This is a genomic window from Microvirga brassicacearum, from assembly GCF_008757455.1.
In the GTDB taxonomy this organism is placed as follows: domain Bacteria; phylum Pseudomonadota; class Alphaproteobacteria; order Rhizobiales; family Beijerinckiaceae; genus Microvirga; species Microvirga brassicacearum.
The window spans coordinates 1-56,246 of the sequence record NZ_VCMV01000003.1; the positions used below are offsets into that span (position 1 = coordinate 1).

Sequence of the window (56,246 nt, forward strand, 5' to 3'; positions counted from 1 at the left end):
GGCGGTCGCGACTACATGGCGACCTTCGCTTCGCTTGCCGGCGTAAAGCTGCCCGAGAACGATCGTGAGGGCCAACCCATCATCTTCGATAGCTACGACAGGTCGCCGATCCTGTTCGGGAAGGGTCAGTCTGAACGCAAAAGCTGGTTCTACTTCACCGAGAACGAACTGACGCCCGGGTCGGACACTACAAGGCGGTCTTCAATCTGCGTGGCGACGATGGCGCGAGCACGGGCGGCCTGGCTGTCGACTCGAACCTCGGTTGGAAAGGGGCGCAGTCTTACGTCGCGACCGTTCCCCAGGTGTTCGATCTCTGGCAGGACCCGCAGGAACGCTATGACGTCTTCATGAACAACTACACGGAGCACACCTGGACGTTGGTCACGATCAACGCGGCAATCAAGGAGTTGATGCAGACCTATCTCAAGTACCCGCCGCGCAAGCTCCAAAGCGAGGGCTATTCGGGTCCGGTCACCATCACGCAATATCAGAGATTCCAGTACCTGCGAGAGCAGCTTGCAAAGGATGGTTTCAACATCGGGCTGCCGACGGGCAACTAGCGGCAAGAAAGCACCCGGAAGCGCGGTGGCCGAGGAGGCCACCGCGTCCAAGGACTGGCCAGTTCCCATACCGGCTTGGGATAGCATGATGCCCGTTCTCCTGAACTGGGATGACCCACAATGGTTGAGAATATCACCAGACAATCCGGTTCGGATCAGGTTTCCGTCGAGCTGTCGTCGCGGCGGACCGGCATGTCGTTCCAGCGTACCCGCATGAGCGCCGACCGCACGCTGATGTCGGTGATCCGCACGTCGTTGTCGCTGATCGGCTTTGGATTCACGATCTTCCAGTTCTTCCAGAAGCTGCGCGATGCGGGAACGCTCGCAAGTGCGGCCGCGCCGCGCAATTTCGGCATCTCCCTCGTGGCACTCGGCATCGCCATGCTGACGATCGGCATCGTTTATCACGTGCAGTTCATGATCGGCTTGCGCACGGAGCGCCGGAGCATGACTGAGGCTGGGCTCATCCACGGTCAAAGCCATTTCCCCGTCTCACTTACGCTGATTACCGCGGTGATCCTGCTGTTGATCGGCATCATGGCCATCGTCAGCATGGTCTTCGAGGTTGGCCCGTTCGATTGAGGACAACGGCATGAGACCGAGACGTCACCCCTTGGCAAGTGTGAGGGAACCGAGCGGAGATGGTCGAAATCAAGCAATGGCTGATCGCAGTTACCGAGCCGACCATCGTGATCATCGATGCGCTGGCGTTGATCCTGATCATCGTCGGCACGGCCGAGGCGTTCGTCAAAGGCCTGCGCGCGATGCTCTCCTCGCCGTCGGGCCATGAAACGCGGGAGATCTGCCTTCGATACGGGCGCTGGCTGGTGGCGGCCCTGACCTTTCAGCTCGCCGCCGACATCGTTGAGACCTCGATCACCGATAGCTGGGTGGCGATCGGACGTATCGCGGCGGCTTCGCCATCGGGCAATTGCGGGCGCGAAGCGGCAGCATCCCGCTCGACAGTTCGAGGCAACTTCGTTTGAGATCGGCGGCGGCGTCGCGGCCGCGGTCAACGAACAGATCAGCCTCTATGCGACGGCTTCCTACGAGACCAACCTTGGCGGATCCCATCGGGAGACCATCAAGGGTAACCTCGGCTTGCAGGTGACGTGGTAGGTTAAGGCTGATGCCGGTCCACGGATTGTCCATTTACCAACGCATGGGAGGTTGTCATGCACGCGTGCAGATTCATCCAGAGCCGGCTCGGAGTCATTGGATTTCGCTGGCTGTGCTGACAGCGCTAGCTATACCGGATACCGCAATGGCTAGTCCCTTGATGTCCACTCGGTCGCTTGTGGATGCCGCGCCAGGGCTCATCGAAACGGTGCAGGCGCGTGGCGGGCACGTCCGCGGGGGAGCGGTTGCGCGCGGTCCCCGTGGTGGGGTTGCGGTTCGCGGACGATCCGGTGCGGCGGTCAGTGGCCCCCGCGGGAACGTCGCGGCGGCGCCTCGGGGTGTCGTCCGCCGTCCGGTTGTGGTAGCGCCCGGGTGGCGGAGGCCGGCAGCCTATTGGTGGCGCCCCGGCGGAGCCATTGCCGCCGGCGCCGCGGTCGGGTTCGTCACCGCGGCAGCCGCCGCCTCGTATGCCGGTTCGCCACCGGCCGCAGGCTACTGCTGGTACTACACCAATCCCCAGCGAACCCAGGGCTTTTGGGACATCTGCCCGCGGTGACGAAGACGAGTCGCCTTTTGGCGCAAGCGAATCCCCCGTCCGTATGGTAGAGTTGCGCGCGTGCTCAGGCTCGACCACCCAGGAGGTGTCAATGCCAATGCATCATACCAAGATCGCGTGCAGACACCGCCAACGAAGCCGCTCAATGCATCGTGTCAACTGCCGTCGCGGGCGACAAGGCGGTCGGCCCTCCATACCCGATTGCCGCTGACTAGTGGAAACGTCCGGTGACCGGCACTCGCACGGCACCCTATTCCCAAGGAGCTGGATATGAGCAGTACTCAGGCGCGCAGCGAAACTGCGATCGATGCCCCGAGAGCGCCGGCGGTTGATATGAAGCTCGAGGTTGTCGCCATCCCGGTCGCGGATGTCGATCGCGCCAAGCGCTTCTACGACGATCTGGGTTGGAGGCTCGACGCTGACTTCGTCAAGGGCGATGCGTTTCGGGTCGTGCAGGTCACGCCTCCCGGCTCGTCGTGCTCGATCCACTTCGGTACGGGGGTCACGTCGGCTGCGCCGGGCTCGGCATCCGGACTTTTCCTCGTCGTGTCCGACATCGAGGCAGCGCGCGCCGAGCTCGTCGGTCGCGGTGTCGACGTGAGCGAAGTGTTCCACCGTGCGGTCGGGGAGGACCCCTTGCGCGGTCCGGATCCGGCGCGGCGCAGTTACGGCTCATACGCCACGTTCAACGATCCGGATGGTAACGGCTGGCTCGTGCAGGAGGTCACCGCGCGCTTGCCCGGACGGGTGGACACGGACGACACGACCTTCACCTCTTCGACTGACCTCGCAACCGCGCTCCGACGTGCGGCGGCGGCACACGGCGAGCACGAGAAGCTGATCGGCCACCACGATGAGGGCTGGCCGGACTGGTACGCCGAGTACATCGTCCGGGAGCAGACCGGTAAGCCGCTGCCGTCATGAGCGGTGGGCTTAGCTTTGGCTTTCGGAAGGATCGACTTTCCGCCATCTCGGCGCAGAACTCATCGTGAGCCGTATCATGAACCAATTCTTTGACGCCATCGTCATCGGCGCTGGACAGGCGGGACCATCCCTGGCCGGGCGTCTCACCGCCGCTGGAATGCAGGTCGCGCTCGTCGAACGCAAATTGGTCGGCGGAACCTGCGTCAACACCGGCTGCATACCGACCAAGACGCTGGTCGCCAGCGCCTACGCGGCCCATCTCGCGCGGCGAAGCAGCGAATATGGGATCACGATCGAGAGTCCAATCAAGATCGACATGAAACGAGTCAAGGCTCGGGCCGAAACCGTCTCAATGAATGCCCGCCAGAACGTCGAAACATGGCTGCGCGGCATGGACGGCCTGACGGTCATCGAAGGGCATGCCCGGTTCGAGGGCCCCGACGTCGTCCGGGTAGGCGAGAGCCTGCTGAAGGCGCCCCGCATTTTCATCAATGTCGGCGGCCGCGCGAGCGTGCCTGACATGCCGGGCATCGGCACGGTCGACTATCTCACCAACACGTCGATCCTCAAGCTCGAGAAGGTCCCGCGACACCTCGTCGTCGTCGGCGGAAGCTACATCGGGCTTGAGTTCGCTCAGATGTATCGACGCTTCGGCGCGCAGGTCACGGTCGTCGAGATGTCACCGCGGCTGATCGCCCGCGAGGACGAGGACGTATCGGAGACGGTTCGGGAGATCCTCATCGACGAGGGGATAACGGTGCGCACCAGCGCCACCTGCATTGGCTTCAAGCCGCATGCGGACGGCGTGGTGGTCGACGTCGATTGCACCTCCGGAGAGCCGTCCACGGTGGGTTCGCATGTGCTGCTTGCGGTGGGACGTCGGCCCAACACGGACGACCTCGGCCTCGAGAAGGCCGGAGTCGCGCTCGATGCCCGGGGCTACATCGGGGTGGATGACAGTCTGGCCACCAATGTGTCGGGCATCTGGGCCATGGGCGACTGCAACGGCCGCGGAGCCTTCACCCACACGTCCTATAACGATTACGAGATTGTCGCCGCCAACCTTCTCGACGGCGAGAAGCGCCGGGTGAGCGACCGGATTTCCGCCTACGCGCTCTACGTCGACCCGCCGCTCGGGCGTGTCGGCATGTCGGAGACGGAAGCGAGGCGCATGGGCCGGAAGCTGCTGGTATCCAAACGCCCGATGACCCGGGTCGGGCGCGCGATCGAGAAGGGTGAGACCAAGGGCTTCATGAAGGTGGTCGCCGACGCCGAGACGAAGCAAATCCTGGGGGCCGCTATCTTGGGAGTGGGTGGCGACGAGGCAATCCACGGCATCCTGGACATGATGAATGCCGGAGCGACCTATCCGGTCCTGAAATGGGCGGTGCCCATTCACCCGACCGTCTCGGAACTGATCCCCACCGTTCTGGCAGACCTGAAGCCTCTGAATTGATGCTGCGGCTTTGCAGGACTTTGGCTGGGGAGCGGCTCGCGATGGCTAGCTAAGGAGCTTGATCAGTTCCTGAGCGGCTGCCGTCGACGAGGCGGGGTTCTGGCCGGTGACCAAGCGGCCATCGACGATAGCGAAGCTCTCCCAGTCAGCAGCCTTCTCATAGCGTCCTCCGAGCCGCTTCAGTTCGTCCTCGACGAGAAACGGCACGACGTCGGTGAGCTGGACGGCTTCCTCCTCGGAATTGGTGAAGCCCGTGACGCGCTTGCCCTTGACGATCGGCTGACCTTGATACTTGACGCGCTGCAGTACGGCTGGCGCATGACACACGGCGGCAACAGGCTTGCCGGCGTTGTAGACGGCCTCGATCAGGGCGATCGAAATTGGATTGTCGACCAGATCCCACATCGGGCCGTGACCGCCCGGATAGAAGACGGTGTCGTAATCGTCGGCCTTGATGTCACTGAGCTTGACGGTGTTCGCCAGAACCTTTTGCGCGGCCGGATCGTTCTTGAACCGCGCCATCGCGTCAGTCTGGTTGCCGGGTTCATCGCTCTTGGGATCGATTGGTGGCTGGCCGCCCTTCGGCGAGGCGACGGTGATGTCGGCGCCGGCGTCCTTGAAGACATAATAGGGTGCGGCGAATTCCTCGAGCCAGAAGCCGGTCGGCCGGCCCGTATTGCCGAGTTGGTCATGCGAGGTAAGCACCATCAGGATTTTCATGTGTGGACTCCTTAGCGCAGCGGATTAGCCGAACGTGAACGAAAAAACCTCCAACTCGATCTCGAACTGGCGAGCGCTGACGAGTTCCGGTTGTCGGATCAACTGGTACAACCGCTGTTCGGTCACCGTGCCGTCGCGAATTCCGGCGCATCGCGCCCGAAGTTTCAGATCGATTTGCGCAGGGGGCTGAACGCCTCCCGGAGCTCGGCACTGAAAAGCGCAGGCTGTTCCCACGCAGCGAAGTGTCCGCCCCTGTCGACCTCGTGGAAATAGATCAGGTTGCGATAGGCGCGCCGGGCCCATGTCTCCGGGGCTCGATAGCTCTCCCCCGGAAAGACCGTGATGGCCACCGGGAGCGCGATCTCGGCGGTCCTCTCCGGGGCCGCAAAAGCGGGACTGCGTCCGCCGTATTCCCAGTACAGCCGCCCCGAGGAGGTCGGGGTGTTCGTCAGCCAATACAGCGAGATGTCGTCCAATATCTCATCGGGCGACTTTTCCGGATCACTGCTGCTGTAGGTCCACGTCGCAAAGCCTGGATGCCCGAGCATCCACGCCGCAAGGCCGGCAGGGGAGTCCGTTATGGCGTAGCCGATCGTCTGCGGCCGCGTGCCCATCATTACAGCATACGACCGGTTCCCCATTTTGCCGGCGGCGCTGAGCTCGTCGAACGTTGCGCGTTCCTTCTCGGACAGTCCCGCCGGCGCCGGCCCACCGGTGGCGAGCACTGCCGCGATCTCGGGCGGTATGATCGCCGGCAGGTTGATATGGATGCCCACCAAGCCGGCCGGCGCCTGACGCGCCATCGCGCCGGAGACGGGAGAGCCCCAGTCACCGCCCTGGGCGACATAGCGGGTGTAGCCGAGGCGCTTCATCAGCTCCGCCCAGGATCGCGCGATGCGGTCGGGCCCCCAACCGGTATCCGTCGGCTTGTCAGAGAAGCCGTAGCCAGGCATCGAAGGGAGAACGAGGTCGAAAGCGTCCTCCGCGCGCCCTCCATGAGCTGGCGGATCGCTCAGCGGGCCGACTGTCTTGAGCAGTTCAAACACGGAGCCGGGCCAGCCATGGGTCATGATCAGCGGCAGCGCATTGGGATGCTTCGAGCGAACGTGAACGAAGTGAATGTCGACGCCGTCGATCTTGGTGACGAACTGCGGTAGGTTATTCAGCTTCGCTTCCGCCTTCCGCCAGTCGTAGCCGGTGCCCCAATACGCGACGAGCGGCTTGATCTTCGCGAGCTGTATGCCTTGCGACTGGTCATCGACCGTCTCTCGGTCGGGCCACCGTGTCGCCGCGATCCGGCGTCGGAGGTCGACGAGTTGCTCTTCGGGAATATTGACGCGGAAGGGACGGATCGCATCGCCTTCTGCTGCTTTGGTCACGCCTACGGGAAGCACATTCAAAGCACCTGCCGCGGCCGACACAACCAGGAAGTCGCGTCGGTTCGGGAGTGATAATGGCTCCGACATCGACCTTCTCCATACGTTGAGGTCGCCGCAAGTGGCGAGCGTCGAGGGGAGCGGGCAACGCCCGATTCCCAGCTTTGTGCAAAGCCCCCGCAGCGCTAGACCCGCCTCTCATTACGTCGATGGAGGCTGCGGCTCTTGCGAGCAGGTCCTCCTCCGTCGGGTTACGCAACCACTCGGTTCAGGAACGAGATCGGCCAAAGCTGCCGATCAAAAGCGCAGGATGAAGAGAGTAGGCCTCGGCCGCCGGCCTAGCAAGCGGCGCCGTTGATGATCATCATGAGTGTGTTCAACTTGCCGTCGATGACCGCGCGTTGCGCGCGGGATTGCCGATCACCGTTGCGCCCTCGGAGACATCTCGCGTCACCACGCTTCCGGCACCCACGACGGCATAGTCGCCAATCGTGATGCCGGGGAGGATGATCGCTCCGCCTCCGATCCAGACATGACGGCCAATGTGGACAGGACGTCCGAACTCAAGACCAGCCCGACGCTGTTCAGGATCTCGCGGGTGATCGGCGGTGTAGATTTGGACTGCTGGTCCGATTTGCGCTCCGTCGCCAATCGTTACCTCCACCACGTCGAGGATGACGCAGTTGAAGTTGAGGAAGGCGTGAGCTCCAATCCGGATGTTGAAGCCATAGTCGCAAAAGAAGGGAGGTCGGATGACCGCTCCTTGGCCGACCTCGGCGAACCGCTCCGAGAGAAGAGCATGCCAATGATCCGGCGACTGGCCGAGCGCCTCATTGTATCGCTTCAGCCAAGCGCCTGTGGCGAGCAGGTCGGCTTGGATCTCCGGGGATCCCGCATTGTAGAGCTCGCCTGCCAGCATCTTGTCTTTTTCGCTACGGCTCATCATCGCTTCCCACGTTCCAGCTTGACTCACATATATCTCAGTGGTTATGCGTCAATCAATAACCAATAGGTTATCGAACCCAGATGACGCACGCTCCCGATATGCTCTTCAGAACGTTAGCCGACCCAACTCGGCGGGCTCTCTTCGAACGGCTGTGCCGCGAAGGAGAGCAGACGGTGGGCGCCCTGACGGCGCGGGCCGGCGTCTCGCAACCGGCTGTCTCAAAGCATCTCGGCATTTTGAGGCAGGCCGGGCTGGTACGCGACCGTCATGAAGGACGACAGACCCATTATAGCGCGCAACTCGGCGCGCTGGCTCCGCTGATTGACTGGACCAGCCAGATGGCCGGGTTCTGGCAGAGTCGGTTCGACGACCTCGAAGATTTGCTGAAAAGGATGGACCAATGACCAATACTGCGACCGAAGCGCTCTCCGTCGTTGTCGAGCGCCAGATATCTTTTCCGCCGGAAAAGATCTGGCGCGCGCTCACGCAACCACACCTGATCGAGGAGTGGCTCATGAAGAACGATTTCATGCCCGTCGTTGACCACCGTTTCAATCTTCGCGCAGATTGGGGCGCCGTCGATTGTCAGGTCCTCGCAATCGAGCCGAACAAAACGCTGTCTTACACGTGGGCGGCCTATGGTCTCGAGAGTGTCGTCACCTGGACTCTCACCGCGACGAGCACCGGGACCCATCTGCGCATGGAGCAGTCGGGCTTCCGGCCGGATCAGCAGCAGGCCTACAATGGCGCCAAGGGCGGATGGCAGCAGTTCTTTGCAAACCTGGAGCAGGTCCTGGCGCGGATAGATTGAGCTCCGCCGGTCCAACAAAGCAACACGCTGTCTACGACGTTGCATGGTGTGGGTATCTGCGGATCGCCGCAACATGAAGCGTGCCGAGGAAGGAGCGGAGAAGCATGCCGGTTCAAAAGCCAACCACCAACAGCAAGGCATCCGCGAAGGGCAAGCCAGGCGCGTGTGAGGCCAAGCCGATCAAAATGCGAAAAGACCAGAAGGTTCCCGTCCTCCTTTCGGGCGGCAACCCGCAAATCGCGAAGGCGGACGGCGACGTGCCGGTGCAGGCGTACATCGCCGCGATGCCAGGCTGGAAGCGCGATCTCGGGAAGCGTCTCGACGCGCTCATCGTGCGGACCGTGCCCAACGTGCGCAAGGCCGTGAAATGGAACTCGCCATTTTACGGCATCGAGGGCCAAGGTTGGTTCCTGTCGTTCCATGTCTTCACCCACTACGTCAAAGTGACCTTCTTCCGCGGCACGTCGCTGCGGCCGGTCCCGCCCGGTGGCACGGCGCGCAGCAAGGACGTGCGTTGGATCGACATCCGCGAAGGTGACGCGCTCGACGAGGCGCAAATGGCGGACTGGATGAGACAGGCGGCTGCGTTGCCCGGCTGGATTCCGTAGCAAGGCAACAAATGGCCGGCTTCTGGCAAAGCCGGTTCGAGGACTTGAAGATCTTCAAAAGGACGGAACAATGAGCAAACCCGCGACCGGAGCGGCCCCATCGGAACGGATCGACCAACTGATCGCAGGACTCACGGACTGGCGTCGCGAAACGTTCGCCAGCCTCCGCAAGAGCATCCTTGAGGCCGACCGGGGGATCATCGAGGAGTGGAAGTGGATGGGAAGCCCGGTGTGGTCTCACAACGGAATAATCGCGGTCGCCAACGCTCACAAAGGGAAGGTGAAGCTTACCTTTATGCACGGGGCGAGCCTCCCGGACCCCGACAAGCTCTTCAACGCGGGCCTCGAAGGCAACGCGAGGCGAGCGATCGATTTTTTCGAGGACGATACGATCAACGAGGGTGCTCTAAAAAACCTTATCCGCGCTGCTGTTGATTACAATCGGGCCAAATTGAAGAAGAAGGCGGCTGGGGGGACGCGAGCAAAAGTCCGCAATGGTGAAAAGACATGAAGCTATGGCTTTCTCTCGCTAAGTTGCCCTCATTGACGATTGCCGCCGCGCGCCGAGGGGCACGCACGTCGAGATGTCGAACCTGATCGGGCGTTGCCGGCGCTTCTTGATGCGAATGCGCGGCTCTCGTCTGGCGGGAGCGCCTGTGCTATTTTGCAGCTGGTGCACAGCTCGGGCGTGGCCTCCCAACCGTGCCGTGAACTGAACCGACCAACGCTGACGCAACGGCGTTGGACCTGCGTTTGAGCCATGGCGCCGCGGGGAAGGATGAGCCACAATGTGGGCTCTGCGTCCATCTGAGGTCGGCCCAGCCAGGAACTGGCGCGCTGCCTTTCGAGAATCTTTCCGGTAAGAGGGCCTGCATGACCGTGTCGCTTCACCCCGCTGCGCCCCATCACCTGCCGGCGTTCATTACCGCTCCCGGCGAAACCGACGTCCTCATGGCCGTGATGGCCGTGCTTCTGGTGGTTGCCGTGCTGGCGATTGGCAACCTGTTCCTGACGGTGCACACCCTGCCGGAGCGCATTGCGCACAAATCCCAGAAACTTCAGTTCGAGATCGTGGCCGTGCTAGGCCTGTTGGCACTGTTCACTCATGTTCATCTCTTCTGGGTCATCGGCCTGTTGCTCGCCTTGATCGACATCCCGGATTTTGGCGGCACGTTGGGGCGAATGGCGGGATCGCTCGAGAAACTCGCGGGCATCCAGCCGGGCAAGGGTGCTGACGACGTGCCGGACGAGAACGGCCTCGATCGGCTGCACGAAGACGCGCACCCGGAAGGGCCGGACGATCCCGGCGCTCGCACCAGCGAGCGCAGGGAGCTGATCGATGCTTGAGCTTCTTCTCTGCTCCCTGCTCACGATCATCCCGGATTATCTTTATCGCCGCTATGCGCAGGGCAAGCGGTTGGGCCGGGAAATCACATTCTACTCGGTCTGGTACGAGCTGCGGTGGGGCATCACGGCCTGCCTGATGCTGACCGTCGGGCTGATCACGGTGATCTTCTACAATCACCCCTCCACGACAAGCGCGACGCTGTTCTACCGGACCGTCCCGATTCTGCCTGAAACCAACGGGCGTGTTGCGGAGGTCTATGTGGGCTTCACCGGAGACGTCAAACAAGGAGCGCCGATCTTCCGGCTGGACAGCGCGACGCAAGCGGCGGCGGCGGAAGCCGCCCGTCGGAAGATCGCCGAGGTCGAGGCCGCGATGGTGGCGGCGCGGACCGATATCGTGGCGGCCGAAGGAAGGATCCAGGAGGCCCGGAGTGCCTATCAGCAGGCCCTGGACGAATTGCAGACGAAACAGGAGCTGAACCAGCGCAACGCCGCCATTGTGGCGGCCCGCGAGATCGAGCGACTCCAGAATGTTGTCGACGGGCGCCGGGGGGCCGTTGCGGCGGCGACCGCCGCCAAGGATTCCGCCGAGGTGCAGATCTCCACGCTCCTGCCGGCCCAAAAGGCGAGCGCCGAAGCAGCCCTCGCTCAGGCCGATGTCGAACTGGCGAAGACCGTCGTTCGCGCTGGCGTGAGCGGGCGCGTGGAGCAGTTCGCATTGCGCGTCGGGGACATCGTCAACCCGTTCATGCGCCCAGCCGGGATCCTGATTCCAGAGGGCGCCGGCCGAGGACGCCTCCAAGCCGGCTTCGGGCAGATCGAGGCGCAGGTCATGAAAGTCGGAATGTTGGCGGAGGTCACGTGCATTTCGAAGCCCTGGACCGTGATCCCCATGGTGGTGACGGGGGTGCAGGATTTCATCGCCGCTGGCCAGTTCCGCAGCGGCGAGCAACTGATCGACGCGCAGCAGGTGATGCGGCCGGGAACCATCCTGGTGTTTCTGGAACCTCTCTATCAAGGCGGGCTCAAGGGCGTGACGCCCGGCAGTTCCTGCATTGCCAATGCCTATTCGAGTAACCACGACCTCATCGCCTCGGGCGAGATCGGCAATGTCCGTTCTCTGGCGCTGCACGGCGTGGATGCGGTCGGGATTGTGCATGCGATGATCCTTCGGATGCAGGCGATGGTGCTGCCGATCCAGGCCCTCGTGTTCGGCGGCCACTGATGTGGATCCCGGTGGCTCGCCTCTCTGGGAGAGAATTCAAAACCGCCAGGTGAGATCACCCTTGAGCGCGTGCTCCTGCGCATGGCTGCCGATCTGTCCCTGATAAGACGCACCGACGGTTATCGCCTTGCTGGCCTGCCACTCGAGGCCGGCTTCGGCAATGAGGGCGTCCTGGTCGATGGGTGCACCAGAGACCAGGAAAGCGGACGCGCTCCCGGCGAAGGCGGCGCGGGAGATCGGATCGATGTCGCCGAAGGCATGGCGCCAGCCGACGAGGCCCCGCAGGCGAAGCGCGTCGCCGACCTCAACCTGCGCCCGCATGCCGAGGGTGGCCGTCGTGAGGTTCTGGGCCTGGGCGAAGCCGGTCAAAGCCGCGGCGCCGCCATTCTCGGCAAAACCGCCGCGGTGGACGCGCAGAACCGCCCCGCCGAGGAAGGGCTCGATCTCGATCCCGCCCCAATCGATCCGGTAGCCGAGTTCGCCGAAGGCCTGCAAGGTCGAGCCATCGTAATCTGCCGTGAGCCGGTCGGCGAAGCCGGGGAGGGCCACGCTGCGGGTGGTGTCGAGATCGTTGAACGCATAGGCGCCGCCGAGGCGCAGGCGGATGTTGCCCCATGTGGTCGAACCGTAGACTGCACCGAACGTGGATTCGACTGCGCTCGAGGAAAGTCGTGCATCAACGTCGAAAGTGGTGCGGCTGAAGCCGCCGGCGATGCCCAACATGGTGCCGGGTGCAAGGTGGGTTTCCGCACCGATGACGAAGCCGCCGGTGGAGGTGTCGAGGGCGGCGGCGTTGCCGTTGGAGCGGGTCCGGCCGAAGGAACCGAAGCCCTCGCCCCACAGGGCGAAGCGCTCGGACGACGGGAGCATGATCGCGACCGGCAGCGTAGTCTCGGGACGATCCGCCGCATAGGCGGCGTGGATTGTTTGGCCGGTCAGCTCCTTGCGCATCCGGCCGAGCAGGGTGCTCTGCACCAGGGCCGCATCACCATACGACGTGGCGATAACGGAGGCGTGCGCCTCGCCGGAGAGAGCGTCGAAGGCTTGGCGGGCGCCGCCCGTGCTGGCGCCGATCAGGGTGTCGAACAGGCGGTTGCCCTCCCCCAAAGCCTCGAGCGCGTCGGCGGTGGCGTATTGGTTGGCGGTTGTCGCCGCCGTGTGGAAGGCGAGCGGTGCGGGCGGCGTGGGCGGCTCAGGCGGCCCGCTCTTTCGCACAAGGGTCAGGGTGACCACGTCCTTGGTGTAGCCGAGGGTCGGAATGACGAAGGCGAAATCGCCGCCGGTGCCGGAAAACGTGCCGGTGACGCTCTGCGCCGTGAGAATGGTGTAGGGGTTGAGGGAATAGGCGCCCCGGTCGGGCAGGATAGCAACGGTGCTGCCCGACAAGGTCGCGTTGCCGACGGCGGCGATGCGGTCGGAATTCCCGGCCCCGTCGATCTCGAGCTTGTAGGTGGCGTTCGCGCCGAAGGCGACATTGCCGGCGACATTGAGGGTGCCGATGGAATTGCCCGGCGCAACGATGGCGCCCGCCGCGGCGTCGATTCCGCCGACGGTGCCGGTGCCGGACAAGGTCGCGCCGTTGTGGATCGTCACCGCCGATCGGGCCAGAGAGCCGTTCACCGCAAGCTCGCCTGCCTTCACATGCGTCGCCCCGGACATCGCGCTCGCGCCGGTGAGCTCGGCGCGCCCGCCTCCCTTTTTGGTGAGCGTGCCGGTGCCGGAGATCGCGTTGGCGAAAACCACGTCATCGGAATGGTTGAGGATCAGCGCGGCGTCGTTGACGATCGGGCCCAACACCGATCCCGACGCGCCGCCGTCGCCGATCTGCAACGCGCCGGCGCTGATGGTGGTGCCGCCGGTATAAGTGTTCGCGCCGGTGAGGGTGAAAGTGCCGCTGCCATTCTTGACGAGGCCGCCCGTGCCCGACATCACGCCGGAAAAAGTGGTGCTGGCGTCGTTGCCGCCCGTCGTCAGCGTCGCGGAGCCGAGAGTGACGCGGCCCGCTCCCGCCAGCGAGCCGACGGTCTGATTGTAGGAATCCAGATCGAGCGTGGCGAGATCGCCGAGGGTGTAGGCGGAGGCGGCGCTCAGGCTGTTGGCGTTCGTGGTGGCGAGCGTTCCCGAATCGAGGAAGGTCGCGCCGGTGCGCGTATCGCTGCCGCCCAAGAAAAATTTGTTCGTGCCGGCCTTGATGCGAAGATCGCCCGGGCCGGAGATGTTCCACCTCGCTCCAAACTGGCTGATGTCGATTTCGACCGTCCCGCCGCGGCTGGAGACCGGAATGGCGTAGCTCGAGGCGAGACCCGTCCACATGCTGGAGTTTTTGAAGCGAAGCGTGCCGCCGTCGAAAGACAGGTCGGCCATGATGTATAGCGGATCGAACTCGAGGACGCCGTCCTTCAATGCAAGACCCGCAAGCGTGTGGGTCATACGGTTCGTCTCTAGGACGACCGTGCCGGGGCCGTCCTTCACCACGGTCCCCCGGCCGAGAATATCGCCGCCATAGACGACATCGTCGGAGCGGTTGAAGATGAGGGAGGCGCCGCCGGCGAGCGAGATGTCGCCTGGGACCCATCCGGTGGTCCCGCCCGCGCCGATCCGCAGCGTTCCTGCGCTCACCGTCGTCGTTCCGGTATGGGTGCTGTCGCCGGTCAGGGTCAGCATGCCGGCTCCGCTTTTGGCCACGACGCCAGCGCCGGAGATCCTGCCGCTATAAGTGAAATCGTCGGAGCGGTCGAACGCGAGCGATGCGCTGTTCGCGATGTTTCCGGCCAAGGATCCCGATGTGCCGCCATTGCCGATCTGGAGCGCACCGGCGGCGACGGTGACCAGTCCGGTCTGCGGGCTGTCGCCGGTCAGGGTGAGCGTTCCCGCGCCTGTCTTGGTAATAGTGCCGGCGCCAGAGATCACGCCGCCATAGGTCGGATCGTCCGCTCGATCGAAGACGAGGTCGCTGTTGTTCGCGATGTTTCCGATCACCGATCCGATCGTGCCGCCATCGCCGATCCGCAACGTGCCGGCCTGAATCGCTGTCGTCCCGGTATAGGTGTTGGCTCCGGTCAGGGTGAGCGTTCCGGCCCCTTCTTTGTGAAACCCAGCGTTCCCGCCCATGGCGGAGGCGATTGTCACGGCGCTGTCGGACTGGAAGACGTTGCTCTTGCCCAGATAGGTAACGAGCCTGAGGGGGCGGGGGGGCCCGAGCGTCATCGGCCCGCTGAAAATCAGGGTTCCTCCCCACATTTCGACGGGAGCATCGAATTGGCCCAGATTGGCGTCGCTCGAAATCGTGACGGGGGAAAAGATGAACGTGGTCCCGGAATAGGTGTTAACGGCGTTCAAGGTGATATTACCCGAATTCCGCAAGCCGCCGGACCCCGAGATCGGCTGATTGAAGATGATTGTGCCCTGCATGGAGAGGGGCTGGTTCAACTGGACGGCCTGATTGACGATGACAGGTCCGGCCCAGGCGTTGAAAACGGGGTTTACACCGTCGAAGACCAGGCTGCCGTTGCCCGTTTGGCCGAACGTCGTGGTCGAGGGGTCGCCGATCATCTCAATTAAGCGCAGGACGAGCGCGCCCCGGTCGTTGATCGTGGTGAAATTCCCGCTCGGGGAAACGAACATAATTTCGGTGTCGATGCCGGATTGAGGCACCGCTCCGCTGTTCCACCCGGCCGGATTCGACCAGGCGAGGCCGGAGGCGCCGGTATAATAATAATCTATCGCTAAAGCCGGACGTCCGACGAAGACCCCCGCCGCCATCGCCGTCGAAGCCAACAGGACAAGGCGCAGTCGTGGTGCCGAACGGTTCATGGTTCCCCCAAGGAATCGTCGGCTTTCAAGCACCGAATCCATCGCAAGGAGTGGCCTTACGCTAGGGCAGATTGAGGGAAAATACGGCAAATGCCGTAGTTTCTGCAGCATTGTGCGTGCCGCGGGCCTGCTAGGCCGTCGTTGTGATCCGCGGCCGTTGGATGGGGCAGAGGGTGCAGTTCACAAGTTCGGCGAACAGGCGACAGCTCGCCGCCCGCGAGGTGTTAATCTGTCGCCAACGCCTCTTCGGGTCGGATTGGGCTTCCCTCGCTCAGTGTTCGGTCAATCGCCTCATACAGAACATCCGGATCGACAGGCTTGTGCAGCAGGGCGTGTCCGGTTTCGGTGAGTTTTCGCAATCGTTCGGGCGACGTATCGCCTGTGACAATCAACGCCGGAACGGCATATCCAAGATACTCTGCCAGATCCGCGATCGCGCTCGTACCCGTTAGGCCGCCGGACAGGCGATAGTCTGCGATGATCAGGTCGACGCGAGGGCGGCCGGCAGCCTTATGGTGTCGGTGAACATCGGCGGCAGTGGTGCCGGCATAGACTTGGTGCCCCCAGAGGGAGAGGAGTGTCTTCAAGCCCTCGACCAGTTGCGGATCGTCATCGACGATCATGATGCCCGCAGGTCGCAAGTCGCCCAATGAGCCCTTGGTGGTCGCGGCGGACAGAACAGGACGTTCGATCACAGGAACGCGAATCGAGAAAACCGATCCCCTGCCAGGGATCGACGCGAGCGTGACGGGGTGTTCGAGCAGGGTCGCCAACCGACGCACGATGGCCAAGCCGAGACCGAGCCCCTGTTCGGCCTCTCCTTCACTCTCGTGAAGCCGCGTGAACTCGTCGAAGGCCGCGACCTGCCGATCTGCTGGGATGCCGAAGCCGGTGTCGACAACCTGGATCGCGATTTCTTGGCCCCGACGCCGGCAGCCGATGAGAACGCCGCCGGCAGGCGTGTATTTCAGGGCGTTGGTGACAAAGTTGTCCAATATGCGCTTGAGCAAGGCCGGGTCGCTGCAGGCCCATTCGCCCGAATTGACGACGCGCAACCGGATTCCCCGCGCTTCGGCGCGAGGCGTGAATTCATTGCAGAGCTGTGCGAGGAGTTGCGAAAGCGAAACGGGTTGTCTCTCGACAGAAACAAGTCCGGCCTCGATGCGAGAGATATCGAGAAGCCCATGCAGCAGCCGACCGAGTGCACCAACCGACAACTGAAGGCGACCAGCGATATCACGCGCTTCGGCGCCGGACACATCGCCGTTCTTCGCAAGCGCCGCCAACGTCGCGGTGAAAAGCCCGATGGCGTGGATCGGCTGACGAAGATCATGACCGGCTGCGGCGAGAAAGCGAGTCTTTGCCTGGTCGGCGGCAGTCGCACGGTCGCGCTCGTGCTCCAGTCCCTCGATCAGCGAAAGGTTCTCGAACCGAAGCCGGACCGTCGTCATCAGAGCGATGTAAGTCTCGCGGCAGTAATAGAGATACACGCCGACGAGGCAGGCCTGGAAAGCCAAATATGTCAGCGCGATGGAATCGCCTTGCCCGATGCACCGCAGAGCGAAGGGGATCTGCATGGCAAGCAGCAGACCAATATAGGCCGGCGGATAGGCGGACAGCGAGGGAATCGCGCCGCCGGACATTCCCGTCAAAACGATGCAGACGAAAGCGATGAAATGCGGCTCCTGCGGAACGAATCCAATCCAACCGATGGCACCCCAAAGCAGGCTCGAAAAAATCGAGAGCACCGTGAAGTGCCGCGCCCATGAACCCGCGCGGCTCGCCTTTTCAGAATCGGCAAAATAGCGGTGCGAGAGCAGAATGCGCACTCCCGTCAACAGCCAGATCGTTGCAATCCAGAGCAAGAGCCATCGCTCGGCGGCGACTTCCCAAAGGACGTATGCGACCGGAATAGGAATGATGAGATTGGCGAACAGCACGGCGCGCGACTGGCGGAACAGAAGATCGACCAGAGCCGCCTTTTCTCGCCTGCCGGCCTTTCCGATTGTGCTATCAGGCTGCCCGGAGAAAAACTCCTCCTCCACCGCCTGATGGCGATCGCTCTCACCTGTGCCCTTGATCATGCTCACAACCAGCGTTGTCCTCGCCGACGACCATGCCCTCATCCGCGAAGGACTGAAACGTCTGATTTCCCTGATCGATGGCTACACGGTCTTGGGCGAAGTTGCGAACGCCGCCAGCCTCGTCGAGGTTCTGAAGCGGCAGCCCGTAGACATCCTTGTACTCGACCTCGGGATGCCTGGTCTGACGGGCTTGAATTTCATTCGTGAGCTGCGGGACGCTTACCCAGGCTTGCGAATTCTGATTCTCACGGCCAATACCGAAGCGCGAACCGTGAGAGCCGCCTTCGATGCCGGAGCAAGCGGCTACCTTGTCAAGAGCGGAGACCTCCAGGAGCTGAAAGCAGCACTCGACGCCATGCGTCGCGGCGAAACGTATATCGATAACGCCCTCGGTGCAGCGCTCACCGAGAGTGTCAGTCGCAGCGGAGTCGATTTCGACGCTCTCTCGCCGGTCCCCCTCACGCCGCGGGAGCGCGAACTGCTCGCCCTCATCGCTCGAGGAGCGGTGACACGCGATATCGCCGAGCGGCTGGGCATCAGCCCGCTCACGGCGCGCAAACATCGGGAAAACCTGATGCGCAAGCTCGATCTTCACAATGCGGCGGAACTCGCCGCCTATGCGGTGCGGCTGGGGTTGCCGGGTGGCTGATGGTCGGCCGTTCGGCCGCCGCTAAGGCACGCCGAGCGACGGTCGATCCTGCGGGCGGATGAATCGATCTTGCGCAATCGGGATTGTCAGCTCCAGGTTCCGATCGCACGCTTTATGCGCGTCGGACGCAGCGAAAGCCGATATGGCTGGTCGACGTGTCGACGGGGTGCGGATGGCGCGCGGCGGGGCGATAGCGACGGCAATAATTCGGGGCGCACAGAAACGACCCGCCCTTCACGACCTTGCGCGGGATCCTGATCTCGGGCTGACGGGAATCGTAACTTTGATCCTCGGGCCCGCCGCGCGGGTTCATCGGGATGCAGCAGCTCTTCGGCGCGTCTTCGACATGCTTGGGAGCATACCAATCGTCGGTCCATTCCCAGACGTTTCCGACCATATCGGACAAGCCGTATCCGTTGGCGGGGAACGAGCCCACCGGAGAGGTGCGCTCATAGCCGTCAAGCCGCGTGTTCTCGAACGGAAACTGTCCCTGCCATGTATTGGCCATCTGCCGGCCGTCGGGCGCGAAGGCGTCACCCCAGGCGAACTCGGTGCCATCCGTGCCGCCTCGGGCGGCAAATTCCCACTCGGCCTCGGTTGGAAGTTCCTTACCGGCCCATCGCGCGTAGGCGAGGGCATCGGTGTAACTGACATGGACGACCGGATGGTCCTCCAAGCCCGTCAGCTTGCTGTTCGGGCCGAAGGGACGCTTCCAACTGACCCCGAAGGCGAAGGTCCACCACTGGCTCCAATCGCGAAGGTCCACCGGGTGGTCCGGCGGAACAAACAGCATCGACCCTGCCTTCAGCATTTCGCGGCGGGCGCCGGGATAGTCCCTGGCATCGGGGATTTTCTCCGCCGTCGTGACATGGCCCGTCGCCTGAACGAAAGCCTTGAACTGGCGATTGGTGACAGGCGTCGCGTCGATCCAGAACCCATCCACGGTCACCCGATGGACGGGCGCTTCCTCCGGATAGTGATCGTCGGAACCCATGGCGAACGTCCCCGCAGGTATCCAGGTCATGCCATCGTTTTCCGACGATTTGTGAGTGACGGTGGAATGTCTCATGAGAGTGACCCCTCGAGCAGGACGTTGCCATTGGCCAGGAGCGCGATGATCGGCTGGTTTATGCGGGCTTGCAGATCGAGGATGGTTTCACGTGCAGACATGCGGTGTTCTCTACTCTCGTCTGTTCGGCCGCAAACGATGATGACGGTCGACCCTCTCGTGCAGGCAGACGTTCAGGATATCCTGAGCGGCGCGGCGATTCGTATCCTGGCAGCAAGACTGATGAATGAGGACGAGGATGCAAGTCACATGTTCCGCAAAAAGAGGTAGGACGCCCAGTCGGCACGGCTCCGAACGGGACGGCAGCACTTACGATGATCCGGGCGGCGCGAAGAAGCAGATGATGGCCTTGGTCGTCGGTTCCTCGCACAGGTGAAATTTTTTGTCTGGTGATTGTTTGGCAGATCCACGCGAGGCAAGTCGGCCATCCCACAAGCGCCAACCGTCGGGTCCCTCCAGGGCCGTCTCGCCCTTTTCTTCCGAAAGCGCCCGACAATCCTTGTCGCTGCAACACCATGCGGGATACCAGTCATGCGCGCTGAGCGCCGATGAGCTCAGAACCCAAGCAGCCGCTGAGATCGCCAGAGCCATGCGGGATCGGGGACTTGGCATCAGGCCGATCCCGTCGAGTATTCGCGCACGTCCATCAAAGCGTCGAACCTTTGCGTGCCTTCTCCTCTCGAATGATCTCCTCCAGCAGTTGATGTGCAAGGAGTTGGTGCGAGATCTTCGGAGATATCTCGGCGGCTTTCGTGCCGTAGGTCGTGGTGACCGTAAGAACTTTCCTGTCAACCACAAAAGTCCCCGAATACGTTCTCCCGTCCAGCTTGATGTGTATCGCGTGGCCTGCCATCGGGAAGCCCTCCTTGGCTGCGGCGGGATGGTGCCGGCCGCCTGATCCCGTTCCTCCGTCGTCATGAGAATACAGCCTCGCAGGCCGAAAGGTCTACGAGTCCGTCTCTCAAGCCGCATCGAGCAAGCGATAGCCGATGCCCGGCTCCGTCAGGATGAAGCGCGGATCGGCGGGTTTCGGTTCGATCTTCTGCCTGAGTTGACCGATATAGACGCGCAGATATTGCGTGTCGTGCTCGTGGGCTGGTCCCCAGACGGCGGTCAGGATCTGCTTGTGGGTCACCACGCGGCCGGAATGGCGCGCCAGGAAGGCGAGAAGCTCGAATTCCTTCGGGCTCAGGCTCACCTCGGTGCCCTCCCAGGTCACCCGGCGGCGCGCAACATCGATCACCAGGCCATCGATGTTGACGACCGGCGTCTCGCCCTTGCGCTGCATGCGATGGCGCAAGGCGGTTCGCAGGCGGGCCATCAACTCGCCCATGCCAAAGGGTTTGTTGACGAAGTCGTCGGCGCCGAAGTCGAGGGCCGCGATCTTCTCGGCCTCCCGATCCCGCGCCGACAGCACAATGATCGGCACGTCCGACCACTGCCGAACGCGGGCGATCACGTCCTTGCCGTCCATGTCGGGCAGGCCGAGATCCAGCACGACCACATCGGGCGCATCGGCCGCAATGCGCTTCAACCCCTCTGCGGCGGTACCCGCGCTCAGGACTTCGTAGTCGTTTACCTCAAGCGCCGGCTTGAGAAAGCGATGGATCGCGTGTTCGTCGTCAACCACAAGGACGCGGGTTGCGCGAGTCATGAAATTTTCTCCCGAAGGGGCAATCGTATCACGATGCGGGTCCCGTGGCCGTCCGCCGCGGGGCTTCCCGCCGGGGGGCTTTCCGCCGTGATCGATCCCCCATGTGCATCGACGATGCCCTTCGCAATGGCAAGGCCGAGGCCCGCGCCTTCACCGCCGTCGCCGCCCGGCCCGCGACCCCGTGCGAACTTCTCAAAGACCGTTGCAAGCATGTCCGGCGCGATGCCCGGTCCATCGTCCATGACGGAAAGCAAAACTTCATCGTCATCACAGCTGGCCTCGAGCGTGATTCGGGCGTTGGATCCCGCGTAGCGAACGGCATTGCCGACGATGTTCGTCAAAGCTTGATCGAGCAACGATGGATCGACCGGAACAAACGGCATTCCGGGCGCGACGATGGTTTCAAATGTCTGCGCGGCACCCCTGCGCTTGGCGAGTGCCACCACTCGGTCAAATGCCTCGCTCAGGTCTACCCAATCCGGCCGCATCTCAAGCGCGCCCGCTTCAACCCGGGTCATCGCGAGCAGATTGCGGACCATATTGTCCAGTTGCTCGGCTTCGTCCTTCACCTGGCCAAGAAGGTCTTGACGTGACGCATCGGACAACTTCGAACCAAAATAGATCAGGCTCGTCGCCGCTCCCAAGATGGACGCCAGAGGCGTGCGAAAATCATGACTGATGGAAGCCAGGAATGTATTGCGCACCCGTTCGGTGTCGGTTGCGGTCTTCGCAGCGGCGATCTCGCGCGCAAGCCGGGAACGCTCGAGCGCGGTCGCCGTCAGCTCGGCCAATGTTTCGAACAAGGTCCGGACTTCGGAATCCAACTTCGTGCCATCTCCGGCATGACTCGCGAATCGATCGGCAATGCCGATGACGCCCACGCATCCGTGAGAAGCCCGAAGGGGGAAAAAGTACCAGGGCACATTTGGGAGCGTGCCCGTTCCCAGGCCTGCCGGTTCGTCCCGCTCGAACGCCCAGCGTGCGGCCGTCATGGAAGCGGTGTCGAGTTCATCCTCGGGCGGCCAGGCCGCAGCGACGGCCAGATCGTCATCCCGTGGCAAGAGAAGGATGGCCGGAGCGCCAAGCGACCTCTGGACTTCGGCAACCGCGCCCTCCGCCACCATCTGAGGCTCGGCAAGACTCGAAAGGTGACGGGCGAACTCGAACAGCCGCCTGGTCGCCTGAGCACGGGTGACAGCGATTTGGGCCTGCTCCCGGATGCGCCCCGCAATCGCCGAGAAAAGCACGGCAAATCCAAGAAAGATGAAAAGCGCAAGAAGCTCATGCGGCCGCGCGACGGTCAGGGTGTAGAACGGCTCGATGAAAAAGAAATTGTAACCGAGGAAGGCCAGAAAGGAGGTGAAGACCGCAGGCCAGATCCCAAAGCGGACCGCCGCGAAAAGGACGGCCAGAAGAAAGATCATGGAGACGTTCGGCAACGACACGAGCGCCGTCATGAGGCGTCCGACCGCGATCGCGCATACGACACCGGCCGCCGACCACAGAAAGTGCAGAGGGTGCAGGCCACGCTGCCGAAGAGAGGAGGGCAGAACCAATCGGAGCCGCGAGGGCGAACGTTTGGGCTCAGGGACGGTCACCACATGGATGGCGATATCCTCGGCGCACCGAACAAGCTGATGCGGCAGAGAACGCCCGAGCGCCTCCGCCAACCATCCACCGCGGGATCGCCCGACCACGATCTGCGTGATGTTCTCGAATTTGGCATAGCGCAGGAGTTCTTGCACCAGATCTGATCCAAGCAAGGTCTTGACCTCGTCGGCACCGAGACTCTCCGCAAGCCGCAGGTGCTCTTCCACCTTCCGGCGTTCCGCGTCGCGGAGTTGCTTGAACGGGCGCTCCACCGTCACCGCCAGCCATGGGGCTCCAATCGATTCGGCCAAGCGCTTCGCGTGACGCACCACCATCGGCGAGGTGTCATCCGGACCGATGCAGACAAGGATGCGTTCGCCCGCCGCCCATGGTCCCTCGACGCCGCCGCTCTGCATGCGCTCAAGGAGATCGCTGTCGATGCGCGAGGCGGCACGGCGCAGCGCAAGTTCGCGTAAGGCGACGAGGTTGTTCGGGCGGAAGAAATTGTCGACGGCTCGTGCAGCCGTATCTTGAACGTAGACCTTTCCTTCGGCCAGGCGCTTGAGAAGTTCGTCGGGAGGCAGATCGACCAGGACAAGTTCGTCGGCCTTGTCGAACACCGTGTCGGGTACAGTCTCGCGCACGCGAACCCTCGAGATACGCTGAACGACATCGTTGAGGCTCTCGAGGTGCTGGATGTTGAGTGTGGTCCACACATCAATTCCGGCCGACAGCAATTCTTCGATGTCCTGCCACCGCTTCGGATGGCGGCTCCCCGGCGGATTCGAATGCGCGTATTCGTCGACGATGATCAATCGCGGATGCCGCTTGAGGGCGGCATCGATATCGAATTCCTGAATCATTTTGCCCCGGTGGAGGACCGGGAGACGGGGCAGGATCTCGAAACCCTGGAGAAGCTCGTCTGTTTCCCGGCGCCCATGGGTTTCCACCAAGCCGACGACCACACCGGGGCCGTCTTCCTGCGCCGTTTTGCCCGCCAGCAGCATGGCGTATGTCTTTCCAACGCCGGGCGCCGCCCCAAGAAAAATCTTGAGACGGCCGCGTCCTTCCCGATTGGCCAGGGCGAGAAGGGCATCCGGAGATGCGCGCGGGACGTTGGGCAGGGCCATGAGGCTTGAGTCTCCTTCCCGTTAGATTAGAGCCTCGTGCGCGCGTCGTTAAGGTCCTGTTGCGTCGAGCGCCCGATTGACCCGAAGCACATTCACACGTGGTTGCCCGAAGACCCCGAAGGTTCGCTCCTCCGTCGAAGCGTCGATCAACTGCCTGACTCGCGGTTCAGCAAGGCCCCGGGCGGCGGCGATGCGCCCAGCCTGCGCCATTGCGAAGGCCGGCGAGATATGAGGATCGAGGCCGCTGCCCGACGTGGTGAGGGCATCGCCCGGGATGGGCGCGCCCATTGCGGAACTGTTCCAAGCTTGCGCGGAGGCGGTCAGGCGGTCCGCGAGCTTCCGTGAGGTGGGTCCCAGGTTAGAGCCGGAGGAGGCGGCTGCGTTGTAGGGCGCATCGACACTCCTCGATTGATCCGCCGGATCGGCAGCGCTTGTGGCCGAGGGCCGTGCCCAGAGATAGCGGCCGGATGTGAAGCGTTGTCCAATCAGATCGGAGCCCGCGATAAGACCATCCTGTTGCGTGATGAGGCTTCCATTGGCCTGCGCGGAAAGGAAGGCCTGTCCCAGCCCGGTGACGGCGAGCGGATAGGCAAGCCCTGTCAGGACGGTGAAGAGCAAGAGAAGAACGAAAGCGGGGCGAAGATAAGACATGTCGGCCTCCTTCAGGCCCAACCCATCGCCGTAACGGCGAGGTCGATGATCTTGATGCCGATGAAGGGCACGAGGAGCCCGCCGAAGCCATAGATGAGGAGATTGCGGCGCAGCAGGCTCGCGGCGCCGAGCGGACGATAAGGAATGCCCCGCAAGGCCAGCGGGATGAGCGCGATGATGATGACCGCATTGAAGATCACCGCCGACAGGATTGCGCTTTGCGGCGTCGACAATCCCATGACGTTGAGCGCGCGGAGTTCGGGGATCGCCGTGACGAACAACGCCGGGATGATGGCAAAGTATTTCGCCACGTCATTGGAGATCGAGAACGTCGTCAGCGATCCGCGCGTCATGAGAAGTTGCTTGCCGATGCCCACGATCTCGATGAGCTTTGTCGGATCGGAGTCGAGATCCACCATGTTGCCGGCCTCGCGTGCGGCCTGCGTGCCGGATTGCATCGCGACGCCCACATCGGCCTGAGCCAGCGCCGGCGCATCGTTGGTGCCGTCGCCGCACATGGCGACGAGGCGACCCTCCGTTTGAGCCCGGCGGATATAGTTGAGCTTATCCTCCGGCGTCGCCTCGGCGATGAAATCATCGACACCCGCTTCCGACGCAATGGCCGCCGCCGTCACCGGATTGTCACCGGTCACCATGACGGTGCGGATGCCCATGCGGCGCAATTCCGAGAAGCGTTCCTTGATGTCCGGCTTGACCACGTCCTTGAGATGGATGACGCCCAGAAGTCGTCCGCCATCGGCCAGGCCGAGCGGTGTCCCGCCCGAGCGGGCGATGCGGTCCACGGAGGCCGCAAAGCCGTGATCGGAAACACCATGGTTGTCGACGTTCCGGACGAAACGGAGCACGGCGTCGACCGCTCCCTTGCGCAAACGCCGGCTGCCGAGATCGACGCCGGACAGCCGCGTTGTCGCCGAGAATTCGATGAAACGGGCATCCACAGGCGGCTCGCCGGGGACGCGCAGACCATATTTCTCTTGGGCCAGTGCCACGATGGAGCGACCTTCGGCTGTCTCGTCGGCAAGACTTGCCAGGAGAGCAGCCTCGGCCGCTTCCCGTTCTGTCACGCCTGAAACCGGAATGATCTCGGACGCCATGCGGTTGCCGAAGGTGATCGTCCCGGTCTTGTCCAGCAGCAACGTGTCGACGTCGCCCGCGGCCTCTACGGCCCGTCCGGACATGGCCAGCACATTGAACCGCATGAGGCGGTTCATGCCCGCGATGCCGATGGCGGAGAGAAGGCCGCCAATAGTCGTCGGAATCAGCGTCACGAGCAGCGCGACCAGCACCGGCACCGGCACATCGGCGCCCGAGTAACGTCCGGGGCCCGAGAGCGTCACGACGGCGATCAGAAAGATGATCGTCATGCCGGCGAGGAGGACATTCAGCGCAATCTCGTTCGGCGTCTTCCGGCGCTCGGCTCCTTCCACGAGGGCGATCATCCGGTCCAGGAACGAGGAGCCGGATGCCGCAGTGATCCGCACGACGAGCCAGTCCGAGATAACGGCCGTTCCGCCCGTGACGGCGGAGCGGTCGCCGCCCGATTCCCTTATGACGGGCGCGGACTCGCCGGTAATCGCCGCCTCGTTGACCGACGCGATGCCTTCCAGGACCTCGCCATCACCTGGGATGAGGTCTCCGGCTTCGACGAGCACGAGGTCGCCGATCTCCAGTTCGGCAGCAGACACCCTGGAAAACAGCTCCTTGCGCTCGGGATCGTAGAGTCGCTTGGCGAGCGTCTCGGTGCGGGCTTGGCGCAAGGTGTCGGCCTGCGCGCGCCCTCTCCCCTCAGCAATGGCTTCGGCCAGGTTGGCAAAGATCACCGTGAACCACAGCCAGGCTGCAATCTGCCCTGTAAAGAAAACGGAAGCTCCCGTGATCAGATCGCGGATGAAGAGGATCGTGACGAGAAGCGCCACCACTTCGGTAACGAAGATGACCGGATTGCGGATGAGCTCGCCGGGATTGAGCTTTTTGACAGCATCGACACCGGCCTGACGCAGGATCGCTCCGTCGAACATCGAAATCTGCGTCTGAACGTGTTTGGTCATTGAGCACCTGTCAGAACGTCTTGCCGGCAAGCATCAGCACCTGCTCGGCGATGGGACCGAGGGCGAGAGCCGGGAAGAACTGGAGACCGCCGAGGATCAGGATCACGCCGACCATAAGGCCGATGAAGAGAGGTCCGTGCGTGGGGAATGTCCCGGTCGAATTTTCAAGCTTCGTCTTCGCCGCCAGGGAGCCGGCGATGGCGAGCATCGGCACAATGTAGGCGAAACGACCGAGCAGCATCGCCAAGCCAAGCGTCGTGTTGTACCAGGGCGAGTTTGCGGAGAGCCCGGCAAAGGCCGAACCGTTGTTCCCCGCTGCTGACGAATAGGCGTAGAGGATTTCCGAGAGACCGTGCGGTCCGGCATTGAGCAAGCCGGCAAGCCCTTGCGGGATGACGGCGGCGACCGCCGAGAAGCCGAGGATCGCCGTCGGCAGGATCAGGACGGCCAGCATCGCCATCTTGACCTCTCTCGCTTCGATCTTCTTTCCGAGATATTCGGGCGTCCGCCCCACCATGAGACCTGCCACGAAAACCGCGATGATAGCCATGACGAGAATGCCGTAGAGCCCCGACCCGACGCCGCCCGGCAGGATTTCGCCGAGTTGCATCAGGAACATCGGAATCAGTCCGCCGATGGGGGTGAAGCTGGCATGCATGGCATTGACCGCGCCCGTAGACAGGCCGGTCGTCACGGCGGCCCACAGAGCAGACAGAGCGAGCCCGAAGCGAACCTCCTTGCCCTCCATGTTGCCGTCATCCGCATTGATGCTGGCCGCCTGAAGCGTGGGCGTTCCCGCGGCCTCGGCCGCATAGGTGATGGCGATTCCTGCAAGCAGCAGGATTCCCATGACCGACAGCAGCGCTCGCGCCTGGCGGCGGTCGCCGACCATGCGGCCGAACGCAAACACGACCGCGACCGAAATCACCAGCATCTGCCAGATCTCAAGGAAGTTCGTGAGCGCGGTCGGATTTTCGAACGGATGCGCAGCGTTCACGTTGAAGAAGCCGCCACCGTTGGTGCCAAGTTGCTTGATCGCCACCTGGCTTGCAACGGGTCCCAGCGCAAGAGTCTGCTTCGCGCCTTCGAGCGTTGTCGCATCGACGGAGGAGAGGAGAGTCTGCGGCAAGCCGAGTGCAACGAGAAGAACGGCGGTGACGAGGGACAGCGGCAGAAGGACATAGAGAACCGAACGGGTCATATCGACCCAGAAGTTCCCGACGGTGGCGGCCTTCGAGCGGGCAAATCCGCGAACGAGTGCCATCGCCAGGGCGAGGCCGGTGGCTGCGGAGAGAAAATTCTGCACCGTCAGTCCGGCCATCTGCGAGAAATGGCTCATGGTGGTTTCGCCGCCATACGATTGCCAATTCGTATTTGTGACGAACGACACGGCGGTGTTGAACGCAAGATCGGGAGCGATGCCCGCAAAACCCTGCGGGTTCAAAGGCAGAAAACCCTGCAGTCTGAGGATAGCGTAAAGCAGGAAAAAGCCTGCCGCGTTGAACAGGAGCATCGCAAGCGCGTATGAACGCCACCCCTGCTCACGGGTGGGATCGACGCCGGCAACAGTATAGAAACCGCGTTCGACAGGACCGAGCACGGGCGAGAGAAGGTTGTGTTTGCCCCCATAGACCCTGGCCATGAAGGCACCGAGCGGAAAAGCCGTTAGCAGGACGGTTGCGAGAATAATGGCGATCTGGAGCCAGCCGTTGAGCGTCATGCGCGAGCCTCCTAGAAGCGTTCCGGCCTGAGCAGTGCCAGGACCAGATAGAGAGCAAGAGCCAAGGCGACACTGCCGCCGAGAAGGAGATCGAGAGTCATGAGCGGATCTCCCTCACAGCCGTTCGGCTGCGCGGGCATAAAGTGCCATCAGGGCGAAAAACCCGAGGCCGGTCAGGAGATAGAGGAAGTCAGACATGGCAGCACCCATCATGTGAGTGCCGAAGGTACGCGGGAGGCGTATCAAATTTCGATTGGGAACCTTGCCGAAAGAAATAAAGAACGCATAAAGGAATCGCTTCGAGACAAGACCGAATGAGCTTGTGCTCGCCTGTCTACCGGGATCCTCGCGCTATGCGGTCACGTCCGGCCAAGTGTATAGAATTCGTCGTTCGCCCGCATGTTGACGACATTGGCGATACGGTTTGACATGCCGAAAAACGCCGCGATGGCGCTGATGTCCCAAACGTCTTCATCGCTGAAGCCATGGGCGTTCAAGGCGGCGAAGTCCGTGTCGCCTACGGCATAGGCTTCGAACGCAACCTTCATGGCGAAATCGAGCATCGCCTTCTGCCGGTCCGTGATGTCGGCTTTCCGATAATTGACCGCAATCTGGTCGGCGATCAACGGGTCCTTCGCACGGATGCGAAGAATGGCGCCGTGGGCGACGACGCAATATTGGCACTGATTGGCGCTGCTGGTCCCCACGACGATCATTTCACGCTCCGCCTTCGTCAGGTTGCCCGGCTTGTCCATGAGTGCATCATGGTAGGCAAAAAAGGCCCTGAACTCGTCCGGGCGGCGGGCGAGTATCATAAAGACGTTCGGGACGAACCCGGACTTTTCCTGCACCTCGAGAATTCGGCCGCGGATGTCTTGTGGAAGGTCGGTCAATTCGGGAACCGAGAAACGGCTAATTGCGGGCTGGCTCATCTGGTACCTCGTTTCTTGCGTTCGATCGACGAGGGCGTCTGGATAGGACGTCCACTAACACCTCCGGTCCGTCAGACCGGAGGTGTGCAGATGCTTTGCGTTCCAGACACACGGTAGCATCGTCGATCGCCGTTTGTGAATGCGCTCAAGCAGGTTCGGAGTCCAAGGAGGATACAGCAGGCGCGCCGGGTTGGTTCGCCGGGAACTTCAGCTTGCACACCTTGGCCGAGGCGTGCGCCGGCTCATCCGACCTCGATCGGGATGCGGCCGGCAAAATTCTCCCAGGCCTGATTTCGGTCGGCCGCGGACCCTGGCCTCGCGTTTCTTGAAGAGAATGCTTCCGCCGGGAACGACCGGCTTTCCGCATCGAGATTGGCAACGATGGTTGGTCCTGGCTCATCGGCGCGCCGATCAGCACCGCAGCCGATCTGGCTCGCACGGGATTGAAGGGCGGTGCCTTGGACGCGGCGTTGAAGCATCATGCGTCACGGCATGTGAGACTGGCGTCACTCGTCGAGCAATTGCGGATGCGGATAACCGGGTCACGCTGGCGCCGAGGGAGCGTGACATGTACGGCGTTCCCCTGCCGCAACTCTCCTACCGCCTCGACGATTATATTCATGCCGGACTTGCGGCAACGCGCGCCGCTCACGCGGAGATCTTTGCCAGGCTGGGGACCACGCAGGTGCAGCATCAACCGGCCCCCGAGGGCGCGGGACACATCATCGGCACGGCGCGAATGGGTGCCGATCCCCGCACGTCGGTCGTTGATCGCGACCTGCGCAGCCACGACCATCAAAACCTTTTCCTCCTCGGCTCCGCCGTGTTTCCGACGGCGGCGACGGCGAACCCGACTCTCACGATCGCGGCGCTCAGCCTGCGCGCCGCCGGTCAGATCAAAGCGACGCTGGGACAATAAGCGGGTCGCCGCTCGAAAGGCCCGGCGCACGATTGCGCGGCAGAACGCTGATCCGGAGGCCGCTCTGGACGCCGGTCACGACGAATAGCCTTATCGGGCGATGCGGGATTAGTCGGATTGAGTGAGACTGCGACGAGAGTGGCGCCTTTCCTACCACCGCCGGGCTAGCGCGCCGGATTCCTTCGCAGGTCCTCGGCCGGGAACCCCACCAGACTTGGCGTCTACCCGCGCGTCGTCAAACACGGGATGATGGATCAGCGCCGGCGCCGGGCGCAGGTACCATGGAGACGCGCGATGGAACCCGATGAGGCGGACGAGAGCGACGGGACACTGGATCTGCAGGACCTCGACCAGGAGGACGACGAGATCGAAGACACCGACGAGGGTTCGCCCTCCGAAGAGGCCGATGCGGCTAATCTCGATATCAATCTGGATCAGGATTCCGGCACGGACGATGACGCCGACATTGGCGTAGCGATCATCGGTTCGCAACCCACCACCGTGGAGATCGACACGGAGATCGACCAACAAGGTGAAGTCGATCAGGATGCGGACGTCGCCAGCGATGGTGGCGGCGCGGGTAGCTGGGCAATCGATGTTGCGGGCGTGCAACGGCCCGAGGTCGATCAGCGGATTGAGGTCGATGTCGAAGTCAGCGAAGGTGATGATGGCACCGTTACCGTCGAGATTGACGTCGATATCGAGGACGATGTCGAGATCGAGAGCGACGCGGATATCGATGTGAGCGACGACGACGAAACCAGCATCCATGGTGAGATTGATCAGGATACGGAAAGCGACAGCAATGTGGATGCCGACGTGGAGATCCGTGACGACATCGACGCCGATGTCCTCGTCGACATCGATTCCCTCATCAAAGCGGCCGCGCAGGCTGCCGTAGACGTGGACGAGGATGATGAAGACACCGAGATCGGCGTCGATTTCGACGAGGACGCCGCGGTGGATGGAGATGTCGACATCATCGTGGATGTGGGCGACACCGCTGATCTCTGACGCTTGCTCGCCTTTCGATCCGAATCGAGCCGCTCGTTGCGGCTCTTTTTTAGGTTGTCATCAAGCGGCCTCTTTGACCGGCGTCACCCAAGCGGGTGAGTCGTTTCTGCGCTCACCACCTTTTCGGCCGAATTCAAATTGGCAACTATTCTCTAAAAACCGAAGCTGGGAAAATCGTTCATCGACCGGGCGTTGCAGTGATCCAACCGGATCGCCCGACCCGCCGATCCGCTCTGGATGATACGCTTGCCGGGGCGGCTTTCACGCACGGGGAGAGTGCATCATGGCCGACTTTAAAGACAATGATTTCGACTTCGATATTGATGCCGATATCGATCAGGACCTCGATCAGGATCAAGATCAGGACGTGGATGTCGATACCGACCAGGATTCGGATGTCGATCAGGATAACTCGAATGACTCGGACGTCGACAACGACACCGATCAGGACGCGGATGCCGACGCCGATGCTGATGCCGATGATCACAGCGACGCCGACGCCGACGCGGATGCCGACAACGACAACGACACCGACGTGGATGTCGATCAGAAGAACGACAACGACGCCGACGTCGACCAGGATCAGGACGTCGACGTGGACGTCAGCCAGGATCAGGATGCTGACCAGGACGCAACGATCGATATCGACTTCGATTTCTGATCGCTGATCGGACGCCGGTGGACTTTCACCGCGCCTTGGGCCGACGCCGGACGATGCGGTGCCGGTCCACACCGGCGATCCTCTGCTCCATCACTCGAAATGAATCCTCGCACGGGAGTTAAAGCTCCATGGTTGTCACCTGGATGAAGACGCGATCACGAACCGAGATCGAGCGCGCCTTCGAGTTGTGCAAGACGTCCCTGCTTGTGGTGTTTGCGCTCAGCTTCTTCGTCAATCTTCTGGCGCTCACCGTGCCGCTTTATCTGCTGCAGGTTTACGATCATGTCCTGTCGAGCCGCAGTCTCGACACGCTCATGATGCTAACCTTCATCGTCGTCGTCGCCCTGGCGGCGCATGCATGCCTCGAAGCTCTCCGCCGCGAGATGCTCGCGCGGGTCGGCACCTGGTTGGACGACCGCTTGCGGGCATCCGTTCTGATCGCCGCCGTACAGTCAGCCTTGCGCAATGAACAAGCCGCCGCCGCACAAGCCTGGCGCGATCTCAGCGGCCTCCGCACGTTCTTCGGCGGCACCGCATGCACGGCTCTGTTCGATCTTCCCTGGACGCCGATTTTCATCTTGGCACTGATCATTATTCATCCTTTGCTTGGCGGGATCGGCCTTGTGGCGTCGATCGTTCTGTTCGGGATGGCGATGCTCAACGAGGTGGTGACGCGCAAACCCATTGCCCGTTCGAGCGCGGCTGCGGTCGAGAGCCAGCACCGGTTTGAAACTCTCCTGCGCAACGTCGAGGCCATCAGCGCGATGGGAATGCTGCCCGGCGTGGCCCGCCTCCTGCATGACGATCAGTCGAACGCGAAAGAGGCCCAACTCTCCGCCTCCGGGCGCGCCGCCGCCATCCAGGCCCTCGCCCGTTTTGTCCGGCTCCTGACCCAGGTCATCGTCATGGCCTGCGCCGCATGGCTCGTGATCCTGGACACGGTCAGTCCCGCGGCCATTTTCGCAAGTTCAATCCTGCTGGGACGGTCATTGGGGCCCGTGGAAGGATCGATCAGCACATGGCGCGCGGTCACCGGCGTGCGCCTCGGCTATCACCGCCTGCACAAGATCATGGGCGGCCTGCCTCAATCCCGCAAAACCATGTATCTGCCGCGCCCTAACGGAGCCGTCTCCGTCGAGCAGGTGACGTTCATGATGCCGGGCGCCGATATGCCCGCCGTCCGCCGGCTGACCTTCTCGGTCGAGCCGGGAGAAATCCTTGGGGTGGTCGGGCCGTCCGGTGCGGGCAAATCGACGCTCGGACGCCTGATCGCCGGCACCATCTCTCCCTCTGTCGGGCATGTGCGCCTCGACGGCGCCGACATGCGGATTTGGCTCGCCTCCGGTGGCCACCGCTATCTGGGTTATCTTCCGCAGGAGATCGAACTCTTCGGCGGCACCGTTCGGGAGAACATCTCCCGCCTGCAGGACGCCCCGTCCGAACATGTGATCGCTGCCGCCGCCATGGTGGGGCTGCACAAGATGATCATGCGTCTTCCTCTGGGCTATGAGACCGATATCGGCGAGGGCGGCATGCGGCTCTCCGGCGGGCAGCGGCAGCGTCTCGGCCTCGCGCGGGCGCTCTTCGGCTTTCCGCGCCTCATCGTGCTCGACGAGCCCAATGCGAGCCTCGATGCTGAAGGTGAGGAGGCTTTGCGCCATGCCATTCAGGCGATGCGAGAGCGCGGGTCGACCATCATCATCATCGCCCAGCGCTTCGGCGTTCTGAATATGTCGGACAAGCTCCTGGTGCTGGATAACGGCGTGATGAATGCCTTCGGGACGCGCCGCGATGTTGCCGAGAAGATCAGGAGTGGACGCACGGTCATTCCGGCGCGGAGCCAGCAGGTCGTGCTGACTCAACGGAGTATGAGGCCGCCAGCCGATGACGGCTTCGCGGGCTCGCCGCCGGGTAGAACGAAGAGGGCCAATCCCGGCGCGGCAACCGAGAGGGCTGCGTCATGAAAAGTTCGAGCGGCAGCATTGCCCACGATCTCGCGGCCATTCTGCAATCCCCGTCCGGCACGCCGCTCCAGCGCCTGCGCTTTCTTGCGGCGAGCGCCTTCGCAATTGTCGGTGTCTTCGTCGTCGGTTTTGGCGTCTGGGCGACGCAGGCTCCCCTCGAGAGCGCTGCTGTGGCGGGAGGGGCGATCGAGGCCGAGTCGAGCCGCAAGACGATTCAGCATCTGGAAGGCGGGATCATCGGGCGCATTCTCGTCGCCGACGGGGACGAAGTGGCCGCGGGGCAGGCGCTCATCCACCTCGACGACACGGGGGCTCATGCGACCGTCCAAGTGCTGCAGGGCCAACTCTGGAATGCGCAAGCCCAGGAAGCGCGCCTGCTGGCGGAGCGTGACGCCCGGAATGAAGTCGAATTTCCGTTCGTGTTCATGCAGCGGAAGCCGAACGATCCCGATCTCGCGAGCATCATGAACGGCCAAATCAAGATCTTCGAGACGCGCAGAAAGTTGCAGGCCTCCCGGATCGAGGTCATCGAGCAGCGCAAGGCCCAGACCGAGCGGGAAATCGTCGGATTGCGTTTCCAGGAACAAGCGGCCGCCAAGCGCGCGTCGATTATCAAGGAGGAGATCGCGGTGGTGGCGCCCCTCGTCACCAAGGGCCTACAGACGCGTCCACGTCTCCTTCAATTGGAACGCGAGCAGGCTGAGATAGACGGGCGGCTCGGCGGGACACAGGCCCAAATTTCGCGGGCAGAGCAATCGATCGGCGAATCCCAGGCGATGATCCTCAAACTGGAGAGCGATTATTACTCCGAGATCGCCCAGGGCCTTCGCGATACGCAGGGCCAAATCTTCCAACTCCTCGAACGCCTTCAAGCAGCGCAGGACGTGCTTGCCCGAACCAAAATTCGCGCTCCCGAGGCTGGTATCATCACAGATCTGCGCATCCACACCCCTGGGGGAGTTGTGGCCGCCGGTGAGCCATTGTTGGACCTCGTTCCTCGGCAGGATCGTCTCATCGTAAGAGCGCAGGTCAAGCCCGAGGACATTGATCTTGTGCGGCCGGGCCTCGAGGCCCGTATCCGCCTCCTGTCCTACAAGCACCGGCGCGTGCCCCCTGTTGACGGCGTCCTCACTTATGTCTCAGCCGACCGCCTCGTTGATAAGCAGACCGAGCGCGCCTATTACACCGCTCAGATCCGGATCGACCCAACGTCGCTGCGCGGGCTGCCGGAGGTAAAAATCATCCCCGGCATGCCGGTCGAGGTGTTAATCAAGACCGGGCAGTTCACGGTCGCGCATTATGTGCTGCGCCCCTTCCTCGACAGCTTCAACCGTGCCTTCCGGGAGGATTGATCTGGTGATGAAGCGGAATCGTCACGGATGGGGGCTGGTCCTCGCGATCGCCCTGATATTCGTCTCGCCGGCTCTGCGGAGCGAGCCTTTCGCGGTGGGCAAGTCGGAACGGGACATCCAAGCCGGCGAGGCGATCTGGCAGGTCTATGCCTACAAACCGTCCTGTTATGGCAATGGCCTTCTCATCGTGGTGTTCCACGGCTCGGATCGTAATCCTCGGCTCGCCCGCGACAACGCTGTTCCGTTGGCGGAGGCCGGCTGTGCTCTGGTGGTGGCGCCCCTCTTCGACGAGGGACGGTTTCCTCGCTGGGCATACCAGTTCGGCGGCATCGGCAACGTTGTCGAAGAAAACGGCACCAGGAAGTTTCGGCTGAAACCAAAAGGCCGCCGCACCGGCCAGTTGCTCCTTGATCTGATCGAGGCGCTGCGCGAACGCGAGGGATCGCGAACGCTGCCTTACTCCCTCATCGGCCACTCGGCCGGAGCGCAGTTTCTCAGCCGGTTCGCAGCGTTCGTCAAGAACGAGGCGCAAAGGATCGTGCTCGCGAATCCGGGCAGCTACGTCGTTCCACTCTGGGAGCGAAAATATCCGTATGGTCTCGGAGGGCTCGCCATCGTCGATGAGGCGGATCGCAGACGCTATCTCGGCTCGCCCATCGTCATCCTTCTGGCGAACGGGGATTTGCAGCGGGAAGGGTTGGACAAAAGCCCGGGCGCGGAACGGCAGGGGCCGACGCGATACGCCCGTGGCCGGGCGGTGTTCGAGGTGGCGCGGGCGAGTGCTGCGGCCGATGGTTCGGATTTCAACTGGTCTCTGGTCGAGGTTGCGGGTCTCGGACACGGTAGCGCCAAGCTCTACGCACGCTCCGAAACCGCCGCGGCATTGTTTGGAACCCTTGAGATAGGAGGCGTCCCGCTTCAATAGGTGCCGAGTTGGGAGACGGAGAGAACCACCGCCTCGGTCCGGTTCGTCGCGTGCAATTTGCGCATGATGTGCTGGATATGAACCTTGATCGTATTCTCCGAGAGCTTGAGGTGATCGGCGATCCATTTGTTGGAGTGCCCCTTCTGGAGCAAGGCCAGAACATCGGCTTCGCGCGTCGTGAAGGTGACGCGCGCGCCGTTCGTGCGAAGCAGGGGCGGTGGGTCCTCGTCGAAACTGGAGGGTGAAATTTTTTCGCTTACCGCGATCGGCCCCGGCGCTACCGGGGACGAATGAGACGGTTGGAAGGGATCCGAATGGCCGTTCCTCGTCGCGCCGTTTGGTGAAGCAAGATCGTTTAAGCCTGGCCGTGGATAATAGGTTCCACCGGCCATGACCAACCGGAGTGCAGCCACTCCGACCCTGAGAGAAGCCGTCACGGGCACCACGCCTTGCACGCCCGCAGCGATCGCCTTGAAGACGTCGATGGCGTCATTCGCGGAGATCAGCACAACGGGTGCTTTAGGGGAGTAACGCTCAAGAGTCTTGACGGCTCTCGAGATGGCGTCCCACGTCGGAAAACCCGCGGCCTTCAGCAGCACGAGCGCAACGGTCATTCCATCGGGGCGATAGAGATCCTCGACCGACGCCACTCCGTCGACCATCGCACCAGGGAACGACCCCCGCAGGGCCTCGACGACGCATTCCTGGGAAAATGGCTCATCGTCAACGACAATGATCGCCTCACCCATTCCCTCGTCTGCACGATATGCTGGCATAACGACCCCCCTTTGACAGGTCAAAGAGATCGTCTCAGGCAAAGCGCCGCACCAGCTTAAGAGCAACTGCTTTGCCTTGAACAATGAGATCAAAAATCAGGAGCTAAGTCGTACATCTTTCAGAGTAATTCGCCACCATGATATTCCAGGAGCACCGTCCGATGCGCTGACTCGACGGCACGTCACGCTATGCTTGCCCTGAACTGAGCAAGTCTACGTTAACACAAGTTGTGCATTGCCAAACATTTCTTGCGTAATCCATGGTAGGGAATAAATGAACTAAAAAGGGCTATTGTATATGAATACTATCTCGTTTCGTTATCACCCGTGGGTAGCCCGGAGGAATGTCCTTTCCTTCGGATAGATTGCGACGCCTGCACGAGTGCCGTCGGCACAGTCGCGATTAACGCGAAGGCTCGCCCGAGCGGATTAACCCACCCTACCGAAAGAGGCCTCTGGAAGTGGGAGAGCGCGCGCGCATGATGGGGTTACGTGCGATTGAGCGCCGAGGTCGAGATGCTTCCTGCCGACAAGGACACCCGCGATCTGCTGCCGCTCATGGCGGCTGCTCCGACCACAATCGCCGCGGCTGAGAGTGAGGTCTGTCGAGGTCCCGTCCCGGAAGATGGTGCTGCGTTTGACGCCCCTGGGCTTCACCGAATTTCCGATGCTGCGGGCGACAGCGAGGAAGAGCACAGCGGCACACCCACGCCGTTCGCGGCCATCCCGTCATCTCACCCTGTCTTCGATGCTCCAGAGGCGATTCAGGGTGAGGCTACGGGTCTTCACCTGATGCCCGCGCCAGCAATCCAGGCGATCTCCGTGTCGCAGCCATCCGGGAAAGAATCCACCGAAGGGACAGGCGATCACGATCCACGTACCGTTGGACACAGTTCCCCCATCACTGCCAGGGGCGATGGCACCGCGGAATGGCCCACGGCCGGCAGCGCGGCGGGCGAGACCGATGATGCTCACAGCATCAACCTGACGCAGATTGCAGAAGTCGACCAGGACGCGAGCATCGTCGTCCGCGGCTATGCGGGGGAGGTCGTCGCGCGCCTGCATATCGACCAAGATATCATGATGGATCAGGACGTCGACTTCGGCTTCATCATCGATGGAGACGGACATTTCGTCATTCGGCTCGATCAGGACATGCGCATCGAGCAGGAGATCGATATCGACCTCGAAATCTTCGGTGCCGACGGCGTGCTCTATGTGGATCTTTATGTGAGCGACTCGATCGAAATCGAACAGGACACAAAGCTGGACATGTGGATTACTGACGGTCCCCCTGGCGGGACGGTTCAGGTTCACCAGGACATTGAACTCGAACAGGATGTCGACATCGACATCCAGATCGAGGACGATCTGGAAGAGCGCTACGCCATCAAGGTGGATATCGACGTGATCCAGGAGGTCGATGCCGATCAGGATGCCGCCATCGATGTGGCCTACGCCAACGGCGAGATCGATATGGACGTGGATGCGGTGCAGATGGCGGCCGTCGATCAGGAAACGGTCGCACAAATCGATTTTGCGCTGGTCTAGATAGGAATTCTAACCGAAACGTAACATTCCTGCCTATGGGCGGCCGCCGGCTGATGGATCGATGCTGATCCGATCAGCGCACGAAGAAGTAAAGCGTCAGCGATGCGCCGACACCGATCACCAGCCAGCGGATGGCATGTGGCGGCAGGCGCCGGCCGAACACCACGCCGAGATATCCGCCAATGACAGATGCCGCGCCGACGATCATGGTTTCTCGCCAAGCCACGATGCCGGCGGCAATGAACAGGATGACGGCGACGAGCTGGATCAGCGTCGAACACAGATGCTTCGCCGAATTGATCAGGTGAAAGTCGTCACCCTCGGTGATAGCGAGAGACGCCAGCATGACGATGCCCATGCCGGCGCCGAAAAATCCGCCATAGACCGCAACCGCGAACTGAAAAACAAGGCCGCCGAGCCACGCCTTGGTCGATGGATGGTGGCCCTCGTGCCGTGCGATCGACCGTGCGAGCGCCACAATTTTTGGACTCGCGGCGAACAGAACCGTGGCGAAGAGCAAGAGCCACGGCACGAGTTGGCGGAATGACGCGTTATCGGTGGTGGTGAGCACGTATGCCCCGCCCACACCGCCGAACAGGCTGACCACACCGAGGGCCGTGAAGCGCCTTGCATTCGCGGCCAGCTCACGGCGATAGGCCCAGGCACTTGCAAGATTGGCCGGAGTTACGGCGACCGCGCTCGTTGCATTGGCGACGATCGGAGGAAGTCCCGCCGCAAGCAGCGCCGAGAACGTAAAAAATGTTCCGCCTCCTGCGATCGCATTGACGAGGCCCGCCGCGAGGCCGGAAGCGGCAAGGAAGGCGACTGTTGCAGGATCCATGATGAGGCTTCGGTTCAGGAGAGATGTTGCGGCCTGCCTACCGCATGTCCTGAAAAAGTCCAGTGACCGTGGCCAACCGCGCAGGAGGTTGCGAGCACCACGCTGCCTTCATTTAGATTCCGTAGCGGTCACCGTGCATGCGCGCTGCCACCTGTGAGTCAGGCAGGAAAGGCCGCTCGGCCGAAATGGTTCTGATCGGGCGATCACTCTGAAAGGCGATGAGATTTTCCAGCGACTGCTCGAAGAACAGTCGATAATTCTCCTCCGTGACGAAACCAATGTGTGGTGTGGCGACGACATTCGGGAGAACCCGAAAGGGGTGTTCCACCGGCAGAGGTTCGATCTCGAAGACATCGTTCCGGCGCCGGCGATTTTCCCGTTCTCGAGGGCTCGTATGAGGGCCGTCTGATCAACCAACCCGGGCCGCGATGTGTTGATGAGATAGGCAGAGCGCTTCATCGATGCGATTTCGCCCGCGCCGACGATACCTTCCGTGGTGTTCGAATGGGGAATATGGATCGTGACGACGTCCGATCGGGCGAACAGATCGGCCTTTGACACACACTCGACACCATGTTCGGCCGTTCGCTCGGGCGTCAGGTTGGGGCTCCAGGCCACCACCTTCATCCCAAACGCCTGACCGATGCGCGCCACCGGCACTCCCATTGCGCCGAGTCCGAGAACACCGAGGGTCTTTCCCGCAAGACCGCGCCCGAGGCCGATTTGCCAGCCGCCGGCGCGGAGCGACGCCGTTTCTTGGGGAATGCGCCTGAACAACGAGAGGATCATCGCCCAGGTCAGTTCGACAGTTGTCTGGTGCAGGGCATCCGTTGCGCAGACTGTAACCCCCAGTTCCTTCGCGGCCGCGAGATCAATCGACCGACCGTTGCGCATGCCCGTCGCCAGCAGAAGTTTTAGCCGCGGCAAGCGCGACAGGACTGAGCGCGGAAAGACAGTGCGCTCCCGGATGCGCATCACGGCATCGAATTCGGAGAGCCGAGCCACCAACTGGGCTTCATCATGGACGTGGTCCGTAAACGGGACGACCGTCACGTTCGGCGCCTTGGACCAGTCCACAATCTTGAGCGTGATCGCCTGGTAGTCGTCGAGCACGGCAAGGCGCATGTTCATTCTCCGGGCGTTAAGTTCGTTTTGCGACGGGTGTTTGGTCAAGCGGACGGCGCAAGGTCAAACAAACCCCACCAGTCCCGCGGCCGCCGCAATGGCAAGCGGGATGAGAGGACTTCGGCGCGAGAAGAGCATGAACGCAATGGTGCTTCCGGTGAGCGCGTAACTCTTCCAGTCATCCGCCGCGCCGTCCGTCAGGATCACTCCGGTTGCCAGAATAAGCCCGACCGCGAACGGTGCCACGCCGCGTTCGAAAGTGCGGTACCAGCCCACATTGTTGTAGCGAGACCAGAAGCGAGAGACGGTGTAGGCGATCACGAGCGTCGGTAAACAGGCGGCTGCGGTGGCAAGTGCTGCGCCCGTGGCGCCTGCTATTTCCCAACCGACCAACGTCACCACGATCATGTTCGGCCCCGGCGCCGCTTGGGCAAGAGCGAACAGCGCCACGAACGTTCCGTCGTTCAGCCAACCGTGGACGTCGACGACGAAGCGATGCAGCTCTGGTACGGTGGTGATGAAGCCGCCGACCGCCACGGAGGACAAAAACAGAATCTGGAGAACCAGAAGTGTAATGGGGCGGTCCATTACTTTCTGGTCCAATGAGCCGCGGCGAGACTTGCAGGCAGGATAAGGCAGAGCATCCAGACGAGCGGGACGCGAAAACCGACGGATGCAACAAGAACGATTGCCACGACGGCGAGAGCGCGCGGGCTCTTGCGCATGGGGTAGACCATGCGAATCCCCATCGCCACGATAAGTCCGGCAGCCGATGCGGCGGCCGCGTGTATCATGGACTGAGCCGCCGGGAGATGACCAAAGCTCCTGTATAATCCGCCGACAAGGCAGACAATGATCGCCGGCGGTGCCACGAGTCCGGCCAAAGCCGCAACAGAGCCGCCAAAGCCTCCAAGACGCGAACCGATGAGCACCGCAATGTTGACGACGTTGCCGCCGGGCAGAAAATTGCTGAGCGCGAAGAGATTGATGAACTCGTCTTCGGTGCACCAGCCGCGCTTTTCGACCAGAAGCCATCGCACCCAGGGCATGACCCCGCCGAAGCCGACAACCGCAATCGACGCAAACCCGATGAAAAGTTCGAGCGGCGTTGCTCTGTTTGGCAGAGCTGATATGACTTCACCCTCTTCAGCCTCGGTGCTCATGTGGGGTTTTGTCCTGCACTGGACGCGCTCGCCGGTTGATCCGTGCGGCCGCCCATCAGCCCCATCAGCGTGACAAATTGCTGATTGTTGAGACCCTCAATGTCCTGCGCGAGCGGCAAAATACGTTCAGCATCCGTGTTGCCGAACGCGGCAGCAAGACAGCCGTGGGCCTTGTGCCGCAGCAGATCCGCGCCGGCCGGCCGTCCCCAGATGCCGGGTGGACCATCGCAACGCGTTTCCACGATGGTTCCGTCACTGCATTCGATCATGAGATCGACATGCATCCTGTCGAAGCGACCTTCTCGCGAGGGATCCGGCACAACCTCGATGCACTTCAGGAGAGTGACCAAATCCGGCGCAAAACGGCGCTCATCGGTAAAACTCCGATCGGTCACATCGCCGTCGAGGAGCGCTACCGCGGCGGTGTATTGGAAGCTGAATTTCCCGGCAAGACCGCTCACGGGCGTTGGTCGGTCCACATAGGGCATGAGCGGACATATGATGCGCACATTGCGGATGGAGGCGCCGGCCGGAAGTTTTGCATGCGCCTCGCGGGCCGCACAAATAACGAAATGCGTTCCATACTGGCTTGGGTAAAGCTTGAAGGCTGGACCAGGTTCTGTGATGTGCGGCGCGCTGCGGGCTTTTGTCAGCTCCTCGGGCGCAAAGCCATCTCTGAAGAAGGCTGCGCCAAACCCGCGTGGCCCGGCCAGCGCATCGCCGTCGGCGGTGAAGCCTTTGGCGGCGAGAAGCGCGGCCTCGAGCCCGCTGGAAGCGGCTTGGCCGCAATGCAGAGCCTTGGTCATGCTGCCGACATTCGCAAGAATGCCGCCCGCACGCGATGCCGCGATGCCGATCGCGTGTGTCAGGTGATCGCCGTCGAGGCCGAGGAACACCGCGCACGCGACAGCACTGCCGATGGGTCCGACCGCACCCGGGGGGTGAAAGACCAGATCGGCGGGCTCGAACTGACCGGACGAGAGACGGAGTCGGGCTTGCGCCTCGATTCCGGTGGCCAGAGCCGACAAGATCCGGCTTCCGAGGGAGAGCGTGGTCGCGCTATGGACGTCGTTGGCCTCGCGTTCGGCCAATGCGAGAACAGCCGGGAGGGTCGTCGACAACGCGTGATTGGCGGGATTCCACATGGGTTCGAAATCGAGCGCATGCATCGCCGCGCCATTCACGCGGGCGGCCTCCGCCACGGAGCTTTTCGTCCCGTGCCCGATCAAGGTCGCCTGCGGACCGGCTCCTGATTCGATGGCGAGGTCGGCGATCAGACCTGGACCGGGATCTCTTGCTCCGAGCGCCGATACAGCCAGACCATCGACGAAGAGTGCAATCGCTGCGTCTCGTGACGACGCATCCAAAGGCCTGGCGGCAAAGGTTTGTAACTCTTGGGCGAACGCGTTCGTGAGATTCATTCAGCCGCCTGCGGCGTTCCAATTTCTGAAGAGAGGGGCGCCGGCCTGTAGAGAACGTGACCTTCGAACAGGCGACGGGTTGTGCGGTAAACCGCACCATGGAGTGCCTTGGCGCGTGAAGGATCGCCGGCGTTTTCGATTTTTGCATCCACGACGGTAACACCGGACGGATGGGCGACCGAGATCGGGCCATCGCCCGCCGTCGACAACCCATGGGGTACGGAACCTTCGATGCGGGACGCAATTCCGAGACAAATCGCGCCAGTGATCGGAACGGCGCGATGGGGCCGACCGATGGAGATCATCCGGATCATGATCGACATCTCGGCACTACCGAGCAGACGGCCCGAAAGCGTGGGGGAAGGGCGTGGCGCGGCCACCATCGCGACCTTGGGCACGCTTGGAATTGCGCGAGCGGTTGCGAGGTCCGGCGCGATCCCCATGGCAACGGATGCAGCGCAGCGGATGGCCTCCATCTGCGCCAGAAACGCAGCATCGCTTTCCAGCTTTTCCGGCAGGTCGGTGCCGTCTTTCCCCAGAATAGCCGCTTCAACGAAGACGCAGGGGTTGGCCGCATCGACCATCGTGACTGTCACCGTGCCAAGGTTCGGAACATCAAGCTGGTCCCGGACCCGGCCGGTCGGCAGGAGCCGACCTGTTTTAGCGCCGCCGGGATCAGTGAATTCGAGCCGAACCGGCGCACCGGTGCCAGCGACGCCGTCGATTGCAAGATCGCCGCCCGTATCAGGAAGACCGTCGAGCACGGGAAAGCGGGATATGATGATCTTGGACGTATTGGTGTTGTGGATGCGAACGGTCGCCTCACCGTCCATGGGCGCCGGCACAAGTCCGGACTCCACCGCGAGGGGGCCGATGGCGGACGACATGTTGCCGCAATTGCCGCTGTAGTCGACGCCGTCGCTGTTCACCGAAATCTGCGCGAAGGTGTAGTCCACATCCGCGTCGGGTCTAGTCGGCGGGCCCACGATGCAGATCTTCGACAAGGACGAGATGCCGCCGCCCATGCCGTCCAGTTGACGCCCGTTCGGATCCGGCGATCCCATGACGGCGAGAAAAATGTCGTTCCACTCCGCCGGATCGGACGGTAGGTCGGAGCGATTGAAGACGACGGCCTTTGATGTACCGCCCCGCATGAACACGGCGGGAATACGTTTCTGCGCCACGCTGCCCTCCCTGGGACCCTGTGCCTCCCAATACGCGCCTGGGTCTCCGGCGGCCTGAGTCGGCGTCACTTGTCGATTACGGAGTACGACTGTATACATAAAAATTCAAGAGCATTTCGACCGACTTTGCAATGTGATTGCAGTATGCTCGCCTCCAAGCATAACGAGGGCACAGACCGGAATGACGATCGAGACCGCGCTTGCTGCGCGAAACCCCGCTGAACGCGAGCGCTATGGTTCCGCTGCGGACTACGCCTATGCGGCGTTGCGATCGGAGATCGTTGAGGGACGATTTGCGCCCGGCCGCCGTATGCGGGAGATCGAGCTTGCGTCCTGGCTCGGCGTCAGCCGCACTCCGACCCGCCAGGCTTTATCACGGCTGGAGATTGAGGGCCTGCTTAATCTCAAGCCGAGGACCGGCCTTGTGGTGGCCTCGCTCGACGACGAAGCAATGGACGAACTGTATGAGATGCGGAGCGTGCTTGAGGGGGCCGCGGCTGCAATGGCTGCGCGGCACGCGAGCGCGCGGGATCTCGAGGCGCTGGTCAACCTTGTCGAGACCGAAGCGTCGCTGCCGGCGGATCCGATCGTGCGGTATCGACACAATCTGGCGTTCCACGGCGCCATCTACACCGCGGCGCATAATCGCTTTCTGATGAAAAGCCTTCATGCGCTCAACGATGCCATTGCGCTCCTGGGGCCGACGACCATGGCCGCCGAGGGGCGTCTTGCCGGCGCCGCTGCAGAGCACCGCATGATCGTCGAGTCGATCGGGCGACGGGATGCGGCGCAGGCCGAACAGGATGCTCGGGCTCATGTGCTGAAGGCACTGGATCTGCGGCGGGCCATGCGCAACAGCCCGTATTGACAGGAATCCATTGTCTGTGGAGCGACGCGCGATCGCCGCTTCAGACCTCGGCGTAGCGCTTCTCGATTGCGTCGTAGACATCTTTGCCGACGATGCGTTGGCGCTCGGCGAAAGTGGCAAGTTGGTCCTCTGCGCCTCTTAGCGACCCGTTGTTCTTGAGGATGAGCAACACATCCTGGATCGCCTTGACTGACGCCTGAAGAGCGGCGTTCGCATAAAGCGCGAGGGAGAACCCGCAGGATTTCAACTCCTCGAGTTCCAGCATGGGTGTCTTGCCGCCAATGACGACATTCACGAGTTGCGGCGCAGGCAGTTGCCCAATGCGGCGTAGTTCATCGGCGCTTTCCGGCGCTTCAACGAAGATGATGTCGGCTCCGGCCTCGGTCATCGCATGGGCACGCTCAAGCGCCCTGTCGAAACCCTCGACGGCGCGCGCATCCGTGCGCGCAATAATCAGCGTGTTGGGATCCCGGCGCGCATCGAGGCAGGCCTTCAGCTTTCCGATGATCTCGGGCAGCGGCACAACGCCCTTGCCGGCAAAATGCCCGCACTTCTTGGGGAAGACCTGATCCTCGATCTGAAGCGCCGCGGCTCCGGCCCGCTCCAGCAATTGAACTGTCCGGTACGCGTTGAGCGCGTTTCCGAACCCGGTGTCGATATCCACCACCAGCGGCAGCGAACAAACATCGCTGATCCGCGCCGCAGATTCGGCGATCTCCGTTGCGGTGATCAGCCCGAGATCGGGCATGCCCAAATGTGTATTCGTGAGGCCGGCGCCGGTCAGGTAGACGGCCTGGAAGCCCAGATCTTCCACAATCCGCGCCGTCAGTGCGTTCGCGGCCCCCGGCAGCAACACTGAATCACGCGCTTCCACGAGGTTGCGAAACGCGCGGCGGCGCTCGGAGAGATCCCCGGAAAGCGGCCGGTCCGAAGCCCGGCTCGTTGGGAGTTGCAAGGTCATCGCTTTGTCCAGTTCGATGCAGTGTCGGCTCGCTTATATCCGACGAACAACATGGATCGTCAACTGTTGACAGTTTCCAATTTGGTTCCTACTCTTTCGTCTGAGGCCCGGGAAGAGGCTTTTGTTTGCAGTCTTTGGGAGGATTTAAATGCTGTCTTACCGGATACCGACCCGGCGGTCGTTTGGCCTTGTTGCGGCTGCTGCCGGAGCGCTCGCCGTTGCCACTCTCGCTGGCCCTGCCGCGCAAGCGCAAGCGCCGTCACCTTCGTGGGATCAGGTCGTCGCCGCAGCGAAGAAGGAAGGAACTCTGACCTTCTACAACAACCTGCAGCCCAACGGCATCGAGCCGCTTCTTGCAAAGTTCAAAGAGGCCTACCCGGATATCCAGCCCGAGCAGATCCGCCTCGGCAGCAATCCACTGATCGAGCGCTTCCAGACCGAGTTCAATGCCGGACGCAACATCGCCGATGTGTTGATCACATTCCCGGACGAACGCATCAGCGAGGGAATGAAGGCTGGCTGGATGGCAGAGTGGACGCCGCCGGAACTGCCGAATTTCCCGCCAGAAATCAATGAGGCCAACAAGGTCTTTACCCTGCAATACGCGCGCGAAGCCATCATCTGGAACAAGTCGAAGGTGAAGCCAGCCGATGCGCCGAAAGAATGGACTGATCTTTTCGATCCGAAATGGAAAGGCAAGGTCGGCATGAACCCGCCTTGGCGTTCCGTCTCGATTCAGCAGGTCGTCGCGTTCTGGGAGGACAAAGGCATCACTAATCCCGCGCAGAAACTCAAGGATAACGAAGTTCGTTTCTTCGAAGGTTCCGGCGGCATCATCCAGGCAGTTCTGCGCGGCGATGTCAGCGTGGCCGAGCTCACCGATCTGCCCCTCAACCCGCTTCTGGAAGACGGTGCGCCGGTCGGGTTCGTCTATCCGGCATCAGGCACCACGCTCTCCGCCAACAAGGCTTTCGTCGCCGCCAAGGCGCCTCATCCCAACGCAGCGCGCGTCTTTGTGAATTGGCTGATGACGAAGGATGGTCAGGAAGCGCTGCAGAAATATTGCGGACTTTCGGTCACGCGGAAGGGTGCGCCCCCGCTGAGCAACCTGCCGGCGACCTCGCAGGTGCCGAATGTGGTGGACGGCGAAAAGATCCTCACGCCTCAACGTCAGGCCAAGATCATCAACGAATGGCGAACCGTCTTCGGCATTCAATGACAACGGCTCGGTGCGAGGGCGGCATGTGCCGCCCCGCATCTCCCGGCGAGAGGAGAAGGCATGTCCGATCAGACCATCGGCCTGAGCGACGTTGTAATCGGGAAGCCTGCTTCCCGCCGAACCGGCAACACTTTGCTGAAATGCGCCTATGGCGCGACCTTCATCATCGTCGTCGCGATGGTGACGATCCCCATCGCGGCCTTGATATATGGCAGTTTCAGGACCGCCGCTCCCGGGATGCCCGCGGAGTGGACGCTGCGCAACTATGAGGGGCTGGCATCACCCGGTGTGATCGCAACGATCGGGACGACGCTGTGGATCGGCTTGCTGTCTTCTGCGCTGTGCATCGTCATCGGAACCGCGATCGCTCTTTTGGTCCATCGCACTGATTTCAAATACGGCAAAGTCGTCACCATGCTGGTGGGACTCGCATTCTATTTTCCGTCCTTCATCCTTGCGATGGCGTGGATCATCATTGGCGCGCCCGGCGGAATCTTCAACGCCGTCGTCGACGACATGCTGGGTCTCTCGTGGCTTCGCATCGACATTTACACCACAATGGGCATTGTCCTTGTGATGGTGCTTCATCAGGTGCCGTTCGTCTATCTGACGATGCGCGGCCCCATCATGGGCATGGATGGCATTTACGAGGAGGCCGCGCGCACCGCCGGCGCAACACCGTCCCGGGTGATCACGCGCATAACGCTGCCGCTTCTCAGCTATTCGCTCATTTCAAGCTTCATCCTCACCTTCATTATCACCATCGAGCAATTCGCGATTCCAGCGCTGATCGGGATTCCCGGTCAGGTGAATATGCTGGCGACACAGCTCTATCTCTTGGTGCGCTTCTCTCCCACCGATTACGGGCTCGCCGCCGCGATCGGCGTTGCGCTCAGCGCCATGACAGGCGCGGCGATCTGGGCTCAGCGTCGTGTGTCCAGCGCCGGGCGTCTCACCACGGTCACCGGAAAAGCCAGCCGGCTGAAGCCCATTCCGCTCGGCCGCTGGAAATGGTTGGCGTATATTCTTTGCTTCGGCTTCGGATTTCTCGCGCTCATCCTTCCAATGACGATCCTCATTTACACATCCGTGCTGAAATGGTTCACCGCCAATCCTTTCGATGGCCTGTATACGATCCGCAACTACGCCTACATCATCGAAAGTGCATCGACCATTCGCAGCTTCTGGAACACGCTTCTCGTGTCCGGCGTCGGTGCGGCGGCCGGCGTGCTGCTGGGTTTGATGTGCGCGTATTTCACGCTGCGGCTCCAGCCGCGGGGCTACCGGATCCTCGATTTCTTCGTCAGCTTGCCGTTTGGCGTGCCGGGAATCGTGCTCGGCCTCGGATTGTTGTGGGCCTACGCCTACCTGCCCCTGCCGCTTTACGGAACGCTGGCGCTCATGATCATCGCCTTCGTGACCCGTTTTCTTCCCTACGCGACCGAGACCATCGGAGGCCAGATGGTCCAAATCGACAAGAGCCTCGAAGAGGCCGCCTGGGTCAATGGCGCCACGCCGCTGGAAGGCGTGTCCAAGATCCTGCTGCCGCTCGTGCGGCCTTCGGTCCAGGGCGCCTATTTTCTTCTCTTCATGGCGTTCTTCCGAGAAATCTCGTCGGCCATCCTGCTCTACACGGCATCGACCGCCGTTGTGTCGATCTCGATCTGGTCGTTTTTCGAACAAGCGAACTGGGGTTTGGCGAGCGCACTTTCGGTCGTCGCAACCTTGATCATTTTCGTGGCCATGGGGCTGATCAGCCGGCTCGTGCCGGCGGCGCGGCAAGGCTGACCCGGAGACCATCATGAGCATCACCGTCGAAAACCTGGTCAAACGCTATGGCGCCATGACCGTCGTACATGGCATTTCCTTCGAGGTCGGTCGCGGCGAGTTCGTCAGTCTTCTCGGCCCGTCCGGCTGCGGCAAAACAACAACGCTGCGCTGCATCGCGGGTCTCGAGGATGCGGCAGGCGGCATCATCCGCATCGGCGATCGGATTGTCTCCGCGCCAGATCAGGACATCCTCATTCCGCCCCACGAGCGTCAAGTCGGCATGGTGTTCCAGAGCTACGCGATCTGGCCGCACATGACGGTCGGCGAAAATGTCGGCTTTCCGCTGTCGATCCGGAAAGTCTCCGCGGCGGATGTCGCAAAGCAGGTCGACGAGGCGCTCGGCATCGTGGGTCTCGGTCCCTTCAAGGACCGTCATCCATCGCAGTTGTCCGGCGGCCAGCAGCAACGCGTCGCTCTGGCGCGTGCCATCGTCGGCCGGCCGAAAGTGCTCCTGTTCGATGAGCCGCTCTCGAACCTCGACGCGAAGTTGCGAGAGGGGACGCGCGTTGAAATCAAGCGATTGCAGCGCAAGCTCGATGTGGCTGCGGTCTACGTCACCCATGATCAGGAGGAAGCGCTCTCCATGTCGGATCGCGTCATCGTCATGGACGGTGGCCGGATCGAGCAGGCGGGGACACCAAAGGAACTCTACCGCAGCCCGGTCAACCGCTTCGTCGCCGACTTTGTCGGCCGCGCGAGCTTCATCGATGTGGTGCGCGTCGAGGGAGGTGCTGGTTGGAGAACGCCGAGCGGCGCGCTCATCGATGTCGATGACAGCTCCTTCAACGGAGCAGGGACGTATCAAGCCATGCTGCGGCCTGAAGGGATCGACATCATGGAAGATGCGAACGCTGGAAAACCCGGTCGAAGTCTGCCCGGGACCATCAGCGACAGCCACTATCTCGGCGCTTACACCGAATATGTGGTCGATGCGGGAGGTGCGAAAGTGAAGGTGCATTCCAAGCGCGATTTCGACGTCGGTTCGCCGGTGATGCTCCGCTTCTCTCCAGAGAATTGCCGGCTCGTGTCGTCGCCCGCTGGAACCGGCAAGTGATGGCGCGAACAGCTTTGGGCGAGGTTGGGGCGAAGCCCGACGGAGTTCCGGTCAAGGCACTCGAAAATTTTGTCGCTGAGCTGTTCGCGACCCAGGGGCTCGCCACACACGATGCCTTCATTGTTGCGCGCTGCCTGGTGGAGGCGGATGCGCGCGGCGTCGTCTCGCACGGGGTTGGCCGCGTACCGATCTACCTGGAGCGGCTCCGCCTTGGCGTCGTAAAGCCGCGTCCGATGTTCGTGCTCGATGAACTGGCGCCGGCTGCAGCGCGGCTCGATGGCGACAATGGTCTGGGTTTCCTCGTCGCGCACCGAGCGATGGCTGAAGCGATCGAGCGGGCACGAAATTTCGGTATCGGCCTCGTTCTCGCCTATCACAGCAACCATTTCGGGATGGCGGCGAGCTATCTGCGACAGGCGATCGAGGCCGGTATGGCGGCCTTCGTCTTCACCAACGCGTCGCCGGCCATGCCGGTATGGGGCGGTCGCACGCCTTTTCTTGGAACGAGCCCGTTCGCCTTTGGCACGCCCGGCGGAACCCGAAGCGGCCCGCTTGTTCTCGACATGGCGACCTCGGTCGTGGCACGCGGGAAGATCCGGCGCGCGGTCGCGCAAAACCAGCCGATTCCGGAAGGGTGGGCGCTCGATTCGGAAGGGCGGCCCACGACGAATGCACGCGAGGCTTATGAAGGCCTCATTCTGCCGCTCGGCGGTCCAAAGGGATCCGGCCTTTCGCTCATGATGGAGGTGCTGGCCGGCGTCATGTCCGGCTCCGCATTCGGTGGCGAGGTTGGCAATCAATATCTGGACAAGAGCAGCCCTCAGAATGTCGGACACTGCTTCATCGCCTTGCGACCTGAACTGGCGGTGTCGGCCGATGAATATCGCGATCGCCTCGATGCTTTGGTCGAGCGTGCCAAGGCGACGCCCCGGATGGATGCGGCTCAGCCGATTCTGATGCCGGGGGAACCGGAGGCGTTGATCGAGGCAGCGAGACGCCGGGACGGCATCCCGCTCTCGACGGAGGACCGCGCTGCCCTTATCGCCGAAGCCGAAATCCTGGATCTCGCGCTTCCTGCTTTCCTGTCAGAAACCTGATATGCAACTGCAACAGATCGCCAAGGTCATCCGCAGCAAAAATGCTGGACCCTGCCTCGTCACATTCGACTTGATATTCACCAACGTGGCGGATTTTGAGCTGGCGCGACAACAACTTGCGCATCTCAAGCGCGAAGTTGCCCTTCGTTACGGGCGTTCCGAGGAAAACGTCAGCGTCATCGATTTTGCACCGGCTCTCGCCGTCAAAATCACGATTCCGCGGGACGTCGTTTCCGGCGATATCGGAGACCGTGACGTCTACGGGGCCCAGCAGCACGCACCGCTTCTCGATATCGAACTTTCGGAGACCGGCCGATGAGCGCGAGCGAACGGCTCATCGAGTCATTCGCCAGAGAACGCAGGCCACTGCGCATTCTCGGCGCCTCCGGGCAACTCGGTTATGGCATCCCCACACCCGCATTGGAGGAAGGCCTGCGACGATCGCCGGACATGATCGGCTGCGACATGGGCTCGATCGATATTGGGCCACATTACCTCGGCAGTGGGGAAATGGCGCCGACTCGCGTGGGAGCGAAACGCGACCTGCGGAAAGTGCTGAACGCCGCGCGCCGCCACGACATTCCGCTCATCATCGGCTCGGCCGGTTCGGCTGGCGCAAAGCCGCATCTCGATCAGACGCTCTCGATGATCCGCGAGATTGCGGCGGCGGACGGTCTGAAGTTCAAGCTTGCTTATGTGCCGGCCGACATTCCACGCGATGTGGTGAAGCGCGCGGTGCGGGCAGGCAAGACATTGCCCATGGACACGATGCCGGCATTGACCGAGCAGGATGTCGACGAAGCGGAGAACCTTGTCGGCCAGATGGGGCTGGAGGCTTTTCGGCGGGCGTTGGAAACAGGCGCCGATGTGGTCGTGACGGGCCGTGCCTGCGATACGGGCATCTTCGCCAGCATTCCGGCGATGTTGGGCTTCCCGCTGGGACTAGCGACCCATATGGCAAAGATCGTCGAATGCGCGTCTCTTTGCTGCGTGCCGGGCGGGCGCGACACGATCCTCGCCGTTCTTGACGATGAGGGGTTCGATCTCGAAAGCATGTCGTCGCAGCGCGCCGCAACCCCCACCTCGGTGGCCGCTCACAGTCTCTACGAACAGGCCGATCCGTACGACATTCGGGAGCCTGCCGGGCACACGGATTTGCGTGCCGTTACCTATCGTGCGTTGGACGAGCGGCGAACCCGCGTCACGGGAGCGGTTTTCGTGCCCGCGGAACGCCAGACGCTCAAGCTCGAAGGGGCATCGCGGGTCGGCTTCAGGGCTCTCCTTCTCGCGGGAGCAGCCGATCCCAACTTTATCGCGCAACATGAGACGATTTTTGCCGGCGTCCAGCGCGTTGTGCGCGATCTCGTCTGCGAGGACACCGCTGAGGACTACAACCTTTCCTTCCGCGTCTATGGAATAGACGGTGTGAGGGCCTGGTCGGATCAGACTGCGGTGCTGCCTCGCGAGGTGCTTGTCATGGGCGAATGCATCGCGCCGACGCTTGAGCGGGCGGAGGAAGTGGTGCGCACCACCAAGCAATATCTGCTGCATTACGGTTATGAGGGCCGCGTCTCTACCGCGGGCAATCTGGCGTTCCCCTTTACGCCACCCGAAGTCACAATTGGAGCAGCGTACCGTTTCAACGTCTTTCATCTGATGCAGGTGGAAGACATGGCCGAGTTGTTTCCGGTGGTGACGGAGACGTTCTAGACATTCGTTGAAAGAGAGAACCAATGCCAATCAAGACTGCTGATCTTGTCGATACGCACGACGCCGAAACACGCTTTTGCCATCTGCCGCTGCGCCTCTTCGGCCGCCGCCGATTTTTCCACGGACGGATCGCAACCTTGCGGACATTCGAGGACAACGTGATTCTGAAGCGGCGCCTGGAACAGGACGGCGAGGGGCAGGTTCTCGTCGTCGATGGTGGGGGCTCGACGCGCTGCGCGATCATCGGCGATCAGATTGCTGCGATCGGGCACAAAAATCGCTGGGCTGGGATCATCGTCAACGGGGCCTTGCGCGATGTCGCGGAGATCGGCGCAATGGAATTCGGCATCTTCGCTCTAGGCCATTCACCGAAGAAGAGCACCAAGCTGAGAATCGGCACCGAAGGCGGCGTGGTAACGTTCGGCAACGTCGATTTCACCCCCGGCCATTGGGTCTATGCCGATGACGATGGCATTCTGGTTGCGCCCCGCGCCATTCACGAGGACGCGCGCGGCTGAAGGCGTGATTCAGTGCGAGCCGATGCTTTTTGCATGACCGCGTCGGAGCGGTAGCCTACCAGGCGCAAGGGCCTGGCAGGCGCTGCTGTCAACGCGCTCGCAATGCCTGAGCCAATTGCCGAAGCGGACGGTTCTCGATATCGAGTACGATGTCCCGAATCTCCTGCGCCTGTTCGAGCGGAATAGCGAGCGACGCCGAGGCAAAGAACTTTTCCGACACGCCGTCGCGATCGAGAGCGCGCTCGCCGGCACCGCTATTGATCCGCACGTGGCGCATGACCTTGCTGCCGTCGCGCAAGGTGACCTCGACCCCGCCGGAGAAAAACGTCGGGAAAGCCGAATTGCTGTCGACCGAGCATCGAACACGCCGGGTGAGGGCGAGAACATCCGCATCCGCAAGCGCCTCGGGCTGTAGTTCCGGAAGACCGAACCCTCCTTTGATGAGGCAGGTGGCCACCACGAATGGCGCGCTGAACTTTGCCTCATAGTCGGTGGTCGGGTTTTGTTTGGCCGCAGTGGGCTCTGCCACGATGGGCATGGTGTCCTTCGGCAGAAAAGCTTCCACGTCCGCGATCTCGGCAGCGTCGACGATGCGGTTCAATTCGATTGCTGCGTCAGCGCAGCCATGAATGAAATGGCAGACCGGATAGGGCTTGATCGCGGTGTCGGCGAAGTTCCACGTTTCACCAAGTCCTTCGGCGATCAAGCCCAGATCGGCGTGTTCCGCATAGCTTTGCAGATAGGCATGAAGAAGACCGAATCTGCCTTCATAGGGACGCGAAGGACCCTTGAAACCCGCTTGGGCGAGGCGAGCGGCCGTGATACCCGCGACGGCGGCCCAGCCGGGGTGAAAGCGTTTGGTCCACGCTCCCTCCTCGAGGAAGACCTGCACGCCGGATGCCGTACTTGCGGCGATGCCCTGGGCGGAAATCATCTGATCCGCGTCGAGGTCTAAGAGTTTTGAGGCGATGATGGCCGAACTGAAATGAGCGACGACGCCGGTGGCGTGGAATCCAACGTGGTGGAACCCGCCTTTCACGGCCGCACCGACTCTGACGGCGGTTTCCATCCCGGCCATGTAGGCGAGGAGAAACTGCCGACCGTCGACGTCGAGGGATTCCGACAGGGACAACGCACACGGAAGACAGGCAGCGCTGGCGTGAATGATGCTGGCGAGATGCGTATCGTCGAAATCGAGGCCGTGGATCAGGATCCCGTTGGCCAGCGCCGCGTCGCGCACCGGGAGACGCTCGCGGCGGCCCAGCACGCTGCACGTGCCGTCCCGCTCGGCGAGCGCTACGATCCCCGCCATGGCGCGCTCGGAAAACGAATAGGCATTCGACGCGAGCCCGACGCCGAGTGCGTCAAGGATGAGCAATTTCGCTCTTTCGGTCGCCGCCACCGGAACATCGTCAAAGACAAGTCGAGACGCAAATCGGGCCACGCTTTCAGCGGGCGGCGAAGCGATCGTGAATTCAGGGGCTTGCGACGTTGCGACCATAGGTTCCTCCGGACGTCTTTCGGTGACAGAAAGCAGCCACGACCGATCTCTATTGTCAACAGTTTACATCTTGGCTAAGTTGGCCTGGAGGACAGCATCTTCCGCGCGGCGTGATTTCGCGCTAGCAACATGATCACGCCCATACCGGAGGCGGCCAACATTTGGTTTAGTCATGTCGCAACTCCTTTCCGGTCGTGTCCGTGCCCAATCGTTGGTCGACGTCGTGACTCAGCGTCTGGAAGAGGCGATCATGAGCGGCGAATTCGCCCCCGGCAGCCGGCTCAGCGAGCATGCGCTCGCGACCTCGTTGGGTGTTAGCCGCGGGCCGCTTCGGGAGGCCATCCGCCGTCTTGAAGGCCGCAAGCTGGTCGAACGCACGCCCAATATCGGCGTCCACATTGCGGTTCTGTCGCTCAAGGATCTGGCGGACCTCCTCATTGTCCGCGAGGCGTTGGAGGGAATGGCCTGCCGGCTTGCCGCAGAGCGGATGACCGACGAAGAGCTGTCGGGCCTGGACCAACTGCTCGAGGAGCACGGCGAGCAGGAGAGCGTGCGCGCCGGCACCGGCTATTACCAAGAGGGAAGGGATTTCGATTTCCACTTCCGCATCGTAAAAGCCAGCGGCAATGCCCAGCTCATACAAATGCTCACGGGCGACCTTTACGATCTCCTGCGCGTCTATCGCTATAAATCCAGCACACTCGATGGCCGCGCCGCGAAAGCCTTCCAGGAGCACAAGGCGGTCGTAGCTGCGCTCAAATCCCGCGATCCTGACAAAGCCGAGGCCGCGATGCGCCTGCATGTCCGCAACGCGCGAATGCACGTGGCGACGCGCATGGTCACGGAGGAGCCGGTGATTCCGGCTCCAAAGCGGCAGGGGGCTCGCGCGGAGACACCGCCCTCGAAGCAGCGCATCGTTCGCCTCTGAACGCCTCCACCCTGGGACCAAAGCAGGCATCAAGCGGCTATCTCGCTTAAGTCACGACGCCTCGGGTCCCCCTCTTGCATATAATTGTATACATAGGTATGGAAAGGAATGCATCTCGCGGGCCAGATCGTGCTCGCGCCAAAAACCGCAGGATCGAGGGGACGCCGCCATGAAGGATGAAAAAGCAAAGGCTTACGACGTCATTGTCGTGGGAGCAGGGAACGCCGCCCTAGCGGCAGCTGTGTCCGCCAAGGAAAACGGCGCGGAGCGCGTTGTCGTTCTTGAGAAGGCGCCGCGGGATATGCGGGGCGGTAACACCCATTGGAGCGGCGGCGTGCTGCGCTTTGCCTATGACGATCCGCGTGAGATCGGCGATTTGCTGCCGGGCATCGAGAATGAGTACGACAACTTCTATGACGGCATCTCGCCCTACACCAAGGATGATTTCCACGGAGACTTGATGCGCGTCACCAGCGGGCGCACTGACCCGGTGCTCTCGAAACTCCTCGTCGCCAATTCCCAGGAGACGGTGAAGTGGATGAAGAACACCGGCGGCGTCAAAATGGAGCCGGCGATTTCACTTTCAGCGGTGAAGAAGGGCAATGTCATGGTCTGGGCGCGCGGCCTCGTTGTGCGTGCCGAGCATGAGGGTGTT

At 62.2% G+C, this 56,246-nt stretch carries 54 protein-coding genes and 1 pseudogene (1 of these 55 running past the window's edge); 32 read left to right on the top strand and 23 right to left on the bottom strand.

The window, feature by feature from the left end; all coding sequences use genetic code 11:
* From FEZ63_RS01580 to FEZ63_RS01610, 7 genes and pseudogenes are all read left to right on the top strand, one after another.
* Positions 1 to 560 (top strand): annotated as a pseudogene (locus FEZ63_RS01580) (arylsulfatase); the annotation flags it as partial.
* A gap of 120 nt (positions 561 to 680) precedes the next feature.
* On the top strand, positions 681 to 1,142 hold the full coding sequence (locus FEZ63_RS01585) for a YidH family protein (protein WP_244622593.1): 462 nt from the start codon (positions 681 to 683) through the stop codon (positions 1,140 to 1,142).
* A 59-nt stretch (positions 1,143 to 1,201) separates the two neighbouring features.
* Positions 1,202 to 1,546: a DUF1622 domain-containing protein gene (locus FEZ63_RS01590; protein ID WP_150941895.1), complete on the top strand. Its 345-nt coding sequence runs from the start codon at positions 1,202 to 1,204 to the stop codon at positions 1,544 to 1,546.
* Between the two features lie 37 nt (positions 1,547 to 1,583).
* Positions 1,584 to 1,679 (top strand): hypothetical protein, encoded by a 96-nt coding sequence (locus FEZ63_RS26125; RefSeq protein ID WP_420846253.1) that lies wholly within the window; start codon positions 1,584 to 1,586, stop codon positions 1,677 to 1,679.
* A gap of 145 nt (positions 1,680 to 1,824) precedes the next feature.
* Entirely contained in the window at positions 1,825 to 2,235 is a 411-nt protein-coding gene (locus FEZ63_RS01600; protein WP_244622594.1) for a hypothetical protein, read from the top strand.
* Between the two features lie 270 nt (positions 2,236 to 2,505).
* Positions 2,506 to 3,159, top strand: a complete 654-nt coding sequence (locus tag FEZ63_RS01605) for a VOC family protein (protein ID WP_150941898.1) — start codon at positions 2,506 to 2,508, stop codon at positions 3,157 to 3,159.
* A 76-nt stretch (positions 3,160 to 3,235) separates the two neighbouring features.
* Positions 3,236 to 4,615 carry an FAD-containing oxidoreductase gene (locus FEZ63_RS01610; protein ID WP_150941899.1) on the top strand — a complete coding sequence of 460 codons (1,380 nt, stop codon included), beginning with the start codon at positions 3,236 to 3,238 and terminating at the stop codon, positions 4,613 to 4,615.
* 45 nt (positions 4,616 to 4,660) lie between these two features.
* Here FEZ63_RS01610 and FEZ63_RS01615 read toward each other — a convergent pair whose 3' ends face one another.
* The 3 genes from FEZ63_RS01615 to FEZ63_RS01625 all read right to left on the bottom strand — a co-directional run bounded on the left by FEZ63_RS01615 (position 4,661) and on the right by FEZ63_RS01625 (position 7,654).
* The gene (locus FEZ63_RS01615) at positions 4,661 to 5,335 is read right to left on the bottom strand and encodes a type 1 glutamine amidotransferase domain-containing protein (protein ID WP_150941900.1); all 675 of its coding nucleotides are present in this window, start codon (positions 5,333 to 5,335) and stop codon (positions 4,661 to 4,663) included.
* A gap of 164 nt (positions 5,336 to 5,499) precedes the next feature.
* Positions 5,500 to 6,801, bottom strand: coding sequence for an epoxide hydrolase family protein (locus FEZ63_RS01620; protein ID WP_150941901.1), 1,302 nt, complete (start codon positions 6,799 to 6,801; stop codon positions 5,500 to 5,502).
* 286 nt (positions 6,802 to 7,087) lie between these two features.
* Entirely contained in the window at positions 7,088 to 7,654 is a 567-nt protein-coding gene (locus tag FEZ63_RS01625; protein WP_150942319.1) for a sugar O-acetyltransferase, read from the bottom strand.
* Between the two features lie 83 nt (positions 7,655 to 7,737).
* On the opposite strand from FEZ63_RS01625, the gene FEZ63_RS01630 reads away from it, so the two are divergent.
* From FEZ63_RS01630 to FEZ63_RS01655, 6 genes are all read left to right on the top strand, one after another.
* A complete protein-coding gene (locus FEZ63_RS01630; RefSeq protein WP_150941902.1) occupies positions 7,738 to 8,061 on the top strand; it encodes an ArsR/SmtB family transcription factor in 324 nt (107 codons plus the stop codon).
* Positions 8,058 to 8,468 (top strand): SRPBCC family protein, encoded by a 411-nt coding sequence (locus FEZ63_RS01635; RefSeq protein WP_150941903.1) that lies wholly within the window; start codon positions 8,058 to 8,060, stop codon positions 8,466 to 8,468. The genes FEZ63_RS01630 and FEZ63_RS01635 overlap by 4 nt, the downstream gene beginning before the upstream one ends.
* A gap of 104 nt (positions 8,469 to 8,572) precedes the next feature.
* Positions 8,573 to 9,076: a DUF1801 domain-containing protein gene (locus FEZ63_RS01640; protein WP_420846246.1), complete on the top strand. Its 504-nt coding sequence runs from the start codon at positions 8,573 to 8,575 to the stop codon at positions 9,074 to 9,076.
* Positions 9,077 to 9,146: 70 nt separating this feature from the next.
* Positions 9,147 to 9,587, top strand: coding sequence for a DUF1801 domain-containing protein (locus tag FEZ63_RS01645; protein ID WP_150941904.1), 441 nt, complete (start codon positions 9,147 to 9,149; stop codon positions 9,585 to 9,587).
* 362 nt (positions 9,588 to 9,949) lie between these two features.
* Positions 9,950 to 10,423 (top strand): hypothetical protein, encoded by a 474-nt coding sequence (locus FEZ63_RS01650; RefSeq protein WP_244622595.1) that lies wholly within the window; start codon positions 9,950 to 9,952, stop codon positions 10,421 to 10,423.
* Positions 10,416 to 11,648: an HlyD family secretion protein gene (locus FEZ63_RS01655; protein WP_150941905.1), complete on the top strand. Its 1,233-nt coding sequence runs from the start codon at positions 10,416 to 10,418 to the stop codon at positions 11,646 to 11,648. The genes FEZ63_RS01650 and FEZ63_RS01655 overlap by 8 nt, the downstream gene beginning before the upstream one ends.
* Positions 11,649 to 11,684: 36 nt before the next feature.
* On the opposite strand, the gene FEZ63_RS01660 is transcribed toward FEZ63_RS01655, so the two are convergent.
* Positions 11,685 to 15,461 carry an autotransporter domain-containing protein gene (locus FEZ63_RS01660; protein WP_162419643.1) on the bottom strand — a complete coding sequence of 1,259 codons (3,777 nt, stop codon included), beginning with the start codon at positions 15,459 to 15,461 and terminating at the stop codon, positions 11,685 to 11,687.
* 224 nt (positions 15,462 to 15,685) lie between these two features.
* Positions 15,686 to 17,545: an ATP-binding protein gene (locus tag FEZ63_RS01665; protein ID WP_150941907.1), complete on the bottom strand. Its 1,860-nt coding sequence runs from the start codon at positions 17,543 to 17,545 to the stop codon at positions 15,686 to 15,688.
* On the opposite strand from FEZ63_RS01665, the gene FEZ63_RS01670 reads away from it, so the two are divergent.
* A complete protein-coding gene (locus FEZ63_RS01670; protein ID WP_150941908.1) occupies positions 17,544 to 18,194 on the top strand; it encodes a response regulator in 651 nt (216 codons plus the stop codon). The genes FEZ63_RS01665 and FEZ63_RS01670 overlap by 2 nt on opposite strands.
* A 112-nt stretch (positions 18,195 to 18,306) precedes the next feature.
* Here FEZ63_RS01670 and FEZ63_RS01675 read toward each other — a convergent pair whose 3' ends face one another.
* The 8 genes from FEZ63_RS01675 to kdpF form a co-directional block, all read right to left on the bottom strand.
* Complete coding sequence (locus FEZ63_RS01675) at positions 18,307 to 19,263, bottom strand: formylglycine-generating enzyme family protein (protein ID WP_244622596.1); 957 nt, start codon at positions 19,261 to 19,263, stop codon at positions 18,307 to 18,309.
* 646 nt (positions 19,264 to 19,909) lie between these two features.
* Complete coding sequence (locus tag FEZ63_RS01680; RefSeq protein ID WP_150941910.1) at positions 19,910 to 20,116, bottom strand: hypothetical protein; 207 nt, start codon at positions 20,114 to 20,116, stop codon at positions 19,910 to 19,912.
* Positions 20,117 to 20,224: 108 nt separating this feature from the next.
* Positions 20,225 to 20,917 carry a response regulator gene (locus tag FEZ63_RS01685; protein WP_150941911.1) on the bottom strand — a complete coding sequence of 231 codons (693 nt, stop codon included), beginning with the start codon at positions 20,915 to 20,917 and terminating at the stop codon, positions 20,225 to 20,227.
* Positions 20,914 to 23,637, bottom strand: a complete 2,724-nt coding sequence (locus tag FEZ63_RS01690; protein ID WP_150941912.1) for a sensor histidine kinase — start codon at positions 23,635 to 23,637, stop codon at positions 20,914 to 20,916. The genes FEZ63_RS01685 and FEZ63_RS01690 overlap by 4 nt, the downstream gene beginning before the upstream one ends.
* A gap of 48 nt (positions 23,638 to 23,685) precedes the next feature.
* Entirely contained in the window at positions 23,686 to 24,288 is a 603-nt protein-coding gene (kdpC, locus tag FEZ63_RS01695) for a potassium-transporting ATPase subunit KdpC (protein WP_150941913.1), read from the bottom strand.
* Between the two features lie 11 nt (positions 24,289 to 24,299).
* The gene (gene kdpB, locus FEZ63_RS01700; RefSeq protein WP_150941914.1) at positions 24,300 to 26,357 is read right to left on the bottom strand and encodes a potassium-transporting ATPase subunit KdpB; all 2,058 of its coding nucleotides are present in this window, start codon (positions 26,355 to 26,357) and stop codon (positions 24,300 to 24,302) included.
* Between the two features lie 10 nt (positions 26,358 to 26,367).
* A complete protein-coding gene (gene kdpA / locus FEZ63_RS01705; RefSeq protein ID WP_150941915.1) occupies positions 26,368 to 28,077 on the bottom strand; it encodes a potassium-transporting ATPase subunit KdpA in 1,710 nt (569 codons plus the stop codon).
* Positions 28,078 to 28,088: 11 nt separating this feature from the next.
* Positions 28,089 to 28,178: a K(+)-transporting ATPase subunit F gene (gene kdpF / locus FEZ63_RS01710; protein ID WP_150941916.1), complete on the bottom strand. Its 90-nt coding sequence runs from the start codon at positions 28,176 to 28,178 to the stop codon at positions 28,089 to 28,091.
* On the opposite strand from kdpF, the gene FEZ63_RS01715 reads away from it, so the two are divergent.
* Positions 28,177 to 28,395 (top strand): hypothetical protein, encoded by a 219-nt coding sequence (locus tag FEZ63_RS01715; protein ID WP_150941917.1) that lies wholly within the window; start codon positions 28,177 to 28,179, stop codon positions 28,393 to 28,395. The two genes, kdpF and FEZ63_RS01715, sit on opposite strands and share 2 nt — an antisense overlap.
* Before the next feature lie 41 nt (positions 28,396 to 28,436).
* Here the strand turns inward: FEZ63_RS01715 and FEZ63_RS01720 are convergent, their stop codons facing one another.
* A complete protein-coding gene (locus FEZ63_RS01720; RefSeq protein WP_150941918.1) occupies positions 28,437 to 29,009 on the bottom strand; it encodes a peroxidase-related enzyme in 573 nt (190 codons plus the stop codon).
* A 568-nt stretch (positions 29,010 to 29,577) separates the two neighbouring features.
* Between FEZ63_RS01720 and FEZ63_RS25075 the strand changes: the two genes are divergently transcribed.
* The 6 genes from FEZ63_RS25075 (at position 29,578) to FEZ63_RS01750 (ending at position 35,844) form a co-directional block, all read left to right on the top strand.
* The gene (locus FEZ63_RS25075) at positions 29,578 to 29,928 is read left to right on the top strand and encodes a GMC oxidoreductase (protein WP_201274060.1); all 351 of its coding nucleotides are present in this window, start codon (positions 29,578 to 29,580) and stop codon (positions 29,926 to 29,928) included.
* A gap of 294 nt (positions 29,929 to 30,222) precedes the next feature.
* Complete coding sequence (locus tag FEZ63_RS01730) at positions 30,223 to 30,942, top strand: hypothetical protein (RefSeq protein WP_150941919.1); 720 nt, start codon at positions 30,223 to 30,225, stop codon at positions 30,940 to 30,942.
* Positions 30,943 to 31,225: 283 nt separating this feature from the next.
* Complete coding sequence (locus FEZ63_RS01735) at positions 31,226 to 31,603, top strand: hypothetical protein (protein WP_150941920.1); 378 nt, start codon at positions 31,226 to 31,228, stop codon at positions 31,601 to 31,603.
* 128 nt (positions 31,604 to 31,731) lie between these two features.
* Positions 31,732 to 33,567: a type I secretion system permease/ATPase gene (locus FEZ63_RS01740; RefSeq protein ID WP_150941921.1), complete on the top strand. Its 1,836-nt coding sequence runs from the start codon at positions 31,732 to 31,734 to the stop codon at positions 33,565 to 33,567.
* Entirely contained in the window at positions 33,564 to 34,919 is a 1,356-nt protein-coding gene (locus FEZ63_RS01745; protein WP_150941922.1) for an HlyD family type I secretion periplasmic adaptor subunit, read from the top strand. The genes FEZ63_RS01740 and FEZ63_RS01745 overlap by 4 nt, the downstream gene beginning before the upstream one ends.
* Positions 34,920 to 34,926: 7 nt before the next feature.
* Positions 34,927 to 35,844, top strand: a complete 918-nt coding sequence (locus FEZ63_RS01750; protein ID WP_150941923.1) for an alpha/beta fold hydrolase — start codon at positions 34,927 to 34,929, stop codon at positions 35,842 to 35,844.
* Here FEZ63_RS01750 and FEZ63_RS01755 read toward each other — a convergent pair.
* Positions 35,838 to 36,620 carry a response regulator transcription factor gene (locus tag FEZ63_RS01755; protein WP_150941924.1) on the bottom strand — a complete coding sequence of 261 codons (783 nt, stop codon included), beginning with the start codon at positions 36,618 to 36,620 and terminating at the stop codon, positions 35,838 to 35,840. The two genes, FEZ63_RS01750 and FEZ63_RS01755, sit on opposite strands and share 7 nt — an antisense overlap.
* A 516-nt stretch (positions 36,621 to 37,136) precedes the next feature.
* Here FEZ63_RS01755 and FEZ63_RS01760 point away from each other — a divergent pair.
* Positions 37,137 to 38,171 carry a hypothetical protein gene (locus FEZ63_RS01760; protein ID WP_150941925.1) on the top strand — a complete coding sequence of 345 codons (1,035 nt, stop codon included), beginning with the start codon at positions 37,137 to 37,139 and terminating at the stop codon, positions 38,169 to 38,171.
* 73 nt (positions 38,172 to 38,244) lie between these two features.
* Here the strand turns inward: FEZ63_RS01760 and FEZ63_RS01765 are convergent, their stop codons facing one another.
* From FEZ63_RS01765 to FEZ63_RS01790, 6 genes are all read right to left on the bottom strand, one after another.
* Positions 38,245 to 39,012 carry a sulfite exporter TauE/SafE family protein gene (locus FEZ63_RS01765; protein WP_150941926.1) on the bottom strand — a complete coding sequence of 256 codons (768 nt, stop codon included), beginning with the start codon at positions 39,010 to 39,012 and terminating at the stop codon, positions 38,245 to 38,247.
* A 108-nt stretch (positions 39,013 to 39,120) separates the two neighbouring features.
* Positions 39,121 to 40,137: a D-2-hydroxyacid dehydrogenase family protein gene (locus FEZ63_RS01770; RefSeq protein WP_275552326.1), complete on the bottom strand. Its 1,017-nt coding sequence runs from the start codon at positions 40,135 to 40,137 to the stop codon at positions 39,121 to 39,123.
* A 63-nt stretch (positions 40,138 to 40,200) separates the two neighbouring features.
* Complete coding sequence (locus tag FEZ63_RS01775) at positions 40,201 to 40,725, bottom strand: chromate transporter (RefSeq protein ID WP_150941927.1); 525 nt, start codon at positions 40,723 to 40,725, stop codon at positions 40,201 to 40,203.
* Complete coding sequence (locus tag FEZ63_RS01780; protein WP_150941928.1) at positions 40,725 to 41,300, bottom strand: chromate transporter; 576 nt, start codon at positions 41,298 to 41,300, stop codon at positions 40,725 to 40,727. The genes FEZ63_RS01775 and FEZ63_RS01780 overlap by 1 nt, the downstream gene beginning before the upstream one ends.
* On the bottom strand, positions 41,297 to 42,721 hold the full coding sequence (locus FEZ63_RS01785; protein ID WP_150941929.1) for an MmgE/PrpD family protein: 1,425 nt from the start codon (positions 42,719 to 42,721) through the stop codon (positions 41,297 to 41,299). The genes FEZ63_RS01780 and FEZ63_RS01785 overlap by 4 nt, the downstream gene beginning before the upstream one ends.
* On the bottom strand, positions 42,718 to 43,905 hold the full coding sequence (locus FEZ63_RS01790; RefSeq protein WP_150941930.1) for a 2-methylaconitate cis-trans isomerase PrpF family protein: 1,188 nt from the start codon (positions 43,903 to 43,905) through the stop codon (positions 42,718 to 42,720). The genes FEZ63_RS01785 and FEZ63_RS01790 overlap by 4 nt, the downstream gene beginning before the upstream one ends.
* Before the next feature lie 181 nt (positions 43,906 to 44,086).
* Here FEZ63_RS01790 and FEZ63_RS01795 point away from each other — a divergent pair, with 181 nt between their 5' ends.
* Entirely contained in the window at positions 44,087 to 44,773 is a 687-nt protein-coding gene (locus FEZ63_RS01795; protein WP_150941931.1) for a GntR family transcriptional regulator, read from the top strand.
* A gap of 40 nt (positions 44,774 to 44,813) precedes the next feature.
* On the opposite strand, the gene FEZ63_RS01800 is transcribed toward FEZ63_RS01795, so the two are convergent.
* Entirely contained in the window at positions 44,814 to 45,734 is a 921-nt protein-coding gene (locus FEZ63_RS01800) for an isocitrate lyase/PEP mutase family protein (protein WP_150941932.1), read from the bottom strand.
* 148 nt (positions 45,735 to 45,882) lie between these two features.
* On the opposite strand from FEZ63_RS01800, the gene FEZ63_RS01805 reads away from it, so the two are divergent.
* The 7 genes from FEZ63_RS01805 to rraA are packed head-to-tail and all read left to right on the top strand — an operon-like array spanning position 45,883 to position 53,162.
* Positions 45,883 to 46,953, top strand: coding sequence for an ABC transporter substrate-binding protein (locus FEZ63_RS01805; RefSeq protein ID WP_150941933.1), 1,071 nt, complete (start codon positions 45,883 to 45,885; stop codon positions 46,951 to 46,953).
* A 60-nt stretch (positions 46,954 to 47,013) separates the two neighbouring features.
* The gene (locus tag FEZ63_RS01810) at positions 47,014 to 48,741 is read left to right on the top strand and encodes an ABC transporter permease (protein WP_150941934.1); all 1,728 of its coding nucleotides are present in this window, start codon (positions 47,014 to 47,016) and stop codon (positions 48,739 to 48,741) included.
* Positions 48,742 to 48,754: 13 nt separating this feature from the next.
* Positions 48,755 to 49,837, top strand: coding sequence for an ABC transporter ATP-binding protein (locus tag FEZ63_RS01815; protein WP_150941935.1), 1,083 nt, complete (start codon positions 48,755 to 48,757; stop codon positions 49,835 to 49,837).
* Positions 49,837 to 50,934, top strand: coding sequence for an Ldh family oxidoreductase (locus FEZ63_RS01820; protein ID WP_150941936.1), 1,098 nt, complete (start codon positions 49,837 to 49,839; stop codon positions 50,932 to 50,934). The genes FEZ63_RS01815 and FEZ63_RS01820 overlap by 1 nt, the downstream gene beginning before the upstream one ends.
* 1 nt (position 50,935) lies before the next feature.
* Positions 50,936 to 51,253 carry a DUF4387 domain-containing protein gene (locus tag FEZ63_RS01825; protein ID WP_150941937.1) on the top strand — a complete coding sequence of 106 codons (318 nt, stop codon included), beginning with the start codon at positions 50,936 to 50,938 and terminating at the stop codon, positions 51,251 to 51,253.
* Positions 51,250 to 52,644, top strand: coding sequence for an acyclic terpene utilization AtuA family protein (locus FEZ63_RS01830; protein WP_150941938.1), 1,395 nt, complete (start codon positions 51,250 to 51,252; stop codon positions 52,642 to 52,644). The genes FEZ63_RS01825 and FEZ63_RS01830 overlap by 4 nt, the downstream gene beginning before the upstream one ends.
* A 23-nt stretch (positions 52,645 to 52,667) precedes the next feature.
* Complete coding sequence (gene rraA, locus FEZ63_RS01835) at positions 52,668 to 53,162, top strand: ribonuclease E activity regulator RraA (protein ID WP_150941939.1); 495 nt, start codon at positions 52,668 to 52,670, stop codon at positions 53,160 to 53,162.
* Positions 53,163 to 53,250: 88 nt separating this feature from the next.
* On the opposite strand, the gene FEZ63_RS01840 is transcribed toward rraA, so the two are convergent.
* Positions 53,251 to 54,663 (bottom strand): MmgE/PrpD family protein, encoded by a 1,413-nt coding sequence (locus tag FEZ63_RS01840; protein WP_150941940.1) that lies wholly within the window; start codon positions 54,661 to 54,663, stop codon positions 53,251 to 53,253.
* 172 nt (positions 54,664 to 54,835) lie between these two features.
* Between FEZ63_RS01840 and FEZ63_RS01845 the strand changes: the two genes are divergently transcribed.
* On the top strand, positions 54,836 to 55,591 hold the full coding sequence (locus FEZ63_RS01845; protein ID WP_150941941.1) for a GntR family transcriptional regulator: 756 nt from the start codon (positions 54,836 to 54,838) through the stop codon (positions 55,589 to 55,591).
* A gap of 169 nt (positions 55,592 to 55,760) precedes the next feature.
* A protein-coding gene (gene tcuA, locus FEZ63_RS01850) for an FAD-dependent tricarballylate dehydrogenase TcuA (protein WP_150941942.1) crosses the window boundary here: on the top strand, positions 55,761 to 56,246 show its 5' end (the start). It continues 1,014 nt past the right edge of the window; the window shows 486 of its 1,500 coding nt (coding positions 1-486); its start codon is at positions 55,761 to 55,763; its stop codon lies beyond the right edge, outside the window.

Coding starts and splice junctions, on each gene's coding strand:
- FEZ63_RS01585 (WP_244622593.1), top strand. CDS start 681: ATGGTTGAGAATATCACCAGACAATCCGGTTCGGATCAGGTTTCCGTC.
- FEZ63_RS01590 (WP_150941895.1), top strand. CDS start 1,202: ATGGTCGAAATCAAGCAATGGCTGATCGCAGTTACCGAGCCGACCATC.
- FEZ63_RS01600 (WP_244622594.1), top strand. CDS start 1,825: ATGGCTAGTCCCTTGATGTCCACTCGGTCGCTTGTGGATGCCGCGCCA.
- FEZ63_RS01605 (WP_150941898.1), top strand. CDS start 2,506: ATGAGCAGTACTCAGGCGCGCAGCGAAACTGCGATCGATGCCCCGAGA.
- FEZ63_RS01610 (WP_150941899.1), top strand. CDS start 3,236: ATGAACCAATTCTTTGACGCCATCGTCATCGGCGCTGGACAGGCGGGA.
- FEZ63_RS01615 (WP_150941900.1), bottom strand. CDS start 5,335: ATGAAAATCCTGATGGTGCTTACCTCGCATGACCAACTCGGCAATACG.
- FEZ63_RS01620 (WP_150941901.1), bottom strand. CDS start 6,801: ATGTCGGAGCCATTATCACTCCCGAACCGACGCGACTTCCTGGTTGTG.
- FEZ63_RS01625 (WP_150942319.1), bottom strand. CDS start 7,654: ATGAGCCGTAGCGAAAAAGACAAGATGCTGGCAGGCGAGCTCTACAAT.
- FEZ63_RS01630 (WP_150941902.1), top strand. CDS start 7,738: ATGACGCACGCTCCCGATATGCTCTTCAGAACGTTAGCCGACCCAACT.
- FEZ63_RS01635 (WP_150941903.1), top strand. CDS start 8,058: ATGACCAATACTGCGACCGAAGCGCTCTCCGTCGTTGTCGAGCGCCAG.
- FEZ63_RS01640 (WP_420846246.1), top strand. CDS start 8,573: ATGCCGGTTCAAAAGCCAACCACCAACAGCAAGGCATCCGCGAAGGGC.
- FEZ63_RS01645 (WP_150941904.1), top strand. CDS start 9,147: ATGAGCAAACCCGCGACCGGAGCGGCCCCATCGGAACGGATCGACCAA.
- FEZ63_RS01650 (WP_244622595.1), top strand. CDS start 9,950: ATGACCGTGTCGCTTCACCCCGCTGCGCCCCATCACCTGCCGGCGTTC.
- FEZ63_RS01655 (WP_150941905.1), top strand. CDS start 10,416: ATGCTTGAGCTTCTTCTCTGCTCCCTGCTCACGATCATCCCGGATTAT.
- FEZ63_RS01660 (WP_162419643.1), bottom strand. CDS start 15,461: ATGAACCGTTCGGCACCACGACTGCGCCTTGTCCTGTTGGCTTCGACG.
- FEZ63_RS01670 (WP_150941908.1), top strand. CDS start 17,544: ATGCTCACAACCAGCGTTGTCCTCGCCGACGACCATGCCCTCATCCGC.
- FEZ63_RS01665 (WP_150941907.1), bottom strand. CDS start 17,545: ATGATCAAGGGCACAGGTGAGAGCGATCGCCATCAGGCGGTGGAGGAG.
- FEZ63_RS01675 (WP_244622596.1), bottom strand. CDS start 19,263: ATGAGACATTCCACCGTCACTCACAAATCGTCGGAAAACGATGGCATG.
- FEZ63_RS01680 (WP_150941910.1), bottom strand. CDS start 20,116: ATGGCAGGCCACGCGATACACATCAAGCTGGACGGGAGAACGTATTCG.
- FEZ63_RS01685 (WP_150941911.1), bottom strand. CDS start 20,917: ATGACTCGCGCAACCCGCGTCCTTGTGGTTGACGACGAACACGCGATC.
- FEZ63_RS01690 (WP_150941912.1), bottom strand. CDS start 23,637: ATGGCCCTGCCCAACGTCCCGCGCGCATCTCCGGATGCCCTTCTCGCC.
- kdpC (WP_150941913.1), bottom strand. CDS start 24,288: ATGTCTTATCTTCGCCCCGCTTTCGTTCTTCTCTTGCTCTTCACCGTC.
- kdpB (WP_150941914.1), bottom strand. CDS start 26,357: ATGACCAAACACGTTCAGACGCAGATTTCGATGTTCGACGGAGCGATC.
- kdpA (WP_150941915.1), bottom strand. CDS start 28,077: ATGACGCTCAACGGCTGGCTCCAGATCGCCATTATTCTCGCAACCGTC.
- FEZ63_RS01715 (WP_150941917.1), top strand. CDS start 28,177: ATGAGCGGATCTCCCTCACAGCCGTTCGGCTGCGCGGGCATAAAGTGC.
- kdpF (WP_150941916.1), bottom strand. CDS start 28,178: ATGACTCTCGATCTCCTTCTCGGCGGCAGTGTCGCCTTGGCTCTTGCT.
- FEZ63_RS01720 (WP_150941918.1), bottom strand. CDS start 29,009: ATGAGCCAGCCCGCAATTAGCCGTTTCTCGGTTCCCGAATTGACCGAC.
- FEZ63_RS25075 (WP_201274060.1), top strand. CDS start 29,578: ATGTACGGCGTTCCCCTGCCGCAACTCTCCTACCGCCTCGACGATTAT.
- FEZ63_RS01730 (WP_150941919.1), top strand. CDS start 30,223: ATGGAACCCGATGAGGCGGACGAGAGCGACGGGACACTGGATCTGCAG.
- FEZ63_RS01735 (WP_150941920.1), top strand. CDS start 31,226: ATGGCCGACTTTAAAGACAATGATTTCGACTTCGATATTGATGCCGAT.
- FEZ63_RS01740 (WP_150941921.1), top strand. CDS start 31,732: ATGGTTGTCACCTGGATGAAGACGCGATCACGAACCGAGATCGAGCGC.
- FEZ63_RS01745 (WP_150941922.1), top strand. CDS start 33,564: ATGAAAAGTTCGAGCGGCAGCATTGCCCACGATCTCGCGGCCATTCTG.
- FEZ63_RS01750 (WP_150941923.1), top strand. CDS start 34,927: ATGAAGCGGAATCGTCACGGATGGGGGCTGGTCCTCGCGATCGCCCTG.
- FEZ63_RS01755 (WP_150941924.1), bottom strand. CDS start 36,620: ATGCCAGCATATCGTGCAGACGAGGGAATGGGTGAGGCGATCATTGTC.
- FEZ63_RS01760 (WP_150941925.1), top strand. CDS start 37,137: ATGCTTCCTGCCGACAAGGACACCCGCGATCTGCTGCCGCTCATGGCG.
- FEZ63_RS01765 (WP_150941926.1), bottom strand. CDS start 39,012: ATGGATCCTGCAACAGTCGCCTTCCTTGCCGCTTCCGGCCTCGCGGCG.
- FEZ63_RS01770 (WP_275552326.1), bottom strand. CDS start 40,137: ATGCGCCTTGCCGTGCTCGACGACTACCAGGCGATCACGCTCAAGATT.
- FEZ63_RS01775 (WP_150941927.1), bottom strand. CDS start 40,725: ATGGACCGCCCCATTACACTTCTGGTTCTCCAGATTCTGTTTTTGTCC.
- FEZ63_RS01780 (WP_150941928.1), bottom strand. CDS start 41,300: ATGAGCACCGAGGCTGAAGAGGGTGAAGTCATATCAGCTCTGCCAAAC.
- FEZ63_RS01785 (WP_150941929.1), bottom strand. CDS start 42,721: ATGAATCTCACGAACGCGTTCGCCCAAGAGTTACAAACCTTTGCCGCC.
- FEZ63_RS01795 (WP_150941931.1), top strand. CDS start 44,087: ATGACGATCGAGACCGCGCTTGCTGCGCGAAACCCCGCTGAACGCGAG.
- FEZ63_RS01800 (WP_150941932.1), bottom strand. CDS start 45,734: ATGACCTTGCAACTCCCAACGAGCCGGGCTTCGGACCGGCCGCTTTCC.
- FEZ63_RS01805 (WP_150941933.1), top strand. CDS start 45,883: ATGCTGTCTTACCGGATACCGACCCGGCGGTCGTTTGGCCTTGTTGCG.
- FEZ63_RS01810 (WP_150941934.1), top strand. CDS start 47,014: ATGTCCGATCAGACCATCGGCCTGAGCGACGTTGTAATCGGGAAGCCT.
- FEZ63_RS01815 (WP_150941935.1), top strand. CDS start 48,755: ATGAGCATCACCGTCGAAAACCTGGTCAAACGCTATGGCGCCATGACC.
- FEZ63_RS01820 (WP_150941936.1), top strand. CDS start 49,837: ATGGCGCGAACAGCTTTGGGCGAGGTTGGGGCGAAGCCCGACGGAGTT.
- FEZ63_RS01825 (WP_150941937.1), top strand. CDS start 50,936: ATGCAACTGCAACAGATCGCCAAGGTCATCCGCAGCAAAAATGCTGGA.
- FEZ63_RS01830 (WP_150941938.1), top strand. CDS start 51,250: ATGAGCGCGAGCGAACGGCTCATCGAGTCATTCGCCAGAGAACGCAGG.
- rraA (WP_150941939.1), top strand. CDS start 52,668: ATGCCAATCAAGACTGCTGATCTTGTCGATACGCACGACGCCGAAACA.
- FEZ63_RS01840 (WP_150941940.1), bottom strand. CDS start 54,663: ATGGTCGCAACGTCGCAAGCCCCTGAATTCACGATCGCTTCGCCGCCC.
- FEZ63_RS01845 (WP_150941941.1), top strand. CDS start 54,836: ATGTCGCAACTCCTTTCCGGTCGTGTCCGTGCCCAATCGTTGGTCGAC.